The sequence below is a fragment of the Bacteroides sp. ET225 genome, assembly GCF_024733745.1.
Lineage (GTDB): Bacteria > Bacteroidota > Bacteroidia > Bacteroidales > Bacteroidaceae > Phocaeicola > Phocaeicola excrementipullorum.
This window is the reverse complement of sequence record NZ_JANRHN010000021.1, coordinates 1-57,671: the sequence shown is the minus strand read 5'-3', so window position 1 is coordinate 57,671 and position 57,671 is coordinate 1. Positions and strand designations below refer to the sequence as shown.

The window sequence follows — 57,671 nt, the reverse complement described above, 5'->3', positions numbered from 1 at the left end:
GGAAGATGTCGGTATAGTTTCTGACTTTCTGCGGAAGAAGGACGTACTTTTGCGCTGAATCATAAAAACAGAAGCGCAATGAAACGTACATGTATGCTTTATGTGCTGCTGGCATTGTCCGTTCATTTGCCGGCCCAGCACGTCGACCGTGAAATATCTCTTCAGGAAGTGGAGGTGAAAGCGGCAAGAGTCATCCGCAAGGCTGACCGCCAGACAATCTATCCTACGGAAGTGCAGAAAAACTCATCCTCGTCCGGTTACAGCATTCTTCAGAAGCTGGCTCTGCCGAACATCCGGGTGGATGAAACCTCGTGCAGCGTATCGGCCGTCGACGGGAGAGGGACCGTACAGTTGCGTATCAACGGAATCATCGTCGGGCGTGATGAAATGCTGGCTGCAGATCCTTCGTCTGTAATCCGGATCGACTTCATTGATAATCCCGGGGTGAGATACGGTGAAGGGATTGTGTATGTTATCGACATCCGCACCAGGCGTGATGATGAAGGCTATACGGCAGGAGTCAGTCTGACCAACGCCCTTACCTCTAAAATCGGCAATGATCTGGTTTATGGAAAATGGAACAGGAAGAAAAGTGAAGTTTCTCTTAGCTACAGCTTCGGATATAAGGACTTTAAGGGAAACCGCATGAGCGAAACGGCGGACTATCGCCTCAATGACGGCTCAACATATGCCATCCGGCGCAATGACATCGCTTCGCGCAGCCGGAGTTTCAGCAACGACTTGCAGTTGAAGTATAATCTTGCCGATTCTGCCGGTTATGTTTTCCAGGTTTCGCTGGATGCCCGGTTTTCGCATGTTCCGGACAACTTCAACCGCAAGCAGGTTGCAGACGGGGACGAGGCTTATATTGCCACCCAGTATAAAGATGATGCCAGCTTATCTCCGACGCTTGATCTGTATTTCTTCAAGCAGCTTTCCGCCCGCCAGTCCCTGACTCTGAGTGCTGTCGGAACGTATATATCCACTTCGTTTGAGAGCAGATACGATGAAGGCTCGCCCTATATATATAATGTAGACGGCAAGACGTGTTCGCTGACGGGTGAGGCTGTCTATGAAAACCGTTTCAAGCCTTTTTCTTTTACCGCCGGGGTGAACTGCATGCTGAAGTATACGGCCAATACATATTCGGGGGACGTCACGTCTTCAAATCCGATGCACAACCGCAAGGCATACGCTTTTGCGGAAATCAAGGGGACGGCCGGTCCTTTCAGCTACGTGGCGGGCTTGGGAGGGAGTTACCTCGATTATCGCCAGCAGGAGCATTCGTACCGCCTCTGGCTCTTCCGTCCGAAGGTTACCGTCGGCTACAGTCCTTTCCGGGAACTGCAGCTGAAGTATGATTTCCAGATCAGCGAGCATGTTTCGCAAGTGGCGATGATCAGCAATACGGCTGTCCGGAACAACAGCATGGAGTGGACATTGGGGAATCCGGATATCCGTCCGAACAGTGAGCAGGAGCATACTTTTCAGGTGTCTTACACCCGCCCGCGGTTTCAGTCGTTTGTCCAGGCATATGGGAAAATCTGCCGCCGCCCGAACATGGCTACCTACATTCCCACGAGCGACAATCAGTTTGTCTATACGCAGATCAACCAGAAAGAAATCGACGTGCTCCATCTGATGCTTTATGCCAACTGCTGGGTTGTTCCTGAGAAATTGTCGCTGGGTGCTTCGGGCACGATGTTCAGGTGCTTTAATTTCGGCAACGACTATACGCATTGCCGCACGTTTTATATGGGAAGCGCCAATATGCAGGCGTATTGGGGAAAGTTCTCCTTTTCGGCTGCCTTTGACAGCGGCTGGCGTTTTATGGAGGGCGAAACCGAAAGCTTCAATGGTTCGTTTGCCCAGTTTTCTGCCTCGTATCGCCATAAGGATCTGAATGTTTCTGTCAGTTGGCAGCAGCCTTTCGCCGGCCTCAACAGGCAGTTCCTGTCGGATGTGTACAACCGCTATGTGCGCAAAACCACCATGCTTCATTGTCCGGACCTGGGCAATCTGGTCAGCGTCAGCATTTCCTGGCGGATCTCGAAAGGGCGGAAATTTCGGGAAATAAAGCGGGGAATACAGCCGAAAGTCGATACGGATGCGGGCATTCTGCGCTGACAGGCCGGATGCAAGAGTAAACAAATAAAGCGGACGAAAGGAAGGGTCATTTTTCTTTCGTCCGCTTTGTTTTTAGAAACTGTTTTGAATTTCTCCAAAAAGTTTTTCTTGGCTTGATGTGTTCGTTTTCGTGTGTGCTTTGGGCTATTTTTTGGCCTTTTCCGCTTCTGTTCTTCGTCAGATAGCCCGCTATCTTCCTCATCACACAAACGGAAATGCCTCAAAAACTCATCCCAAATCAGCACACGATAAATTCAAAACAGTTTCTTAATCAGTGATTTCAAAACGCACCTGCATGGAATAGTTCTTCTTGATGGTGCGGAAGTTGTCGAATGAGGCGGCATCGGATGACAAGACATTGCTTTGCGCAAACGGAAAAGCATTGCCGCTCTCTTGTTCCACGATGCGTATGACACCGCCCAACCTTTTACCCAATGCCTCCACCAAATAGACTGCCTTCTTTTGGGCGGCTTTCAATGCTTCGATCTTTCCCTTTTGGTGGTAGGCAAGCATATCTTTGTTTTCCAGTTCGCCTATGCGCATGTTGTGGACACCTTTTGTATCAATGCGGCTGACGATTTCGTTTATCTGGTTAAAGTCGGTGAGGGTGATGTCGAGTTGCTTGGAAACTAAAAAGTCCTGCCCTTGCTGCCGCCAATAGTCGCCTACTTCCTGTGTCCGTATGGCATTTTGCGGGATGCCTGTTTCGGCAAGCACTTTTCTCAGTCCTTGTTCTATCTTTGGTAAAGGCACTTTGGTGCGGTATTCTTCGGGTTTCGATTTCCCGTCAAATTCTTCCTCGAAGTATTCACGGATTTCAATCAGATAATGAATCTTGTCTGGCACGATTTCTATTTCTGATGTACCTGTCACTTCGATGTAACGCTCGTTGGTTTGCGCTTGCAGCGAAAAGGTTGCTAGCAGGCTGATAACTAATGCTAACGCTCTTGTTTTCATAAAAATACTATTTGATTTCAAATTCTGCATTCAATTCTATGCTCTTTCCTGCCAAGCCGAAGGATTTGTTCATCCGGTATTTTCCTTTCGGCAAATGATAGTATTTCCCCACAGGAAAACGGAAACAATGCAACAACATGCCTTTATGCATAACAAATTCGTCGTCAGGCCATATCATGCAGGAAACTTTCATATTCGGGGAAACCCATTTCTCTCCATTCCAAATGTCTATATCCCAATACCTCCCGAATGATAGTTGTGCGTTCGTTGGATTTGATACAAATAGATTGACGGCATGCACATTTTCCCCATATACAGAATGTTCCGCCCACATGGAAACAGGCTTGTTTTTGTATTCGTCTGGCAAGTCTTCGGCATACCAGAGGCAGCACTCCGGTATGTCGTAGACAATGGCATCTTTGTCCGGCAATGTATCTTGACTGCCTGTTTGGATGTTTGTAACCGTATCGTTTCCGCCGGTTATGGCCGGTCCTTCCGGTTGGGATTGTTGCCGCTTGTGGGTGCAACTCAGGCAAACGACGCTTGATAACAGTACAGACAAAATGAGCGATTTCATTGTATAAGCCCTCCTTTCTATCTAATGGTATCAAAGATAGCGAAAAGAAATAACTTAAGCAATTATCGGGAGGTGTGCCGAAATATAAATCAACTTTGTCATTGGCAGCAAAGCGGATGTCTCGGAAGAATCTGTATCCTCAGTCTGGAGATGTATGTCTTCAGGTTGAGGACAGACTTTTCTTCGGGAAGCTTCTGCCCTGTTTTTCCGTGCGTTTTGTCCGGTTGCAGAACGCGAAATAGGGCTTTGCATCGGAAAAAGATTGGATTTGCGCGAAAATATTGCCGTTCGGATTAGGTAAGTTGGACGGATGATTCGTATTTTCATAAAAAACGAAAGATTTTATGAAAGGTCTGTCTGTTATGTTAGCCTTGGCGGCTTTAGGTACATCATGTTTTGCTTCTGTGCCGGTGGAGTTGGATCTGACATCGCCCGGAGGCATGCATCATGTGAAGTTTTATGGAAAGAAATCCGATTCGGGGGCAAATGTGCTGTGTTATCGGGTGGATTTTAACGGAAAGCAGGTGGTGGAAGAGTCGCAGGCCGGCCTGCAGTTGGACAATAGGGTGTGGGAGATGGCTTTGGGAATGAGAAGCTTGCCTCAGCCGGAATTGTGGATGGACAGGATGGAGATTGATTCGGTGTCTTACACCAGGCACGATGCTGAATGGAAGCCGCTTTACGGAGAACGGAGCAGGGTGCGCGACCATTACAATGGGGGCACGCTGTATCTCTCCAGAAAAGACGGTTCGAACTACCGGCTGAATGTGGAGGTGCGTGCATACGATGAGGGCATAGGCTTCCGCTATTTCTTCCCTGAGCATCCGCAGGCTGTATTCCATAAGGTGACCGGGGATCTGACCGAATATACTTTCCCTGCCGGAACAATGGCGTGGGCGGAGCAGTGGGCGCAGGCGCATTTTGAATATCTGGATGTGAACGCGATAAAAAAGCCGGTAGAGCGGGCGCTTACGCTTGAACTTCCGAACGGAGTGTGGGCGGCACTTGCCGATGCGGACGTGGACGACTGGTGTCTGACCAAGTTTGTAGCTTCTTCTGACAAGCGGAACACGCTGGCTTCGGTCATGTACAGTCCGGTGGATGTGGTGACTTATTATGCCACTCCGTGGAAAGTGATCATGGCGGCAGACAGGCCGGGCGATCTGCTGGAGCATAACTTTATCATCGAAAACCTGAATCCGCCTTGCGAGATTGCTGACGCATCATGGATCAAACCGGGGAAGATCATGCGCGAAACGACCCTTACAAACGAAGGGGCATTCAGAACGATTGACTTTTGCGCGGAACACAACATTCCTTATATGCTGTTCGACTGGAAGTGGTATGAGCCTTGCACCTCGCACGACGGAGATGCCACAAAGGTGATTCCCCGGCTGGACATGCCCCGGATCGTTGCCTATGGAAAAGAGAAGGGAGTGGGCATCTGGCTGTATGTCAACCAGCACGCGCTCCAGAAGCAGATGCGCGAACTGTTTCCGCTGCTCCATCAGTGGGGGATAGTGGGAGTGAAGTCCGGTTTTGTGCAGTATGCCAGCCACCGCTGGGCGACATGGCTGCACGACATGGTGCGCTATGCTGCCGAGAACAAGCTGATGATGAATATACACGACGAGTTCCGTCCGTCCGGGTTCAGCCGCACTTATCCCAATCTGCTCACCCAGGAAGGCATATTGGGCAACGAAGAGTTTCCGGACGCTACCCACAGCACCATTCTTCCGTTTACCCGCATGATAAACGGTGCCGCCGACTATACCATCTGTTACTTCGACAAGCGTCTGAAGAATACGCATGCCCACCAGCTGGCGGCGTCGGTCGTGTTCTACAGCCCGCTGACAACCATCTTCTGGTATGACAAGCCGGAACTTTATCATGGCGAACCCGAAATGGAGTGGTTTGAGAATCTGCAGACCGTATTCGACGAATCGCACGTGGTGGACGGTGAGCCGGGAAAGAACGTGACGATGGCCAGACGGCATGGAAACGAGTGGTTTGTAGGAATGCTTGCCAACAACGAGGGATCGGAAGAGGAGTTGGACCTGTCATTCCTCGACAAGGACAAGACTTATTTGGCTTATGTCTATACTGACGGAGGAGAGGAAATAAAGACTGCTACGCAGGTAAAATGTTCTTATCTGCTGGTGAAAGCTGATGAAACCATGCGCTTTGCATTGAAACCGAGAGGCGGTGCTGCCCTACGCTTTGTGCCGGCGGATACGCAGACAGCCAAAAGATACAAGAAATATAAAGGTCAGACATTATGATGTGTAAAAAGATTGTGAAAGGATTGTTTTTGCTGGGCATTGCCGTGCTGTACGGTTCGCACGGGATACATGCCCAGTACAAGTCGGACGTTTGGGTTGCCGACTGCGGGGATGGTACGTATAAGAATCCGGTGCTTCATGCAGACTATTCCGATCCGGACGTATGTGCGGTTGGGGATGACTTCTTCATGACGGCATCCAGCTTTGGCTGTGCGCCCGGGCTTCCGATACTTCATTCGAAGGATCTGGTCAACTGGTCCATCGTGAACTATGCTTTGAAGAAAATAGAGCCGGCCGGCTTCTACAGCCAGCCTCAGCATGGCAAAGGGGTGTGGGCACCGTCCATCCGTTTCCATAACGGGGCTTATTACATTTATTGGGGAGATCCTGATTTCGGAATCTTTATGGTCAAGGCCAAAGACCCTTTCGGCAAGTGGGACGAGCCGGTGCTGGTGAAGGAAGGAAAGGGAATGATTGACCCGTGTCCGCTTTGGGACGATGACGGGAAGCTTTATCTGGCTCATGCGTGGGCCGGAAGCCGGGCCAAGTTCAATAGCGTGCTCACGGTCTTTGAACTGAATGCGGAGGGCACGGCTCCCATATCTGATCCGGTTATGGTGTTTGACGGTAACGACGGAGTGAACCATACGATAGAAGGTGCCAAGTTCTACAAGCGGAATGGTTATTATTACATTTTCGCTCCTGCCGGTGGAGTGGTGACCGGATGGCAAGTGGTGCTCCGCTCCAGGCACGTATACGGCCCTTATGAGGTTAAGACCGTGATGGCGCAAGGAGATACGGACATCAACGGTCCGCATCAGGGCGGATGGGTGGATGCTTCCGACGGAGAATCGTGGTTCCTGCACTTTCAGGACAAAGGGGCTTACGGGCGTGTGGTGCATCTGAATCCGATGAAATGGATCAATGACTGGCCCGTAATCGGCAATGATTCCGACGGGGACGGATGCGGAGAGCCGGTAAGCCGCTACCGCAAGCCTTTGGCCGGAAAGCGTTTCCCGGTAGAAACTCCGGCTGAAAGCGACGAGTTCAATTCGCGCAAGCTGGGACTTCAGTGGGAGTGGCACGCCAACTATCAGGACGTTTTCGGATTTACTTCTGATATGGGATACATGCGTCTGTACGGTCATATACTTTCGGCGGATTTCAAGAACTTCTGGGAAGTGCCCAACCTGCTCTTGCAGAAGTTTCCTGCGGAAGAGTTTGTTGCTACGGCAAAGCTGAAAGTGTCGGCCAAAGACGACGGACAGAAGTCGGGACTGATTGTGATGGGCTGGGATTACGCTTATCTGGGTGTGGAGAAGCTGGGCGAGAAGTTTGTGCTCGGACTGACTGCCTGTAAGGATGCCGAGCAGGGTTCGCCTGAAGAAACTGCTGTGCTGGCGGTGTTGGAGCCGAGCGCCAGATACGAAGCCGGCTTGCGTCCGAACTATGAACGTGAGATCTATCTTCGGGTGAAAGTGGAGAAAAACGCCTTGTGCCGTTTCAGCTACAGCCTTGACGGAAAGACGTTCACAGAAGCCGGAAAGGTCTTTCAGGCGCGCCAGGGGAAGTGGATTGGGGCGAAAGTCGGACTGTTTAGCGTGGCTCCCTGCGGAAAAGAGCGCGGCTGGCTGGATGCTGACTGGTTTCATGTAGAAAAAGCAGAATGAAATTAAAGTAAACAGAGATATGATGAAACTGAGTAATGTATTGTTTGGCATGGGGCTGGCTGCTTTGTCGGCATGTGCCGGAGGAAAAACTGCATCGTCGGCTGGAACAGTCGATGTGGATAAGGAGCTTGCATATTGCGATGCGCAGGTGTGCCGCGCGTTGGACAGTCTGCACTGCGGTGATACCATTGACTATACGATGGAGCCGAGAAACATTTATCCGGGGGAGAGCAAGTGGAACTGCCGCAAGGCGACTAAGGAAGAATGGACGGCCGGATTCTGGCCCGGCGTGCTGTGGTATGACTATGAAGCGACCGGAAATGATTCCATCCGCAGGGAAGCGGAGAGATTTACCGGATCGCTGAAGTTTCTTGCTTCTGCTCCGGCATACGACCACGATCTGGGATTCCTTGTATTTTGCAGTTACGGGAACGGGTATCGTCTGACTCAGAATCCGGAATACAAGGAGGTGATTCTTGCCGTTGCCGATTCGCTGGCCGCCCTGTTCAATCCGAAAGTGGGAACAATCCTGTCATGGCCTCGCAATGTGGAAGTTTATGGAGGGCACAATACCATCATGGATAATATGCTGAATCTGGAAATGCTTTTCTGGGCGGCACGCAACGGAGGGGACAAGAAGCTTTATGACATAGCCGTCTCCCACGCCGATAAGACCATGGAGAATCAGTTCCGTCCGGACTATACTTCCTATCATGTGGCCGTATACGATACGCTGAGCGGAAAATGCATCAGGCAGTGTACACATCAGGGATACGCTGACAGCACAATGTGGGCGCGAGGCCAAGCCTGGGCCATTTATGGATATACCATGGTGTATCGCGAAACGAAAGACCCGAAGTATCTGGACTTCGCGAAGAAGGTTACGGATGTTTATTTGGAACGCCTGCCCGAAGATTATGTGCCTTTCTGGGATTTTAGTGCTCCCGGCATTCCGGACGCCCCCAAAGATGCTTCTGCTGCCTGTGTCGTTGCTTCCGCCTTGGTTGAGCTTGCCGGCTATTGTGAGGGCGAGCTGCGGCAGAATTATATCGATGCGGCTGAAAGGATGCTGAAAAGCCTGAGCTCGGACAGCTACCAGTCGCGCGACAGAAATGTAGCTTTCCTCATGCATTCTACGGGGCATTGGCCTGCCAAGTCGGAAATAGATGCTTCAATCATTTATGCAGACTATTATTATATCGAGGCTTTGCTGAGGCTGAAAGCTTACCGCCAGTCACACTGATGGGCAAAAAAGGCGGCACTGGGTAAGTACCTGTTTTTCTTTCTTGAAATTCGGAGTATAAATAAAGGTTTGAAATGAAGGCACAAAGCACAGGAATCGGTGTATCTGAAGATTCATGCGGTTCTCTGCGGCTTTGTGCCTTTTGCATTTGCTCGCTTTGCCTGTGACATTCCTCTGCGGTATGCGGGAGTGTCTTTCGTGCAGCGTCGTTGAGGTTATTTCTTGCTTGCGTCAGCTTCTTTCAGCATTTCTTTCACGGCAGCCTCCAGTTGCTCGTCGGTTCCTTCCAAAGACTTTTCGGGAGAGTTGTAGACTTTGATGTCGGGTTCGAGCTGGTGATTTTCCATATAGTTTCCCCGCATGTCCATGCAGCCTACCTGCGGAATGCCGAACACGATGCTCGGGTCAATCTGGCGCTCCCACCACACGGCAGTCATGGTTCCGGGCACGGGCGTTCCTATCAGCTTGCCGATCTTCAGTTCTTTGTAAACCCAGGGGAAGCCATGTGCATTGCTGTAGTTGTCTTCACATACCAGTACGCATGAAGGCTTCAGCCATTTGTTGAACGGGTCGCTTCCGATGTACTGTCCTCTCGGCATGAAACGCTGATACTCCCTTCCGCTGAGCAAGGTGGCAAGATCATCGTGCAGCCATCCTCCTCCGTTGTGGCGGGTGTCTACGATGACAGCTTCCTTGTTGCGGTTACGGTCGCTCAGCAGTTCGCTGTATACGGTGCGGAAGCTCGGGCTGTCCATTCCTTTGACATGGACATAGGCGATTCGTCCGCCCGAAAGCTTTTCTACCATCTTCTCGTTCCGTTTCACCCAACGCTTGTAGAGCAGTTCCGACTGGCTGCCTTGGGAAATCGCCTTGACCGAAACGTTGAAACGTTTGCCGTTGGCCGGGTTATAGATTGCCAGGCGGACTGTCTTGCCTGCCTTTCCGTCAAGCATCGGATAATAGTCCGTATCTTTCAGCACGGGCTGTCCGTCGATCTTCTCGATGATGCATCCGGGCACGACGTCTGTCTTCTTTACGGCGAAAGGTCCCTGACTGATTATTTCTTTTATTTTCAAACCGTCGCCGGTGAACGTGTCGTCGAAGAATACGCCCAAGGCTGCGGTTGAAAGCGCTGCTCCCGGAGCGTAATAGCGTGCTCCGGTGTGCGAGCCGTTCAGTTCGCCCAACATTTCGCTCAGCATCTGCTGGAAATCGTAGTTGTTGCTGATGTGCGGGAGGAAACGGCGGTAGGTATCTCTGTAGCTGTTCCAGTCTGCGCCGTGCAGGTCTGCCACATAGAACTTGTCGAGCACTTGTTTCCAGATGTGGTCGAAGATATATTGCCTCTCCTCATACGGGCGGTAGTTGAACTCCGCTTCAAAATCCACCGGTTTCGTTTCACTCTTTCCTACATCGATTCTGCGGATGCCTCCGTTTGTGCAAAGGAAGATGTATTTGTTGTCTTTGTCTGACTCAAGCGATCCGTAGCCGATATTCTTTAGCAGAATCTTGGTTCTGTTTTCTTTCAGGTCGTGTTCCCACAGGTCGAATCCTCCCTCGAAAGAAGCCTGATAGTAGAGTTTGTCCCCTTTTTCAGTCAGCACCGCGTCGCCCAGGTGCGAAGAGTTTACGGTGAGCCGTATGATTCTGTCGCGGCAGTTTTCGAGATCGAATTCGAGCGGCTCAACTTCTTTCTTGTCGTCTTTCTTCTTTTCTTTTTTGTTTTTCTTGTCGGCAGCTTTGTCTTTCTTTTCTTCCTTCTCTTCCTTCTCTTTCTTTTCTTTTTCTTTTTCTTCAGCCAGAGCCAGTTCTTCTTTGTTCATGCGGAAACGTTCGTATGCGTCGAGGTCGAAGAACATGATATAGACATCGCTTTCGGCTCCCCAGCTTCCGTGGCTGCGGTATCCGGCGCGGTCGCTTTTCCATATCATCGCCTTGCCTCCGAGCACCCATTTGGCGTTTCCGTCGTTGTATCCGCTTTCGGTGAGGTTATGGATTTCCCCGTTTCCGGAAGCGTTTACCAGCGCCACATCCTTGTTGTTCCATCCGCCAGTGCCTATGTAGCCGCTTAAAAGCCATCTGCTGTCGGGACTCCATTCGAACCACTGGTCGCCGTCGCTGTACGAATATTCGTATTTGCCGTCCATAACCGTATGTGCCGACTTGTTCTCCAGATTGAGGACGCGCAATGTTGTGCGGTTTTCAAGGTAAGCCACCTTCTTTCCGTCGGGGCTGAACTTGGGCTGGAAAGACGTTGTCTTGTTGTCTGTGAGCCGTTCTTCCTTGATTCCGGTGGCGTAGGTGAACATCTTTTCGTCCTTTTCGGTGAGCGAAGAGCGGTAAATCTGCCACAGGCCGTCGCGTTCGGAGGCGTAGACAAGGCTTCTTCCGTCAGGCGAAAAGCTGAGGCTCCGTTCCTGTTCGGGGGTATCCGTCACTTTCTTTGTCGTTCTGTAGTCGGTTGCTGTTACGAATACATCGCCGTGCAGGATGAAGGCTATTTCCTTTCCTTCGGGCGACACGGCGATTTCTGTAGCTCCGTATGTCCTTATCTGCCGGATGACGTTCTGTTCGCTTTGGTCGGTGATGATGCTGATTTTAAGCTTTTCCGGCTGCTGTCCCTCTTTCAGCGTATAGATTTCCCCGTTGTAGCCGTAGCAGAGCGTGCCGTTGTCTGCTGCGGTAAGAAAGCGTACCGGATGTTTGGCATGATGCGTCAGCTGCTTTTCCCCGCTTCCGTCGACGTTGCGTCTGTATACGTTGAACGACCCGCTCTTTTCGCTCAGATAATAGAACGACTGGCCGTCGGCGCTCCATACGGGTGTGCGGTCTTCGCCGTTGAAGTCGGTGAGCTTGGTGTATGAGCGTTTGCCTCCGTTTTGCGAACTCATCCAGATGTCGCGCGTGATGGAAGAGGTGTGGTGTTTGCGCCAGGCATCTTCGTAGCCTTTCTTGTCGTGGTAGAGCAGCGTGGTTCCGTCGCTTCCGACGCTGATGTCTTCCATCGGTATGGAAGAGTAGAGGCTTGGGCGTCCGCCCTCCGTACTTGTCAGGTAGACCTGGGGAAACTGTGCGCTGGGGAAGGTGATCGCCTGCGCGTCGGGCATCAATGTGGCCTGAAACAGGATGTGTCCGTTGTCCAGGAAAGCTATGGGCGTTTCGTTTCCCGAATGGGTTGTGATGCGTTTGGGCACGCCCCCTTCCTTTCCTACGATGTACACGTCCATGCTCCCCCTCCGGTCGGAGGCGAAAGCCAGGCTTTTTCCGTCGGGACTCCATACGGGGTGCGTGTCGTAGGATGCGTTAGTTGTCAGTTGTGCGGCCTTTCCTCCTTGTGCCGGCACTGTAAAGATATCTCCCTTGTAGCAGAAGGCAACGGTGCTTCCGTCGGGCGATATGGCGCAGTGCTGCATCCATAGAGGCGGCTCTTGTGCATTGGCGGCCAAAACCATAGCCGTTCCTGCAAGAATGAGCAGTTGTTTTTTCATCATGTTTTGTCTTTATTGTAATTTGAATATTGAATGGTCTGCCTTTGGAGTAACCAATGAAGCCACGGAAACGCAGAGAGTCTGTTTGGTCATCCGTTGAAGTGAACTCTGTGTTTCCGTGGCTCCGTGTTCTGATGTGCGCTTCTGCGCGTTTCCTTCCGGTCCGGGCACGTGCGTCCCGTTCTTATTTCTTTTTCCGGTTGAAGAACGCGCGGATGCGTTTCAGTATCATCATCCCCGTCCGTATGCCGTCGTATGCGGCGATTCCGGCATTGATGTGCTGCATGAGGTTTTCCGCCTTGTTTTTGCTCTGCTGCGGCGTGAACAGTTCTTGGGTCAGGCTCAAGATCCGTTCTTTTGACTCTTTCAGCTCCTGTTTCTTTTTAGCTCTTAGTTGCGATATAAGCTGCACGCTGTATTGCGCAGGCATCATTTCTTTGATTTCGTTCATTGTTCTTTCTTTTCGGTTGTGTCTTCAAGGAAGAGTTTGGCGAGGAAATTCACGATAGGCCGGAATATCCATTGTTTTCTCATGCGGTATACCGCGGCTCCCAGCAGCAGGATGACGCCTCCGATAACGGCGTATGCTCCGATGAGGCTTCCCACAACGGGTTCGAGGGCATAGACCAGCATGAATGAGAAATAAAACAAAGCCATCATGCCAAGGACAATAAGTATCAGAATCAGGATGAGTGTGGAGAGCAGCACAGTCAGTTTTTCCACGATGTCGAGTTTGATATACTGCCCCTGAAGTTCGATATACTTCTTGATTTCCTTTACAAGACTTTCCAGGTTGTTTATGCTGTTTTCGTTTGCAAACATGTCATTCAGTTTGTTTAGGGTGGCATTCCGGATCCTTTTCGGAAGGGAGTGGAATTGCGGATATTCTGTATGTTCGTTAAGAGCCTAAAAGCAGGGTGTGCCAAAACCTGAGTTTTGCCACACCCGGTTGTACTTTCGCAAAAAAATCAGTCAGCATCTTTCACTTCCGAAGCGATCTGGTCGACCAGGTCGTCCATCTCGTCACGGTTCAGACGGATGCCTTTTTTACGGAGAACTTCCGCTATTTTTCTACGAGTGTCGGCTCCTTTTTCCGGAGCGAACAAAAGGCCCGCTGCTGCTCCCAGGGTAACACCGCCCAGAAATGCAGCTACAATACTTAATGCTTTCATAATTTAATCATTTAAAAGTTACACAATACAAATCTAATAATTAATCCTGTTAAATGGTACATTTTCGGATGGAAAATGGACTTCCGTTATCAAAAGAATGCAATATTAACAGATTTTAATAGAAATCCTCTTTTTATATTGCTACTTTTGCCAAAAAATATTTGACGAGAATCCAATTAAGATTATAAACAACATGAAAAAAGTAGTTGTATTGGGAATGGCATTGTGCACGGCACTTGCGTTCTCTTCTTGCAAATCGAGTGAAAGCGCATACAAGAAAGCTTATGAAAAGGCAAAGCAGATGGAACTGGCTGAGGCTCAGAATGCCGCGGAAACTCCCGCAGAGGCTCCGGCCGTAGAAGCCGCTCCGGTGGTTGAAACAACGCCCCAGCCGGCTGTCACTACAGCTCCTGTGCGTGAGGAAAAGGTGGAACTGGTTTCGGGCGACGGACTGAAGGCATACAGCGTTGTGTGCGGAAGCTTCGGAATCAAGGCCAATGCCGACGGACTGAAAACATGGCTCGACGGAGAAGGCTATAATGCGAAAGTGGTGTATAATGCACAGCGCAACATGTATCGCGTGGTGGCAGCATCCTTCGACACGCGCGACGAGGCTGCCCGTGCAAGAGATGCTTTCAAGGCCAAATACCCGAGCCGCGAAGACTTCCAGGGAGCATGGCTTCTGTATCGCCTCTGATAAATAGTTGATTAGTAATATTTTGTATTCAATATTTCTTGATTGAAAGCGATGGTGTGGCTACTGTCGCTTTTTTTTGTATCTTTGTTGCCGTTAAAAAATGATGAATTAGATTAGGTTATGAAATTTTTTAAAGTAATCTCGGGGCTGGCTCTGCTTGCGTTTCCTTGCATGATGAGCGCCCAGGAAAAGGTGGTTCCCCTGAAATACGGTGACATGGAGCAATGGGTTACCCGCAGGATACATGAGTCGGGCATCATAGGCGGAAAGACAAAGCTGCTTTATGAGCTGGGGCCTACGCAGGAGATTGACGGAAACATTGCATACGTCAATCAGGGAGGCTCGCCGTGGGGGAACTCAAACGTGATGGCCAAGGTTATGGGAATTGTAAAGACCAATACAAGCGTATATCCGGAAAAGCGTGAAACGGGCGGTCACTGCGCGCGCCTTGAAACACATATCGAGAGCGTGAAGGTGCTGGGGCTGGTGAACATCACGGTGCTTGCTTCGGGATCGCTGTTTCTCGGCGACATGAAAGAGCCGATTACGGGAACCAAGGACGGAGAAAAGGCCCTGAACTCGGGGGTGCCGTTCACCTCGCGCCCGAAGGCGGTGCGCTATGACTACAAGGTGCAGATGTCGGGTGAGCCGAACCGCATCCGGCAGACCGGTTTCAGCCGCAAGTCGACGGTGGAAGGGCAGGACTGCGCGATTATGACCTGTTTCCTTCAGAAGCGTACGGAAGACAAGGACGGAAACATCATCGCCAAGCGCGTGGGTACGGCGGTTGTGCGCTACAGCAAGACAGAAGGCTGGCATAACGGAGCCACGTATGAAATCAGCTATGGCGACATCACGCACGACGCGCATTACGACGCCGGACTGATGGGTTTGGGCGCCGGACATTATTACGCGCGCAACAGCAAAGGCGAGAGTGTGCTGATTCAGGAGAACGGCTGGGCCGGGGCGGATGAAAAGCCCACCCACCTGATTCTTCAGTTCACCTCCAGTTTGGGAGGGGCGTTTGTTGGTTCTCCCGGCAACAAAATCTGGGTGGATAACGTGAGTCTGGTGTATTGATCTGATTTGTGTTCTTTTCAAAAATAGGGATCGTGGCGGCTTGTAACCGCCACGATTTTTTTGCATGTGTGCGAATGTCTTTCTGACATAATGCAAATCCGGAGGCGCGAGAATCGCTCCTTTCCTCCCGGCCGGGCGTCAGGCTGGAAGGAATGCAGGGAAATGCTTCGTGCTGTTGCCATGTGTTTTTTCCTTTCCGGGCTGTTTGATGGCTTTTTGGTTTTTCTTCCGGCCTTTTGGCTTCTTTGTGTTTGGTATATCCTCTTTATCCTTTCTTCCTGCCTTTTGGGGCGGTGCGTGAAGAAGGTATGCTCCAGCGTAAAATTCCCGTCCTTTTCAAGTTTTTGAGCCTTTCTTTTCAGTTGGTGTGACGTGTGCGGAGATTTTTGCAAACATGTCGGGACATTTTCGGTCGGATGTCCCGTCATTTTCCGATGTCTGTTGGGATATTTTGCAAGTTTGTTTCGGTATATTGCTCCCGTTACAGGGATTCTGAAGGGGGTTGGTGTTCGTGTTTGTTAAGAAATTCCTCCTGGAGCGGAAGATTCTGCTTCGTTACATGTAAGTGTAATGTGCGTTTTTGTGTCTTTGTGTTTGATAATTGTCGCTTTCTGTGTTAAAATGCCGGAATGATATTTCTGCGTTTTTTTTCTTGGACATTAGCGGATTTTTTCTTTTCTTTGTATAAACAGACAAACCTTAAAGATATGAGAAGCATCTGTTTTTTTCTGCTGTTGCTCCTGTTCCCGGGTCTGAAGGCCCAGGATGTGAAGTTTGATATCACGCTCAAGGGAGCCACATTGAACTATACGGTTGTCAATGATACTCCAAATGATATATATTTGGTGCAATATGGTAACTTTAATCCGGATAGAGGTTTGCATTGTTATGTTTACTATAAGGATACTGACGGATATGTCGGTGAGGTGTCATTTGTATTGATAGAAGTATAGCTTTTTGAATCATGTTTTGCTTCTTTGATTTATGAAAGGCATCAGCGATGAGAGCAGGTGACGGTGTTGTGATATGGAGCAAGGCGGCAGGGAGTATGTCTTCTGGAACATGGATGTGCCGGATACAGACGTTGGCTGGCTTGATAAAAATAAAGTATGAAAGCTTTTTTGTTTACAGTGTTTGTTTTGTTTCCGTTTGTGGCATTTTCACAAATAGAAACGCATTTGTCTTTTAACCGGACAGACCGGACGTTGGTTCTTGTTGTGAAAAACAATACGGACAAATTGTTCCGCTTATGTCCTTCTTTTGGGCAGAATTATTATGAGCCGGGAACTGCTTCTTTTGTTATTTTGCAGTATAAGGATTTGGATGGCAAACTTCTTTTCAAGAAATCGCTTTTTGTTTTTAATTGTCAGCCGGATGCTTCTCAATATGTGATTGGCATGTTTCTTTTCAAGTACGGTGAAAACAAGTATGTTTATGACTTGGAGGAATTATATAAGGGTAATATGAATGATATTTATGAAGTAGAAGTCCATGTTCAGATAGAAGCTGTATCTTTGAAGGACAAGAAAGATGTTTACAAAGAAAAAATGGACAGGATATTGCGATGGTAGGCCTGTGCTGGCTGACTTTTAATGGTTTGGATGAATAAATATATGAAATGAAGGGGCAATAGCAAGAGGACATGATTTCTAACCTAAACGTGTGCAATTATGAAGAAGTTAAAATTGATATGTTTCTGTATGCTCTGTTTCTTTTTCCCGTTGAGAGGGCAGAATGTCAGTCTTGATATAAAGGTGGATGGCGATGTTCTGGTCTATGAGGTAGAGAATGGCACGCCTTATTATTTGATGTTATTCTATACCGGCGACATGAATCCCGGCGGCGGATCTTATTGTTTGGTTAATTATGAATATGGCAATAGCAGAAGGAGTGATTTTTTGGAGGCGGATAAGCGCGCTATAAGGATTGAACCGGGCGAGAAGTATATTCGGAAATTTGACATTTCGGCGTATATGAATTATAAAGTTATAGTTATAAGCGCAACGGCTGCTATGGCCGTAAAGGATGAAAGCGGGCGGACAAAGCCTTTGAAACTGAGAAAAAGCATTTCTTTTTAGGTGACGGGCCCGTATGACCGTTATTTCCCGCTTCAATTGAAAAGCGGAGATTGCAATTTTACAAACATGTTTCAGTGAGGTTACGATTTTCGTACCTATATATATAATAAAGCAGAGCTGGCTGAATATTTTAATCAATTTTTATTGTTTTCGTGCTGAGCTTTGGAAAGAATTCCTTATTTTTGCATCGCAGTCGGGGAAAAGAGGACTGCAACAGACAAACAGGAGAGTGTTTATAAAGTTTATTATAAAACCTTTTAAAGTTAAACAAAATGATTAAAGTAGGTATTAACGGTTTCGGTCGTATCGGCCGTTTTGTATTCCGTGCTGCTCAGAGCAGAAACGACATCCAGATCGTAGGTATTAACGACTTGTGCCCGGTAGATTACTTGGCTTACATGTTGAAGTATGATACAATGCACGGCCAGTTCAACGGTACTATCGAAGCTGACGTTGAAAATAGCAAGCTGATTGTTAACGGTAAAGAAATCCGTGTAACTGCAGAAAAGAATCCGGCTGACCTGAAGTGGAATGAAGTAGGTGCAGAATATGTTGTTGAATCAACAGGTTTGTTCCTGACTAAAGAAAAAGCTCAGGCTCACATCCAGGCTGGCGCTAAATATGTAGTTATGTCAGCTCCGTCAAAAGACGATACTCCGATGTTCGTTTGCGGCGTTAACGAAAAGACTTACGTTAAGGGTACTCAGTTCGTTTCTAACGCTTCTTGTACTACTAACTGCTTGGCTCCGATCGCTAAGGTTCTGAACGACAAGTTCGGCATCGTAAACGGTTTGATGACTACTGTTCACTCTACAACTGCTACTCAGAAGACAGTTGACGGTCCTTCTATGAAAGACTGGAGAGGTGGTCGCGCTGCTTCTGGCAACATCATCCCGTCTTCTACAGGTGCTGCTAAGGCTGTAGGTAAAGTTATTCCTGAACTGAACGGCAAACTGACAGGTATCTCTATGCGTGTTCCGACTTTGGACGTATCTGTAGTTGACCTGACTGTAAACTTGGCTAAGCCGGCTACTAAAGAAGCTATCTGCGCTGCTATGAAGGAAGCTTCTGAAGGTGAATTGAAGGGTGTACTGGGCTACACAGAAGATGCAGTTGTTTCTTCTGACTTCCTGGGCTGCACTTTGACTTCTATCTTCGATGCTAACGCAGGTGTTTACTTGACTGATACTTTCGTTAAGGTTGTTTCTTGGTATGACAACGAAATCGGCTACTCTAACAAAGTATTGGATCTGATCGCTCACATGGCTTCTGTAAACTGCTAATCAGTTATAACAACCATATAGCGAAAGCCGTCTGATTTTTCAGGCGGCTTTTTTTGCGCACTTGTGTGTGGAATGCGCAGAAAAAGTTATCTTTGCCGTCAGAACCTTTCGTTTGGAGTATGGAGTATGATTTGATTGCGATATTAGGCCCTACAGCTTCCGGAAAAACATCGCTGGCAGCTGCTCTCGCGCGGCGGATGGATACGGAAATCATCAGCGCAGACAGCAGGCAGGTGTACAGGCGGATGGATCTGGGAACGGGAAAGGATCTGGACGACTATGTTGTCGGCGGGAAGCGGATTCCCTGTCATCTGATAGACATTGTGGAGCCTGGCTATAAATACAACGTGTTTGAGTACCAGCGGGATTTCCTGGCGGCTTACGAAGATGTTCGAAGCAGGGGAATGCTTCCGATCTTGTGCGGAGGCACGGGAATGTATCTTGAGTCGGTGCTGAAAGGTTACCGGCTGCTTCCTGTACCTGAAAATCCGGAACTCCGCCGGCGTCTGGCAGAGAAGTCGCTTGAAGAGCTGACCGGCATTCTTGCAACGTATAAGAAACTTCATAACTCGACGGATGTGGATACGGTGAAGCGTGCGGTACGCGCCATAGAGATCGAGGAGTATTACAGGCAGCATCAGGTGGAGGAAAGGGCTTTCCCCGATATCAGAAGCCTGGTGGTAGGTGTCGGAATCGGCCGTGAACAGCGGAGGGAGAAGATAACCCGCAGGCTGAAACAGCGGCTTGATGAGGGCATGGTTGACGAGGTGAAAGCCTTGCTTGCAAGCGGAATCAGCCCGGAAGACCTGATCTATTATGGACTGGAATATAAATACCTGACTTTGTATGCCATCGGGAAACTGACTTATGAGGAGATGTTCGGCCAGCTGGAAATTGCCATTCATCAGTTTGCCAAAAGGCAGATGACCTGGTTCCGCGGCATGGAAAGGAGGGGATTCACCATTCACTGGATCGATGCGGCATTGCCGTTGGAGGAGAAACTGGAACAGATAGAGAATTTATTAAAATAAGAACGATTATGGCGGTAGAACCGAACAGATGGGGGATTGTATACAATCCCAAGGCAGGTACTCGGAAAGCGCAGCGCCGGTGGAAGAATATCCGTGAATATCTGGACGAGCGCGGCGTGAAGTATGATTATGTGCAGTCGGAGGGCTTCGGCTCAATTGAGCGTCTGACGCGGACACTGGCCAATAACGGATACCGCACGATAGTGGTGGTGGGAGGAGATGGCGCCATCAACGATGCGGTGAACGGCATTATGGGATCGGATGCGGAAGACAAGTCTTCGATAGCGCTGGGCGTCATACCGAATGGCATCGGCAATGACTTTGCCAAATATTGGGGGCTGAGTGCGGATGACTACAGACTTTCGGTAGACGTGCTTATCAACCGGCGCCTGCGAAAAGTCGACGCCGGCGTCTTTTCTTACTTCGACGGAGAGAAGCACCAGACGCGCTATTTTCTGAACGCTGTTTATATGGGCCTCGGAGCGCGGATCGTGCGCATAACAAACGAAACCCGCCGTTTTTGGGGAATCCCTCTGTTTTCGTATCTGTCTTCTCTTTTTCTTGTTGCTTTTGAACGGAAGCTTTATCGGATGCATCTGAGAGTGAACGACGAGCATATCCGGGGGCGTGTCATGGCTGTTGCGATAGGCAGTGCCTATGGGTATGGGCTGACCCCCAGCGCGGTGCCCTATAACGGCTGGCTGGATGTTTCGGTGGTTTACCGTCCTGAACTCAGGGAACTGATATCCGGTTTGTGGATGCTGCAGAAGGGAAGACTGCTGAATCATAAGATTGTGAAGCCTTATCGTACGCGTTGTGTGAAAATCCTTCGGGCGCAGAATGCGGAAGTCAGCCTTGACGGACGCTTGTGGCTTGACCGCCATTTCCCGATAGAGGTGACCATCGCTCCCGAAGCGATAACTTTGATAATACCTAATTGATATATGATAAAGTCAGTAGCTGATTTGTGCCGGGGAGAAAATTTCTTCCTGCTGGCAGGCCCTTGTGTCATTGAGGGCGAGGATATGGCTCTTCGGATTGCCGAAAGAGTGGTGAAAATAACCGACAGACTGAAAATTCCTTATGTGTTTAAGGGGTCCTACCGGAAGGCGAACCGTTCGCGCCTGGATTCGTTTACGGGTATCGGCGACGAAAAGGCATTGAAGGTGCTCGCAAAGGTGCGCGATACATTCGGGGTGCCCGTAGTGACGGATATACATGCCGCAGAAGAGGCTGAAATGGCTGCCGGCTATGTGGATGTCCTTCAGATACCTGCTTTTCTTTGCCGTCAGACTGATCTGCTGGTGGCTGCCGCAAAGACCGGAAAGATCGTTAACATAAAGAAAGGGCAGTTCTTGTCGCCTGAAGCGATGAAGTTTGCGGCGGATAAGGTGGTGGAAGCCGGGAATGATCAGGTTATGCTTACGGAAAGAGGAGTTACGTTCGGGTATCAGGATCTGATTGTGGATTATCGCGGCATTCCTGTCATGCAGTCGTTCGGGCATCCGGTGATTCTGGACGTCACCCACTCGCTGCAGCGTCCGAACCAGACTTCGGGAGTGACGGGAGGCATGCCGCAAATGATCGAAACCATAGCGAAGGCAGGAGTGGCTGTCGGCGTGGATGGCCTGTTTATGGAAACTCATGAAGACCCTTCCGTGGCCAAAAGTGACGGAGCGAACATGCTCAAGCTCGACCTGCTGGAAGGATTGCTGGAGAAATTGGTGCGCATCCGCCAAAGTCTTTAACTATTGTGGCCGCAGTTTCGATAAAAAACTATATCTTTGCGCAAATTAAAATGACGACAATCGTTTAAAATAGAGAAAGATATGCTTACTATTAAACAAATTACGGAGGATACCGACAAGGTTGTCCGCGGGCTTGAGAAAAAGCACTTTGCCAATGCGAAGGCAGCCATCGCTCAGGCTATTGAATTGAATGACAGAAGAAAAAAGGCTCAGAGTCAATTAGATAATAACTTGGCGGAAGTGAACTCTACCTCCAAAAGCATCGGCGCGCTGATGAAAGAAGGGAAAAGCGCCGAGGCTGAAGCTGCCAAAGCGCGTGTGGCTCAAGTGAAGGAAGCCAACAAGGCACTGCAGGAGGAAATGGACAAGGCTGCCGAGGATTTGCAGAATCTGCTTTATACAATCCCGAATGTGCCTTATGACGAGGTGCCCGAAGGACTTACGGCCGAAGACAATGTGGTGGTGAAGATGGGAGGAATGGAAACGGAACTTCCGAAGAATGCGCTGCCGCACTGGGAGCTGGCAAAAAAATACGACATTATCGATTTCGATCTGGGCGTCAAGATTACGGGCGCAGGCTTCCCTGTATATAAAGGTAAGGGGGCCCGTCTGCAGCGTGCGCTCATTAATTTCTTCCTTGATGAAGCAAAGGCTTCCGGATATACTGAAATCATGCCTCCTACAGTGGTGAATGCGGCTTCGGGATATGGTACGGGACAGCTGCCCGACAAGGAAGGGCAGATGTACCACTGCAATCTGGACGACCTTTATCTGATTCCTACGGCTGAAGTTCCTGTTACGAACATTTACCGTGATGTGATCCTGGATGAGAAGCAGCTTCCTATTAAGAACTGTGCTTATACGGAATGTTTTCGCCGTGAAGCCGGCTCTTACGGAAAGGATGTGCGCGGGCTGAACCGTCTGCATGAGTTCTCTAAAGTGGAGCTGGTGCGTATCGATACTCCGCAGCATTCAAGACAGTCCCATCAGGAGATGCTGGACCATGTGGAAGGTTTGCTGAAGAAGCTGGAACTTCCTTACCGTATTCTTCGTCTTTGCGGCGGGGACATCAGCTTTACGGCTGCCATTTGCTATGACTTTGAAGTATATTCAGAGGCTCAGAAGCGTTGGCTGGAAGTCAGCTCCGTTTCGAATTTCGACACTTATCAGGCAAACCGTCTGAAATGCCGTTACCGTACGGCCGACAAGAAGACGGAACTTTGCCATACATTGAACGGTTCCGCACTGGCTTTGCCGCGTATCGTTGCCGCATTGCTTGAAAACAATCAGACGCCGGAAGGCATCCGCATTCCGAAGGCTCTGGTTCCGTATTGCGGGTTTGACATGATTGACTGATATTTCTTCATAGAGTTTGCCTGGGCGGCACAAGACTGCGGATGATTCTGTATGCTTGTGCCGCCTTTTGTATGTCTTTTTGTTTGGTTGTGTTCGTGATAAGGCATTGGAAGTGCCTATAAATGTGTTGTGTAGCATGAATTTGTTGTTCGTTTGTGTCTTTTTAAACTAAAACGTCAGTTGCATGAGAAAAAAAATGCAATTTGGTTTTGATGTTTACATTTAATTGCTAATTTTGGGGTGAAATAAAGTGAAAAACTTATTTTGCATGGGATTATTAATTTATAACCTTAATATACAGCTATGAGTTATTTACGTTTTGATAAAACTCTTATGACAAATCTGGAGGAATCTTTGACGAGGGAGATTCTCCGAACCAATCGCTCTGGAGCTTATCACTGTTCTACGATTGTAGACTGCAATACGCGCAAATATCATGGTTTGCTTGTCATTCCGGTTCCGGAACTGGATGATGAAAATCATGTGTTGCTGTCTTCGTTGGATGAAACTGTGATACAGCATGGTGCTGAATTTAATCTGGGCATCCATAAGTACGGCGGCGGTACATTCAGTCCTCGTGGTCACAAATACATTAGAGAATTCGACTGTGAGAAAGTTCCCACAACCATTTATCGTGTGGGAGGGGTTGTGCTGAAGAAAGAAAAAGTATTTGTTCATCATGAAAACCGTATCTTGATCCGCTATACGCTGGTTGATGCGCATTCGGATACGATCCTTCGTCTGCGTCCTTATTTGGCTTTCAGAAGCGTGCGTCAGTATACGCATGAGAATTCGCAGGCCAACCGCCATTACGATGAGGTGGACAATGGAATAAAGACATGCATGTATCCGGGCTATCCGGAACTTTACATGCAGTTCAGCAAGAATGTCACTTTCCATTTTGAGCCGGACTGGTATCGCGGCATCGAGTATCCGAAGGAGCAGGAGAGAGGCTATGACTTCAATGAAGATCTTTATGTGCCCGGGTATTTTGAAATGAGCATCAAAAAAGGGGAGTGCATCACTTTTTCCGGGGGCATATCTTCCATTGATACGGAATCGCTTAACGAATTGTTTGCCAAGGAAGCTGAAAGGAGAACACCTCGCGACAACTTTAAGAACTGCCTGATAAACTCGGCTCATCAATTCTTGAACAAGCAGGGCGAGGAGTCCTATCTGCTTGCCGGTTATCCGTGGTTCAAGTGCCGCGCCCGCGACGAGTTCGTATCTCTTCCGGGACTGACACTCTCAATAGGGGAAGTTGAGAAATTTGAGAAAATAATGGATACGGCTGTCAAATGTGTCTATGCATTCATTAACGGGGAAGACTCAGCATTGAAGATGACGGAAATCGAACATCCGGATGTGCTGTTGTGGATGATGTGGACAGTTCAGCAGTATGCTAAATTTACATCAAAGGAGGCGGCAAAAAACAAGTATGGACAACTGATAAAGGATGTAATGAATTATCTTGTTTCCGGAAAACATCCTAATCTGGAGGTTCATGCCAACGGACTGGTTTATTCAAACGGGCGTGAAAAAGCGATTACGTGGATGAACTCGACAGCAAACGGCAGGCCGGTTGTGCCGCGTACAGGCTATATCGTTGAGTTCAACTCGCTTTGGTATAATGCGCTTCGTTTTGCGGCTGACCTGCTGGCGGATGACCAGGACTTCGCTGCCGGCTTGCAGGGCATCTATGAAAAGACTGCTCCTTCTTTCGTTGAAACGTTCTTGAACGAGTATGGCTATCTGCTTGATTATGTAGACGGAAACATGATGGACTGGAGTGTCCGTCCGAATATGATCTTTGCCGCTGCGCTGGATTACTCTCCGTTGGATGCAAAACAGAAGAAGGGCATTGTCGATATCGTGACGAAAGAACTTCTGACTCCGAAGGGTATCCGTTCGTTAAGTCCGAAGAGCGGAGGCTATAATCCGAACTATGTGGGCCCGCAGATCCAGCGTGACTATGCTTACCATCAGGGAACTGCATGGCCGTGGCTTGAGGGATTCTATCTGGAAGCTTATCTGCGCATTTACAAACGGAGTGCGGTGTCGTTCGTCGAACGCCAGATGATCAGCTATGAAGACCAGATGACATGCCATTGCATCAGTTCTATTCCGGAATTGTTTGACGGTAACCCGCCTTTCCAGGGACGAGGCGCTGTTTCGTTTGCCATGAATGTGGCAGAGATTCTGCGGACATTGAATTTACTCGACAGATACAATAATCAATAAGGAAGGAGGAAGCTATATGAAAGTTTTAATGTTTGGATGGGAATTTCCTCCTCATATCTTGGGAGGTTTAGGTACCGCAAGTTATGGCCTTACTCATGGACTGGCGCAGCAGTCGGACATGGAGATCACTTTCTGCATTCCGAAGCCGTGGGGTGACGAAGACCAGAGTTTTTTGAAAATTATCGGCATGAACAGTGTGCCTATCGTATGGAGGGACGTGCAGTGGGATTATGTGAAAAGCCGTATAGGCGGCTACATGGATCCGCAGCTCTACTACGATTTGCGTGACCATATCTATGCTGATTTCAACTATATGCATACAAACGATCTGGGCTGTCTGGAATTTTCGGGAAGATATCCGGACAACCTGCATGAAGAGATCAACAACTATTCGATTGTAGCAGGAGTCGTTGCCCGCCAGCAGAGCTTTGACATCATTCATTCGCATGACTGGCTTACTTATCCGGCCGGCATCCACGCAAAGCAGGTGTCGGGGAAACCTTTGGTGATTCATGTGCATGCAACAGACTTTGACCGCAGCCGCGGCAATGTGAATCCGACAGTCTACTCTATAGAGAAGAACGGGATGGACCATGCTGACTGCATCATGTGTGTAAGTGAGCTTACGCGCCAGACTGTAATCAACAAATATTATCAGGATCCGCGCAAGGTGTTTACCGTGCACAATGCCGTGTCGCCGTTGTCTAAGGAGATTCAGGAAATTGTTCCCAAAAAGAATCCGAACGAAAAGCTTGTTACTTTCCTGGGGCGCATAACCATGCAGAAAGGACCTGAGTACTTTGTGGAGGCTGCTTCTATGGTGTTGAAACGCGCTCGCCACGTGCGTTTTGTGATGGCAGGAAGCGGTGATATGATGAATGCGATGATCCGTCTGGTCGCAGAACGGGGCATAGCAGACCGTTTTCATTTCCCCGGATTCATGAAAGGAAAGCAGGTGTACGAAGTGCTGAAAGCAAGCGATGTGTATATTATGCCGTCTGTTTCCGAACCTTTTGGCATCTCGCCGCTTGAAGCCATGCAGTGCAGCGTGCCGACAATCATTTCCAAACAGTCGGGTTGTGCTGAAATTCTTACTAAATGTATCAAGACTGATTATTGGGATATACATGCGATGGCTGATGCCATTCATTCAATCTGTACCAACGAGTCTTTGTATGAGTATCTGCGTGACGAAGGCAAGAAAGAAGTCGATGGTATCGTATGGGAGAAAGTGGGAGTCAGAATCCGCAATCTTTACGAACAGGTCTTAAACAATTATGGAAAATAACAAACAAACTGAATCAGTATGAAAACAATCTGTCTTTACTTTGAAATACACCAAATCATTCATCTGAAACGTTACCGTTTCTTTGAAATCGGCACAGATCATTATTATTATGATGATTATGCGAATGAGCAAGGGATGAACGACGTTGCCGAACGTTCTTATATTCCGGCATTGAAAACGCTGATTGAAATGGCCAAGGCCAATGAAGGAGCTTTTAAGGTGGCTCTTTCCATTTCGGGCGTGGCTCTGGAACAGCTGGAAATTCATGCTCCTGCTGTAATCGAGCTGCTTCATGAACTGAACGATACAGGATGCTGCGAATTTTTGTGTGAACCTTATTCTCATGGCTTGTCTTCTTTGAAGAACGAAGACTGCTTCCGTGAAGAAGTGAACCGCATGCGCCAGAAGGTGAAAGACTATTTTGGACAGGATCCGAAAGTTTTCCGCAACTCAAGTCTGCTTTATGATAATGAAATCGGTGGCATTGTTGCTGGAATGGGATTCAAAGGCATGCTGGCAGAAGGCGCAAAGCATGTCCTTGGCTGGAAGAGCCCGCATTATCTGTATCATTGCGCTGAGAATCCGAATCTGAAGCTTTTGTTGCGCGATTTCAAGCTTTCGGATGATATCAGCCTGCGTTTTTCAAATACGGAGTGGAGCGAATATCCGCTGTTTGCTGACAAGTATATTGACTGGATTGCTTCTTTGCCGGAGAACGAACAGGTTATCAATATCTTTATGGAACTTTCGGCTTTGGGTATTTATCAGCCGCTGTCTTCCAACATTCTGGAGTTCCTGAAGGCACTTCCGGCTTGCGCAAAGCAGAAAGGCATTACTTTCTCTACTCCGACTGAGATCGTAACCAAGCTGAAGTCTGTGGATATGGTGGATGTTCCTTATCCGATGTCATGGACTGATGAAGAACGTGATATCAGCCCGTGGCTGGGTAACGTGATGCAGCGTGAAGCTTTCAACAAGCTGTACAGTGTGGCTGAGCGTGTTTATCTCTGCTCCGACCGCCGCATTAAGCAGGACTGGGATTATTTGCAGGCAAGCAATAATTTCCGTTTCATGACAACCAAGAATATGGAAGTTGGCTTTAACCGCGGCATTTATGATTCTCCGTATGATGCTTTCACGAACTATATGAATATTCTCGGCGACTTTATCGGGCGTGTGAATGCTTTGTATCCGGTTGATATGGAAGATGAAGAGTTGAACTCTTTGCTGACAACAATCCATAATCAGGAGCAGGAACTGGTTCAGTTGACTGATGAGGTGAAAAAACTTCAAGAGGAGTTGAAGAAAGAGGTGAAAGAAAAGCCTGCTGCCAAGAAAGCTCCTGCAAGAAAGACTGCTGCCAAGACTGCAAAGAAAGAAGAATAGAATTCCTTCTTTAGATTCATATTAAGTGAAGGGCTCCTTGCTTATCCCTGTATGGGAAAACAGGCAAGGAGCCTTTTTTATTGCCTTTCTTTAATGATTGTGATTTTGTTTATCTGATTGCATTTGTCTTGTGTTTTTGTGTATATTGTGTTTGTTTGATACTTAAATATGCGTTATCGTGTTATTTTGTATTATTTCTTATTCTTTCGTATTGAATCTTATGCAGATGTTTTTGCGTTGATTTGTAATATTGGCTGCATTTATTGTTTTAATATGAAAGAATGCTTCGCTTTTTTACCAAAAAAAGGCAATTATGACAGGGCGCATATATAAAATGTGATAATTTTGCTTTCAGATTGTTGGAGATGATTATCCGGATATGCTTTGGTGATTTATAAACAAACTAAATGAAAAAAAGATGAAAGGATTGTTTCAAAAAGGTATCTTGCCGTTGGCGATAGCGACGGCATTTCCCGGAGTTGTTTTGGCGCAGGATAAGGTTGAGGCAGAAGTCGGCTTTGATCTGGTGAGCAATTACATCTGGCGCGGGCAGGATTTGGGCAATATAAGCGTACAGCCTTCCTTGGCTATTGGCTATAAAGGCCTCTCGCTGTCTGCCTGGGGATCTGTTGGTTTTGAGAAAACGGACACGAAAGAACTGGATTTGACTTTGGGATACGAAGCGGGCGGATTCAGCGTTTCTGTGACGGATTATTGGTTTAATGGCGGACCCGGTTATTTCCATTACGGGAGTCATAATACCAACCATACGTTCGAAGCTCAGGTAGGGTATGATTTCGGTTTGCTTGCATTTAACTGGTATACGAACTTTGCGGGCAATGTTGGCTATAAGTCTGACGGCAAGAAAGCCTATGCTTCTTATATGTCGGTTTCGGCGCCTTTCAAGTTGGGCGGACTGAACTGGGTGGCAACTGTTGGCGCTACTCCGTGGGAGAATGATTTTTATGCGGGCGGTGGCAACTCGGAATATTCAAAAGCCATGGTAAACGGTTTTGCTGTTTGCGAGGTTGGCATAACCGTTGAAAAAGAATTGCAGATCACTCCTTCGTGGACTCTTCCTGTTTTCGCCCAGCTTGTCTGGAATCCGGCGACGGAAGGGGCGCATTTTGTGGCCGGTTTGAGTTTTTAAGGTTTCTAGGATAAAAGTTTAGTTTCAGGGTAAAAAGATACAGGATTAACTTAGCGCAAAACTATAATTACAAAATACAAATACAACAGCATTTATGAAAAAGATTGAAGCTATTATCAGAAGAACCAGATTTGACGATGTGAAGGCTGCCCTGCTGGAAGCTGACATTGAATGGTTTTCTTATTATGATGTGAGAGGTGTCGGCAAGACCCGTGAAGGTCGTATATACCGTGGCGTTGTCTATGACACCAGTTCGATAGAACGCATTCTGCTTTCGATTGTCGTACGTGAAAAGAATGTGGAAAAAACAGTCCAGGCCATATTGAAGGCTGCCCAAACGGGTGAAATAGGCGACGGAAGAATTTTTGTTATCCCTGTTGAAGATGCGATACGCATCCGCACAGGGGAAAGGGGAGATATAGCTCTTTACAACGCAGAGCAAGAAAAATAAATACAATACGAATACAATAACTTTAAAACGAGATTACATTATGGCTGGATATGTTAGAAAGACCTTTGCTGCGGTAAAGGCGGCTGCTCTTATGCTTATTTTCATGTTTTGTCTTGTTCCTGAGGTTTCTGCCCAGACAGAAGCGCCTGTGCTCGACAGCGGTAATACTGCCTGGATTCTGACCTCTTCTTTGCTGGTGCTGCTGATGAGCATTCCAGGAATTGCCTTGTTTTACGGAGGTCTGGTCCGTCAGAAGAATGTGCTGAGCATAATCATGCAGACCTTGTTTATTGTCGGGGTGGTCAGCATTCTTTGGATTGCTTTCGGCTACAGTTGGGCATTTGATACCAGTTTCTCCGAATCGGGCAATCCGCTGGCGTTTCTGATAGGAGGTTTTGACAAGGCTTTTCTTAGCGGAATCTCGATACATACGCTGACAGCCGGAAACATTCCCGAACTGACGTTCGTGATGTTCCAGTGCATGTTTGCCATCATCACTCCGGCTTTGATATTGGGTGCATTTGCCGAGCGCATCAAGTTCTCAGGTTATATTCTGTTCATTACGTTGTGGGTGATTCTGGCTTATTTCCCTATGGCACATTGGGTGTGGGGTGGAGGATTCCTGCAGCAGATGGGTGCCATTGATTTTGCCGGAGGGACAGTGGTGCATATCAATGCCGGAATTTCGGCGCTGGTTATGGCTGTTATGCTGGGAAAGCGTATGGATTATCGCATTGGCCATCCCATAACTCCGCACAATGTGACTTTTGTCTTTATGGGCACTTCTTTCCTGTGGCTGGGATGGTTTGGCTTCAATGCGGGCAGCGGCCTGGCTGCCGACGGATTGGCTGCCAATGCATTTTTGGTTACTCATGTAGCTACTGCCGTAGCGGCGATCACATGGATGGTTGTCGACTGGATATGCAACAAGAAGCCTACCACAATCGGTGCGTGTACCGGTGCCGTTGCCGGACTTGTCGCGATTACTCCTGCGGCAGGAACTGTCGGTCTGCTTGGTGCATTCTGCATAGGTATTGTCACGCCTGTCATCTGTTTCTTTATGGTAGCCGTAATCAAGCCTAGATTCAAATATGATGATGCGCTCGATGCCTTTGGCGTGCATGGGATCGGAGGTATTGTCGGCTCAATATTGACCGGTGTGTTTGCCACCCGCTTTATTACCGGTGACGACGGAGTGCAGGGAGCACTTTACGGCGACTGGCATCAGTTGTGGGTACAGATTCTGGCTACAGCGGTATCGGTTGTGTTCAGTGCTGTAGTGACTTACATTTTGTTTAAGCTTGTTGACTCGACAGTCGGCCTTCGTGTAGACAAGCGTGTAGAAGAGGAGGGACTTGACATTTACGAACATGGAGAGTCGGCCTACAACCATTGATAAACTTAAAGGAAAGGCGCAGGAAGAAATCCGGATTCACGCAGTGCGTGGGTTCGGATTTCTTTTGGTTCCGGAGCTTTGTGCATGATTTAGGAAGGCAGAAAAACAGAACACAGAATCACGATGTGCATCGAATGGCTGCGTAAGTGCATATTCTATGGCTCGTGATCCTGTGTTCAGAATATCTTGAATGAGCGGAAGTGCAGGCGGATCCGGAAACGGATTCGCCTCTGTTGTTTATTCCGAAATTGCCGGACGTGTATAGATGACTTCTATTTTCAGTTTGTCACCGTTTTCTCCTCCTACCAGGCGGGCAGAGTTAACTTCCAGGTCATGCGAGAGTCCGATGATGTTGCTTTGGGAGTCCGTTTCTGTCTTTACCGGAATGAGAACAAGCGCATTGTGCTCGTCCCATCCTTCAGCCGGCTCTTCCTGCGTTCTCATTTCGCTGAAGATCTGGCTGATGAGGCGGTTCAGTTGTGAGAAAGTATACGAGTTGGTCGTGCTGCTGTATGAAGCGAGGAACGAAGTCTGGCTGTCGTAAGTCTTGTTCTGTTCAAAGAACTCATTAACCTCGCTCTTGCGCAGGAGCAGCAGATATTGGGGGACTCCCATCTTGTAAGGGTTCTTGCTGGAGTTGTCGCTGACCTCCTTCATCTTGGTGAAAGAGATTGACACCGAGTTCAGCGTATCTTTTCCCAGTTCCGCGTACATTTCTTCCAGCGGGAGCTTAACCTCCGTCAGCAGTCCGACAGGAGTTTTCAGATACGTATGTTCCTTGTCGCTCATTTGCTTGTCGAATGCGTTGTCCGAGTTCTCCAGCCTTGTAGACATATATACCTCGTTTGTTGCGGCAAACGGAATCTGCGTATAGACGGTAGAGTCGACGCTGCCCGATGAACTTTCGATGAGATATTCGATGTTCAGATGCAGCCAGATATCCTGAATGTAAAGGATGGATCCTTCTCCCTGTGTGGTATGTACGTAAAATCCGGGGAGCACATTGTGTATGAATGAGTATGCATCCTTGAAATAGTCTTTGTTTTCTTCGTATTTCTTCTGGATGTCCTGGCTGAATGATTCAGGCAGACTGATGGAAACCGTATTGTATCCCGTTTCTGATTTGAGCGAGTCGCCTACCGCAACGTCGTATGCTGTGTAGTCTTTTTCCGCCAGCGGCTCGGCTTCCTCGTTATAGTACTTTGTGGGATCGTATGTCGTGTAATACAGGCTCATGTCGCTTCCGTCATCGTCGATGGGCGTATCCAGCAAGTCAACTCTTACACGCATCGGGGCCAGCGAGTCCCCGTAGTAGCTTGCATAATAAAGTCCCAGCGAAGCACTTTGGATGCTCTGCATCGTTTCAGGAAACGTAAATCCTTCCGGGCAGTTGATTTGCGTAATGAAGTCTGCGCTGAACGTTCCGAAATCCGCATCCGTGAACTTTCCCAGATAGGCACTGTTGGTTCGCGAATAAATGCCGTTCGGATTGATGTCGGTGTATTTGATTGTTTTGGTTGTAGCTTCAAACGTCATTGAGTAGGCGTTTATTTCGTCTGTGTTGGCTAGAAAGTCGCCTACTCCCGTGGTTGTGTCGTCGCAGCTATAGATGGCGGCAGCCAAGCATGCTGCTGCCAGGTACTTGAGTTTCATTTTCGTTCGTTTTTTATTTGTTTTCAGTTCCCGCCAGAATCCGGTCGTAGAATGCGTCGCAGGCATCTGCCAGCTTGTCGGGCTGCTGATAATCTAATACTGGAATGTTCAGGCTGCGTGCGTAGTCTGTCACATTCGTGTTCACTGTTTCGCTGTTTTGTATTACACCGTCAGAATAGGCTACCGCCAGTTTGTTGAGATTCTCAAAATCGACGGGAGTCTTTATCATGTTTACATCATCGGGTGTGATTTCCTTGAGTAAGAGCTGGCTGGTGAAGTTGGGGTCCAAGGTTGACTTGAATCCTTCTCCATAAACCGAATATACTACTTTTGAGTCACGGAATGACGGTTCGTCATAATAAGCTTTTTTGATATAGAGAGGCACCATTGCGGTCATCCATCCGTGGCAATGAATCAGATCCGGACACCAGCGCAGTTTCTTGACTGTTTCCAGTACGCCTCTTGCATAAAAGATCGCGCGTTCGCCGTTGTCTTCGTAGTCGTTTCCGTTTTCATCGGAAGTCATCAGCCGGTGCTGGAAATAATCATCGTTGTCGATGAAGTATACCTGGCGTCTTGCGGCCTGAATGGAAGCGACCTTGATAATCAGCGGATGGTCGGTGTCGTCAATGATCAGGTTCATTCCTGAAAGGCGGATCACTTCGTGCAGCTGGTTTCGCCGTTCATTGATGATTCCCCATTTGGGCATAAAAGTTCTGATTTCGCATCCTTTTTCCTGGATTGCCTGAGGCAGATTCTGCCCGATGGTTGCCAATTCGCTTTCTGGTACGTACGGAGTAATTTCTTGTGTGATGAATAAAACTTTTTTTGCACTCATATTGTTTTCTGCTTACTCAAAAATAAGTGTTGCAAAAATACGAAAAATTGGTGTAAATTCGCCTTATCGGCCGGCTAATTATTCCTTATAGTATGTTAATGTGTTGATTAGTAACTTATTTCAGCTGTGCCGCTTTGCCGTTAAAATGCGCATTTTGACGGTTTGGGGCGAAAGAAATATTGATTTCTGTTTCTTTATCTGACAAATAAATCGTTACTTTGCAGCCGTTTTTTATAATCTACGATTAAAAATTGAAGATTGAGATGAAGTTAGTTCAAACGATTAATGCGCTTCGTGCCGAATTGGAACCTTTGCGCAAAGAGGGAAAGACCATAGGTCTGGTTCCGACGATGGGAGCTTTGCATGCAGGTCACGCTTCATTGGTGAAACGCGCTGTTGCCGAAAATGACGTGGTGGTTGTCAGCGATTTTGTCAATCCTACTCAGTTTAACGACAAGAATGATTTGTTGAAATATCCCCGTACGCTGGATGCCGACTGCAAGCTGCTTGAAGCCTGTGGAGCCGCTTATGTGTTCGCTCCTTCTGTAGAAGAAATCTATCCGGAACCTGATACAAGAACGTTCAGTTATCCTCCTTTGGATACGGTGATGGAAGGGAAGTATCGTCCCGGACATTTTAACGGAGTTTGCCAGATTGTGAGCAAGCTTTTCCTGATTGTGGAGCCGACCCGCGCCTACTTCGGAGAAAAGGACTTCCAGCAGCTGGCGATTGTGCGTGAAATGGTGCGCAAGTATCCCTTTGATCTGCAGATTGTGGGTTGTCCGATTGTGCGCGAGGACGACGGGCTGGCTCTGAGCAGCCGTAACGCCCGCCTTGATTCAGTGCAGCGCAGGCAGGCTGTGCAGATCTCGAAGGCTTTGTTTACGAGTGTGGACTATGGGAAAACTCATGTGCTGTCTGAAACGAAGCGGTTTGTCGAAGATTCTATCGGACGCGCCGAAGGCCTGCGCCTTGAGTATTTTGAGATAGTCGACGGAAACACTTTGCAGCCGGTGCGTGCATGGGATGAGAGCGACTATATCGTAGGCTGCATCACAGTGTTCTGCGGTGATGTCCGTCTGATAGACAATATAAAGTATAAATATAAGGAATGATTGAGTCATGATGATTGAGGTATTGAAGTCCAAGCTGCATTGTGTAACCGTGACTGAGGCCAATCTGAATTATATGGGGAGCATAACCATTGACGAAGACTTGATGGATGCCGCCAACATGATACAGGGGGAGAAAGTCCAGATTGTAGACAACAACAACGGAGAGCGTTTTGAAACTTACATCATCAAGGGAGAACGCGGTTCGGGATGCATTTGTCTGAACGGTGCCGCTGCCCGCAAGGTTCAGGTAGGCGATGTGGTGATTATCATGTCATATGCGCTGATGGACTTTGAAGAGGCGAAGCATTTCAGTCCCACGGTCGTTTTTCCCGATACGGCGACTAACCGTCTTGTCTGATTTTCTGAAGCCTTTCCGCCTGCTGAAAAAAATGTCGGCTCATCCGATGTAAAATTATTCGTCATCTTACATAAAATAACCCGTCATCCTTTGTTGAATGACGGGTCATTTTTTTTATTGTACGGCTTAGAAACTGTTTTGAATTTCTCCAAAAAGTTTTTCTTGGCTTGATGTGTTCGTTTTCGTGTGTGCTTTGGGCTATTTTTTGGTCTTTTTCCGCTTCTGTTCTTCGTCAGATAGCCCGCTATCTTCCTCATCACACAAACGGAAATGCCTCAAAAACTCATCCCAAATCAGCACACGATAAATTCAAAACAGTTTCTTAAGTTGAAGCAAGGTCAGTGAAAAAGGTTTTTCAGACCGCTCTTTCTTTCATCAGTCCGTTCTGGTAGGCCAGAAGAAGCTTCTTCAGATCGTTGATCTGAACCATCAGTTCCTTCCCCTTGTCTGTGTCTTTCACCATCATCCGCTTGGAACTCAGCTCGACGATCTGTGTGGTCGACTTGATGTCAATGCCTTCTTCTATCGCCTTCTGGGTAGAGGTGAACGGTTCATGCTGCACCAGTTCGAAGCCGCGCGAGTGGTATACCAGTGTATAGCCTGCAATTCCGGTTTCCGGCTGGTAAGCTTTCGAGAAGCCGCCGTCGATGACCATCAGCTTTCCGTTTGCCTTGATTGGCTTTTCTCCTTTCACCGCCTTTACAGGCACATGCCCGTTGATGATATGCCGGTGCTCTCCCTCCACGCCGAATTCATCCATGATCATGTCGCAGATGTCTTCACGGTCACGCAGTTCGTAGTAATGTCCCTTTATTTCCCTGTGCGTTTCCTTGTCTGTAAGGAAATAGCGCTCAAAGGTCGCCATCTTGCTCTTGTCGAAGGCTGGCGAGTTTTTTCCGCACCACAGATACCATACGAAATCTACGGCGAAGTCTTTCTCCGGATTGTCGTTTTCGGCGAAATAGGCTGTCCGGATGAGCTGTCCCACGCGTTCGAGCAGGTTTCTTCCCTTGTATTTTTCTCCCAGGATTTCCACCTCTTTCAGCGTACCGTCTTCGTTGAGCGGCATGGAAGCGTGGAAAAGCAGGTTTGAATTGCAGACATTATACATGCAGCCGTAGCGGAACAGGCATTTCATGTGCTTTTTGAGTTTCTCGCTGCTGACAAACGAATGGTGCAGTTTCGACACGATCTCCTGTTCTTCTTCAGTCAGGCGGTAAGGGTCTTCCGGATTTACGGTAGGGAAATAGCAGTCGCGCATTTCATAATCTTTTCCGCCGAGGGTGAATGCTTTCTTCTTGAAGTCGATGTGGTGAAGCAGCAGCCGGTCTTCCATTTCAAATTCCGGGCGGCGTTTGATGGTTTCCGCCTCCAGCTTAAGCTGGATAACGGTGATGGCCTTGTGCATCTGGGCGATGAGCCGGATGGTTTTTTCCGTATAAGGGCTTGAAGCTTTGTCTATCTTCGGCTGGAAAAATTCGCACGGGTCGTCGGCATACGTTTCCATGGCAAATGTGGCGAGCGGAAGCAGGTTGATGCCGTATCCGTCTTCAATGGCCGAAAGGTTGCCGTATCGCATGGCCATGCGCAGCACGTTGGCAATGTTGCAGTCGTTTCCTGCCGCGGCTCCCATCCAGAGAATGTCATGGTTCCCCCATTGGATGTCGAAATTATGGTAGTTGCACAGGGTGTCCATGATGATGTGCGGTCCCGGTCCGCGGTCGAATATGTCGCCCAGAATATGCAGCGAGTCGATGGTGAGCCGCTGGATCAGCTTGCAGAGCGCGGTGATGAAATCATCTGCACGGTCTGTGTCGATGATGGTGCTGATGATGACATTGATGTATGCCTGCTTGTTGGGGTCCATGCTGCTTTCGTGCAGCAGTTCTTGGATGATGTAGGAGAACTCTTTCGGGAGTGCTTTTCTCACTTTCGAGCGGGTGTATTTTGACGACACATTCTGGCACACCTTCACCAGTTGGTTCAGTGTGATCACGTACCAGTCCTCCAGGTCGGTTTCTTTTTCCTTGACGAGCTGCAGCTTCTGTTCCGGATAATAGATCAGCGTGCAAAGCTCCTTCTTTTCCATTTCGCGCAGCGTGTTTCCGAATATTTCGTTCACTTTCCGTTTGATGGAGCCGGATGCATTGCGCAGCACATGCTGGAACGCCTCGTATTCTCCGTGAAGGTCAGCCAGAAAATGTTCGGTCCCTTTCGGCAGGTTCAGTATGGCCTCCAGGTTGATGATTTCCGTGCTGGCGTCGGCGATTGTCGGGAAATTATGCGACAGCAGGTCCAGATAGCGGCTGTCCTGCCTGATCGTTTCCGTTGTTATTTGTTTATAATCTTTCATAGCAGATCTTTTTTGTCATTTCATTGTTACAAAGATAAAAACTTTGTCTTTAAAAACAATGTCGTCATTTCGTTTTGTTGGGTGGTCCCGTGCGGGCTTTTTCTTCTTGAGCCTTTCTTGTAGCCGATGGGCTATAGAAAAAGCATGAGGATGAGCTGGGCGATGATTACGCGAAGGAACATTCCCAGCGGATACACGGTGGCATAGCTTACCGACGGATTGTCGTTGGTGATAATGTCGTTCGCATAGTTGAGTGCCATTGGGTTGGCCATGCTTCCGCACAGCATTCCGCAGGTGTTTCCGAAGTCCTGATGGCAGAACCTCAAGGCGATAAGGGCCATGATGACTACCGGCACGAAGGTTATCACGAAGCCTGTCCCTATCCACAGGGCACCTTCGGGGCGCATCACCGTTTCAAAGAAATGTGCTCCTGCATCCAGTCCCAGGCAGGCGAGGTAGAGCGAAAGCCCGATTCCCCGGAGCATCAGGTTTGCGCTGCGTGTGGTGTAGGTGACCAGATGCAGGCGTGGACCGTACGCGCCGATAAGAATGCCCATCACGATGGGACCTCCCGCCATTCCGAGTTTTACGGGCGAGCTGATTCCCGGTATGGCGATGGGGATGGCTCCGATTACCAGTCCGAGGATGATTCCGATGAAAATGGAGGCCAGATTCGGATCTTTCAGCGTTTTCACTGTATTGCCTAGCACTTTCTCCACGTTCTGGATGGCAGCGGCTTCACCCACTACCGTAAGCCGGTCGCCCAACTGGAGCACGAGTCCCGGGGTGGCAAGCAGCTGTACGCCGCTGCGGAGCACCCGGCTGATGTTGATTCCGTAAGTGTTGCGCAGCCTGAGCGCGCCTAATTTCTTCCCGTTTATTTCAGGGCGGGATATGACAATGTGCCTTGACACCAGCTTGCTGTCGATGGCATTCCAGTCGATGTCTTCTTTATTCCAGTCCCGGTTTTCCTGTTCGCCGAAAAGAATGGTCAGTGAGGGAGCGTCTTTTTCTGTTGTTATGACCAGCAGCCGGTCGTTCTCTTTCAGTATTTTTTCTGATGTGGGGATAGATACGTTCCCATCTCTCCACAGCCGGGATATGACAAACTTTGGATAGCCTGTATGGGCGATGTCATGGATGCTTTTGTTGAATATGGCAGGGTTATGTACCTGAAATGTGGCGATGTACGTATGGTTCGGGTCGTCGTGTTCGTGTACTTCCATGTCGGCGGGCCGGACAAACAGCTTCTTTACCAGGATGATGGCAAGAATGACGCCTACTACACCCAGCGGGTAAGTTACAGCACAGCTCAAGGCAGCTCCGCTGGTGGGTTCTCCCAATTGTTTCAGTGTTTGCTGGGCAGCTCCGAGCGCGGGCGTGTTGGTGGTTGCTCCGCACAGGATGCCTACCATGTCGGGCAGGCTGATCGGGGTGACGAATGTCAGTCCGATGGCTGCCAATGTTCCGAGCAGGATTACTCCCAGACCAAGCATGTTGAGCTGGAATCCTCCGTATTTGAAAGAACTGAAGAATCCGGGACCTACCTGCAAGCCTAATGAATAGACAAAAAGCACAAGCCCGAAGGTTTCAGCATAGCTTAGCATTTGCGGGTCGATGGAGAATCCCAGATGGCCGGCCAGAATGCCGGTGAAAAAAACAAAAGTCACTCCCAGCGAAACGCCAAAAGCGCGCAGCTTTCCCAGCCCGAGCCCGATGGCGATGATGAGTGACAGGATGATGACCGCCTGCAAGGCAGTATGGTCGAAAAACAGATTATATAACCATTCCATGACGCGATGAAGGCGACTTTAATTGTTTCTGTTGTAGTTTTTTGTTGTTTGATATTATGGGAGAGCCGCCTCCGGGAAGCTGTATGGGGAAAGAATTCTTCTGGCTTTCCGGATACAGCTTCTTGCGGCAGACTCTTGTTTCCTCCAGTTAGCGCACAAAGAGCAGTTCGCGGTATTTCGGGAGCGTCCACATCTGATCGTCGACAATCAGTTCGAGCTTGTCGATGTGGTAGCGGATCTGCTCAAGCATCGGAGCTACCGTATCATGGTAGGCGATAGCCTTTTCACGCTCGCAGGCAATGCGGTTGGCCACCTTGCGTGCCTCTATCATTTCGTCCACATGCTTCTTTATATAAGAGGTATGTGTAGAGATCTCCCGGATGATAGCCCGGTTTTCGGCCGACAGCTGGCTGGCTTCTTCGCTGGAGAAGATTGACTGCATCTTGTATGCGTTGTCTATCAGTTTGGTCTGGTACTCGATAGCTACAGGCACTACATGGTTCATGACCAGGTCGCCCAGCACGCGCGCTTCGATCTGAATCTTCTTTGTATACATTTCCCATTTCACTTCGTTGCGTGCCTCCAGCTCTTTGCGGTTCATGACTCCCGTCGATTCGAACATGCGGATGCTTTCCGGCTTCAGATAGTTGTCGAATATGATCGGGCAGCTTGTTTCGCAGTCCAAACCGCGGCGTTTAGCTTCTTCCTGCCATTCTTCGCTGTATCCGTTGCCGTCGAAGCGGATCGGTTTGCATTCTTTGATATAGCGGCGCACAATCTGCAGGATAGCTGAAATTTTGGGCTCTCCTTCTTCAATGCGTGCATCGACTTCCTTTTTGAATTCGATCAGTTGTTCGGCTACCGCTGAGTTCAGCGCGATCATGGCGCTTGCGCAATTGGCTTCCGATCCAGGCGCGCGGAATTCAAAACGGTTTCCGGTAAAGGCGAACGGCGATGTGCGGTTGCGGTCGGTGTTGTCAATCAGAAGTTCCGGTATTTGCGGAATGTCCAGTTTCATGCCTTGTTTTCCTCCCAGCGAAAGCAGGTCGTCGTTTGTGCTTGCTTCCAGATGGTCGAGCACTTTGCTCAGTTGGGTTCCGAGGAAAGAAGAAATGATTGCGGGGGGAGCTTCGTGTCCGCCCAGGCGGTGAGCATTGGTTGCGCTCATGATCGACGCTTTCAGCAATCCGTTGTGCCGGTAGACAGCCATGAGTGTGTTCACGACAAACGTGATGAAACGGAGATTCTCTTCCGAAGTCTTTCCCGGAGCCATCAGCAGGACACCGTTGTCTGTTCCGAGCGACCAGTTGTTATGCTTTCCCGAGCCGTTGACTCCCTTGAACGGCTTTTCGTGGAGCAGCACGCGGAATCCGTGGTTGCGTGCCACTTTCCGCATCAGCGACATGATCAGCATATTGTGGTCGACAGCCAGATTGCATTCTTCATAAATCGGTGCAAGTTCAAACTGGTTAGGAGCTACCTCGTTATGGCGGGTTTTTACCGGAATCCCGAGCTCAAGCGCCTGGATTTCCAGATCCTTCATGAAGGCGGCCACACGGGTGGGTATGGCACCGAAATAATGGTCTTCCAGCTGCTGGTTTTTTGACGCTTCGTGTCCCATCAGTGTCCGGCCGGTCAGAAGCAGGTCGGGGCGGGCTGCATAGAGTCCTTCGTCAACCAGAAAATATTCCTGTTCCCATCCGAGGTAAGAAATGATCTTCTTTACCGACGGGTCGAAATAATGCATCACGTCCAAGGCCGCCTTGTTGACCGCTGTCAGCGCTTTCAGCAGCGGAGCTTTATAGTCGAGCGATTCACCCGTATAGGCGATGAATACGGTGGGGATGCACAGCGTGTCGCCTACGATAAAGACCGGCGACGACGGGTCCCATGCGCTGTATCCTCTGGCTTCGAACGTGTTGCGTATTCCCCCGTTAGGAAATGACGAGCCGTCGGATTCCTGCTGTACGAGCAGTTTTCCGGAGAATTCTTCCAGCATGCCGCCTTTTCCGTCGTGTTCTACAAAAGCGTCATGCTTTTCGGCTGTGCCTTCGGTCAGCGGCTGGAACCAGTGCGTGTAATGCGTGACCCCCATCTCGATGGCCCATTTCTTCATGCCGTCTGCCACGGCGTTTGCGATGCCGCGGTCGAGGGTTGCCCCATTGTCAATTACGTCAATCAGTTTGGCATACACACCGCTGGGGAGATATTTGAACATTTTCTCACGGTTGAATACGTATTTAGCAAAGTATTCGCTTGGGCGTTCTGTCGGAGCCTTCACTTCTACCGGCTTCTTGTGGAAAGCCTTCTCTACCACTCTGAATCTTAGTTTGGACATATGTTTATTAGTTGTTTGATAATGTTATATTCAATATTGCTGGTCACAGGCACTGGCAAATTCGTCTGATTCCTTCTTCACAGTCATGCCGGTCGCCGAACGACGTGATTCTCACATAGCCTTCTCCGCTTGGTCCGAATCCTATTCCCGGCGTGCTTACTACATGGGCTTCATACAGAAGCTTGTCAAAGAACTTCCATGCGGTCATGTTTCCGGGCGCTTTCAGCCACAGATAAGGAGCGTTTTCTCCGCCGAAGAAACGGAGCCCGGTCTTGTTGAGCATGCGTTTCATCAGCCGTGCATTTTCCATGTAATAGCTTATCATTTCCTTTACCTGCTTTTTCCCCTCGGGCGTATAGATGGCTTCGGCTCCCCGTTGCGTAATATAGGAAACTCCGTTGAATTTGGTTGACTGCCGGCGCAGCCACATCTTGTTCAGCGATATCCTTTTCCCTTCAAGCGTGGCGGCCGTCACCTCTTTGGGGATTACCATATATCCGCAGCGCACTCCGGTGAATCCGGCCGTTTTAGAAAAACTTCTGGATTCGATGGCCACCTTCCTGGCTCCTTTGATCTCGTAGATGGAATGGGGGATGTCGGGATTCTGGATGTAAGCCTCGTATGCTCCGTCAAAAATAATCAGGGCATCGTTGTCGATGGCATAGTTGACCCATTTCTTCAGTTCGCTTTTCGTAAGGACTGCTCCGGTAGGATTGTTCGGATAGCATAAATAAATGATGTCTATTCGCCTTTCGGGTATGTCCGGAATAAAGTCGTTTTCGATTTTGCATGGCAGGTATACGACATTGCTCCATTCGCTTTCGTTTTCCAGAGTTCCTGCTCTTCCGGACGAAACGTTTGAATCCACATACGCCGGATAAATGGGGTCGGTTACGCCTATGCTGTTGTCGTGTCGCAGGATATCTCCGATGTTTCCCGTGTCGGATTTAGCCCCGTCACTGATGAACACTTCATTGGGATCAAGGCTGATTCCTCTTGCGGCATAGTCGTTTTTGATGATTGCGCTGATCAGAAAATCGTAGCCTTGTTCGGGACCGTATCCATGAAACGTTTCCACTCGTCCCAAATCTGCCGCCGCCTTCTGCATCGCTTCGATGCATACTTGAGGAATCGGGCGGGTCACATCTCCGATGCCCAAGTTGATGACATTGGTTTTCGGATGGGTAACCTTGAATGAATTTATCCTTTTTGTAATGTCCGTGAACAGATAATTTTCAGGTAATTTAAGCAGGTGTTCGTTGACTAATGCCATGTTCTTTTTATTTGGGCGCAAAATTACGAAAAACGTGCAACTTTTAAAAACAGGCTTCCGTAAATTTTTTCTTGGTATTTGAAATTGATTTAAATCAAGTGAATGATTTTTTTTGTACTTTTGTCCGGAATTTTTAAAACAGATAGAGTAATGAATCCAGCTTTGCCAGCTACGCGTACGCAGCGAATCATGAGAGAGACCAAAGATTATCTGATAATTGCTTTGGGAATGATTATGTATGGTATCGGATGGACGGTGTTCCTGCTGCCCAGTGACATCCCATCGACGGCCGTCCCCGGAATCGCGTCCATTATATTTTGGGCCACGGGATTTCCGGTGCAATACACTTATTTGATTATAAACCTTGCCTTGCTTTTATTGGCGTTGAAGATTCTGGGTCTGAAGTTTTGCCTGAAGACAATCTTTGCCGTATTGGTGCTGACCTTTATTCTGGAGGTCATCCAAAAGTTTGTGACCGGTCCGTTGATTCACGACCAGCCTTTCATGTCGTGTGTGCTGGGCGCTTTCTTCTGCGGGGGAGGAATCGGAATTGCCTTTTCCGCCAACGGAAGTACGGGAGGAACCGACATCATTGCCGCCATTGTCAACAAATACCGTGACATCTCGTTGGGAAGGGTTATTCTGATGTGTGACCTTATCATCATTTCTTCGAGCTACTTTGTGCTTCATAACTGGGAAAAGGTGGTGTATGGCTATGTTGTGCTTTTCATCTCAAGCTTTGTGCTCGACCAGGTTGTGAACAGCGCGCGCCAGTCTGTGCAGTTTTTCATCATTTCAAGCAAGTACGAAGAAATAGGGGCGCGCATCAACAAGGATCTTCACCGCGGAGTCACGTTTATTGACGGAGTGGGATGTTACACCCACAATGGAGTGAAGATGATGTTTGTGCTTGCTAAAAAACGCGAATCGAATACTATATTCCGCCTTATCAAAGACATTGACCCGAAAGCGTTTGTTTCGCAAAGTGCCGTTATCGGCGTGTTCGGAGAAGGCTTTGACCGCATAAAGGTTAAGTAAACTTGACGCTTATGACCAATACTAATATAGAAACAGCTCGTATTTTGGCAACTTCCCGCCATCGCTTGTTGTCGAGGGAACAGTTGCATGCGCTTGCTGCTATACTGGAATGCAAAAAGTATAAGAAAGGCGAACGCATCCTGGATGAAAACGACGTTTGTACGTGTTTGCGTTATATCGAGAAGGGGATGACCCGCCAGTTTTATTACAAGTATGACAAGGATCTGACGGAGCACATTGCCTACGAAGGAGGAATTGTGGTCTGTCTGGAAAGCTATCTGAAGACAGAGCCTACGCGCCTGATGATTGAAACCCTGGAGCCTACCGTATTGTGGGAGATTCCGAAGGACAAGATTGAAAAGCTTTCGCTGGAAGATGCAGAGTTGGGCGTATGGTATCGGAAAGTATTTGAAGAGTCGCTGATCGAGTCGCAGATTAAAGCGGATACCCTCCGTTTCGAGCCGGCGCACGAACGTTATCTGAAGCTGATGCAGATGCATCCCGAAATCTTGAAGAGGGCTCCGCTGGTTTATATCGCTTCGTTGCTGCAGATGAGTCCCGAAACATTGAGCCGTGTGCGTTCGGCAAGCCTGAACAGCTGACAGGCTGTTGCCGGCAAGTGCCTTAAAAAAGCACCATTCCTACCTCGAACACTCCTTTGTCGTCGAAGGCGTGGCTTCCCTTGTATGTGCGTGTCCATCCGTAGCCTCCTGAGGCGAATATTCCGAACTTGCGGGTTATGCTGTATTCCAGATTCACCCGTGGCTCGAGCGCATACATGCGTGCGGGAAAGCCCTGCGAATCCTTGTTTTTCAAGCTTTCGATATGATAATATCCAAAATCTGCACTGATGTCCAGCTTAGGCGTCAGTTGCCAGTAGACGCCTGCGCGGTAAAACAGGCTCAGTGAAAAATCTTTGTCCGTTCCTAAATAATATCCTCCCGTGCCGATCTGCGTGTAGGTGTGCCTGTTTTTGAAACGTACGGCCACGCTGCCCTTGTTGGCATTTCCCCCTGAAACGATCAGCTGCGTGCGGGTTTGCGGCTTGAGGTTGATGCAGCCTATCTGGCGGGCGCAGCTGTCGAGGCTGAAATTGACGATTCCTATTTGTACGCCCTTGCGGTTTTCCGTGTTCACGTTGCCGATGCCTAGTTGCAGTCCGCTGTTGCTCACGCTGTAGTTCATGACTGCTGTCTGCAGCCCTTTGTTTGCAACGCTTACGTTTCCAAGTCCGGCCAATTGCCATCCGTCGTTTGTTTCGGCAGCAACGTTCAACAGTGAAGTGATCTGCACTCCGCGCGACGACTTGCCCGATACATTCATCAGGCCTCCGATAGACAGGCCGCCTTGCACTTCTCCTGCGACATTTCCCAGTCCGGCAATCATGACGCCGCGCGTGTCTTTTCCTCCCACGTTGATCAGGCCGGAGATTCCCACTCCTCTTATATCGCTTCCCGACACGTTGCCCAGTCCTGACACCGTAAGTCCGTATGATGAATGTCCGCTTACGTTCATCAGACCGGAGAAAATGGCTCCGCATGCCCTCTGGCCCGTAACGTTGGTGATTCCTGCAATCTGAAGTCCCGTTGACTTCAGTCCCGTGATGTTGGCGAATCCTGCAGCCTGCATGCCGTAGGCATTGTAGTGTTGCAGGCTGGATATGATGTTTATGCCCAATCCGTTGAGGCATGTATAGTTGCTGAACAGTCCCAGGTTAAAATACGTGCGTTGAGGCGTCTTTTTCTTGTCTGTGATGTTCAGCGATACGTTAGCCCCTTTCTTCAGGCCTTTCTTTGCATGTTGCTGGGCGTAAAGAAAAGGATGCGCTCCCAAGAGGAGGCAGATTGCTGCTAGTATAGTTTTCAGTTTCATTTCCCGGTTTATTTTACGTCTTGATACAGGAATCGCTTGATGCTCTTTTTGGGTGTCTTTTCAAACTCCTCCGGATAAATCTTAACTCGTGCGATCTGCGAGTAGGCGGGAAGTTCCGCATTGACCGCCGTCCGGTTTTCTTCCATCACCCGCTCGATGTCGGCAGGGGTCAGTCCGTTGGCGTAAGCTTCGTCAAAGTCCGGATAAATCAGAGCGGCCAGTTTGTTGTCGCTCTGCTGGATGACGATGTTTTCGCATACGTAGGGCAGGTTGTTGATCTTTTCTTCGATTTCTTCCGGATAGATGTTCTGTCCCGAAGGTCCCAGAAGCATGTTTTTGCTTCGCCCCCTGATGGTTACGTTTCCGTCTTTGTCCATAGTGCCCAAATCGCCCGTATGCAGCCATCCTTCCTTGTCGATGGCCTGTGCGGTGGCTTCAGGGTTTTTGTAATATCCCAGCATCACATTGTCGCCCCTCGCAAGAATCTCTCCGACAAGGTTCTCGGGATCGGAACTGTCTATCTTGACTTCCATGCGCGGGGCAGCCTTTCCGCATGTTCCCGGCTTGTATCTTCTCCAGTCTTCATAGCAGATGATGGGCCCGCATTCGGTCATGCCGTATCCCACGGTATAAGGGAAGTCGATGTCGCGCAGCAGGCGTTCCACATCCTGGTTGAAGGCCGCTCCGCCGATTATGACCTCGAAAAAGTTTCCTCCGAAAGCCTGCACGATATAGTCGCGCAAGGTCGATCCGATCTTTTCGTTGATGATGGGCAGGCGGAACAGTATTTTCATTTTCAGTGTTTCCAGTTTGGGAAGCACGTTTTTCTTGATTATCTTTTCGATGATGAGCGGCACGGAAATTACGATGTGCGGCTTGATGTCGGCAAATGCCTGGAAAATGATTTTCGGGCTGGGCATCCGTGTGAGGAAATACACATGGCATCCCGAACAGATTTCATAGATAAATTCGAAAGCCAGTCCGTACATGTGCGCCATGGGCAGGATGGAAATTACCCTGCTTCCCGGTGCCAGATGGAGCATCTCGGTGGCAAATGCGGTGTTTGACCACAGCGAGCGGTAGGGCAGCATCACTCCCTTTGAGAAACTGGTTGTTCCTGATGTATAGTTGATGATTGCAAGCTCCTCCGGCTTGTCCTTCCGGTAGCTTACGTGTTCTTTCCGGAAGTTCCGCGGGAATTTTTTCCCGAACATTTCGTTGAGGTGTTCGCGCGCAAATTCAAGCTGTTTGCTCCGGCATACCAGCAGGGTGAAGTCTGTCATGAGGATGATTCCTTCGAGCGAGGGCATTTCCGCCTCGTTGAGCGATTCCCAAACCACATCGCCCACGAAAAGCAGGCGGGCATCCGAATGGTTTACGATGTTCTGGATATTGTCGGCCTTGAATTCGTGGAGGATAGGAACTGCCACGGCTCCGTATGTGAGTATTGCCAGAAAAGCCACTCCCCAGTGCGAGCTGTTGCGTCCGCAGAGCGCCACTTTATCTCCGGGGTTAATCCCGCTTTCGGCGAGAAGGATATGCAGCTTCTCGATTTTGCGTGCCACATCTTTATATTGCAGTGTAGCGCCTTTATAATCTGTCAGCGCGTCAAGGTCCCAGTTTTTCTTGATGCTGTCTTCTACAAAGGCTAGAAAACTATTTTCCATATTCGGTTTCTGATAAGATTGCACAAATTCTATTCATTTGAGCAAAGTTACCCTTTTGTGTTCAATATGCAAACAAAATGGGGATAAAAAATGCTTTTCCTCGTCCGTTTCTCTATCTCCAGGCTGGAGACATGCGTCTTTAGGCTGAAGACGTGTATCTCTAAGCTGGAGATTTGCATCTCCAACCTAGAGATAAAGATTGTTCTGTGCCGAAGACGGATTCCTTTATCGTCAGAGTGTGATTTTCAGTATTTTTCCTCCCCATGCCTGGAGCTTGACAGCAACGGCCTTTGCCGGAGTGAACGGAATGCTTTCTTCTGTCCCGTTCAGCAGGTCGGCTGCCGTGCAGGTCTGGAACGAGGGCATGTGCAGGTAGTCGAAGGCATGTTCCGGAATATTGACCGCAATCTGTGCCGGCATGTCTGCAAAGTTTACGGCTATCAGCAGCACTTCCTTGCCGTATTTTCTCAGGAAGGCGTATTGTTTGTGCTCGTTCATCTGCCATCCGCCTTTGTTCACGTACATCAGGTCGAAGAACTGTCCTTGTGTGATGGTGGCTTCGGTGCGGCAAATGTTCAGCAGTTTCTTGTAGAAGCGGTGGAGCTCTTTTTCCTTATTGTTGAGCAGGTGGTTGTTCCATCTGCCGTGGTTGTTCCATCTTCTGATGCTGTCCACGCTCCAGTAGTCGAAAATGGTGGTGCGTCCGTCGCGTCCGCTGAATCCCTCGCAGTCCATTCCCCTTTCTCCGAATTCTTGCCCGAAGTAGATCATCATGGGGTTGGTGTTCAGGGTTGCCGACACGATGAGGGCGGGGAGTGCCTTGAACGCATTTCCGGCAAAGAAGTCGGAAGCGATGCGCTGCTCGTCGTGGTTCTCCAGGAAATTCAGCATGTGGTCCTGGATGTCGTCGACGCTTTGCCAGCAGCCGGTGATGGCTGTGGCCGACTGGTAGCCGCAGGTGACGGCGCGCAGCGTATCGTAAAGTCCTACTTTGTCATAGAGATAGTCGAAATGGCCGTTGTGTATGTAGTTTCTGTATTCATTCGGATTGTATACTTCGGCTATGAATGTCAGTTCGGGGTGCAGTGATTTGACTTGCGGGATGACCCATCCCCAGAATTCGCACGGAACCATTTCTGCCATGTCGCATCGGAATCCGTCTATGCCTTTGCCGGCCCAGAACAGCAGGATGTCTTTCATTTTGTTCCATGTGTCGGGTATCGGATTGAAATGGCACCCGGTGTTGTTGATGTAGTCTACTCCGTAATTCAGCTTGACCGTTTCGTACCAGTCGTTCCGGTTCGGCCATGCGTCAAATCGGTTGTTTCCCGTGGCTTTTGCCGGCATTTCCACGTAGTTCCCCATTTCTTCGTCATAGAGGCTGATTTCGCCTTCCAGTTTCTGTCCGGGCATATAGTAGAAATTGTTGTTCGCGCTGAAGGCCTGGTTCGTGTCGTCGTCTTCGCCCAGATCCTTGATTCCCTCGGGCTTCGATACAGACCGGTATTGTCTTGCCACATGGTTTGGAACGAAGTCCATGATGAGCTTCAGTCCGCATTCGTGCGTCCGCTTTACGAGTTCCAGAAATTCCTCCATTCTTTTTTCGGGATGCACGGCCAGGTCCGGGTCTATGCTGTAATAGTCAGTGATGGCATAAGGCGACCCTGCTTTTCCTTTCACAACCGAAGGGTGGTTTCTTGGGATTCCGTAGCTGCTGTAGTCTGTTTGTGTGGCGTGCGCCAAGAGTCCGGTGTACCATACGTGGGTCGCTCCCAGATTTTTGATTTCATGCAATACTTGTTTGGTGATGTCGTCCATCTTTCCGCAGCCGTTCTGCCCGATGGGGCCGTTTTGGATGCATCGTCCGTTGGTATTGCCGAACAGGCGGGTAAATATCTGGTAGATGATGATTTTTTCTGTCGTTTTCATGTTTTCCCTCTTTTAAGTATTAGTTGTGCTTCTTGTGTGTTATGTTTTGAGGATTTGCAGTCCGGTGGAAGCGGTTCCATGCAGCCTGCAAATCCTCCTGCATGCCTGTTCTTTCCGGTATGTCCGGAATGCCGGATCGGTTATTGGATGCCGTGTGCGTTGGCTTCCTTGTTGATTTTCTTGATGAGACCCTGCAGTACGGCTCCGGGTCCGCATTCCGTAAAGTCGTCGGCACCGTCGGCAATCATGTTCTGTACGGTTTGGGTCCAGCGTACCGATGCTGTCAGCTGGGCTACCAGGTTGGCCTTGATTTCTTCAGGGTCTGTATGCGGTTTGGCATCCACGTTCTGGTAAATCGGGCACTTGGGTGTATGGAATTCGGTTGATTTGATGGCCGTTTCCAGTTCCACTTTGGCAGGTTCCATGAGCGGAGAATGGAAAGCGCCGCCCACTTTCAGCGGCAGGGCGCGTTTTGCACCGGCAGCCTTCATCAGCTCGCAGGCTTTGTTGATTCCTTCAATCGATCCTGAAATTACAATCTGGCCCGGGCAGTTGTAGTTTGCTGCCACGCAGACTTCTCCTTCTGCTGCAACGGAAGCGCAGATTTCTTCTACCTTTTCGTCAGGCAGAGCTATGATTGCCGCCATGGTAGACGGGCGGGCTTCGCATGCCTTTTGCATTGCCATGGCACGTGCGTAAACCAGTTTCAGTCCGTCTTCGAACGAAAGTGCTCCGGCTGCTACCAGTGCTGAAAATTCTCCCAGCGAGTGTCCGGCTGTCATTTCGGGCTTGAATTCTTCGCCCATGCACAGGGCTGAGATCACTGAATGCAGGAATACGGCAGGCTGTGTCACTTTTGTCTGGCGCAAGTCTTCGTCTGTGCCTTCAAACATGATGTCAGTGATGCGGTATCCTAAGATTTCGTTTGCTTTTTCAAACAGTTCTTTGGCGAGCGGAGAGTTTTCGTAAAGGTCTTTGCCCATACCGACAAACTGTGCGCCCTGACCGGGAAATACAAATGCTTTCATAATTTCTGATGTTTATGTTTTTCAAAATCTTTGCATGCAAAGGTAATGATTCTTTTGATATGTTACACGTTTTTGTCCAAAATGTGCATTTTTGCCGGATTGAAGAAATGATTGAGCGGTCCGTGTCCTTCGCCGATATGGATGTCTTTTCCAGCTTCTATACCTTTATATATATATTCTTTGGCTTTGCCTGCGGCTTCTGCCAGCGGATGTCCCAGTGCGAGAAAGGTTGCGATGGCCGATGAAAGGGTGCATCCGGTTCCGTGCGTATTCTTGCTTTCGATCTTCGGTGCGGTAAAGCGGTGTGCTTGTTCTTCGTCTGCAATTTTGAGCACGTCGCACATTTTGTCATCGGGCAAGTGTCCCCCCTTTATCAGTACGGCTCCGCATCCGGTTTGCAGAAGCTGTCCGGCTGCTTCTTCCATCTCGTCCGGTGAAGAAAGTTTTGTGTTTGTCAGCACTTCGGCCTCGCTCAGGTTGGGGGTGATGAGGGTGCTCAATGGCATGAGTTCTCTGACAATGGCTTCGATTGCGCTGTCTTCCATCAGCTTGCATCCGCTGGTGGAAACCATGACCGGGTCAAAGACAACATAGCGTGGCTGGAATCTGCGGATGCTTTGTGCGATGGCTGCAACAATCTTCGGGTCGCTTACCATCCCGATTTTGACTGCTTCCGGCCGGATGTCTGTCATGACGGCCTCAATCTGTGCCTTTACGGTTTGTGCGGGGATGGGGAATATGCTGCTGACTCCGCAGGTGTTCTGTACGGTGATGGATGTGATGGCACTTGCGGCGTATGCGCCCAAAGCAGATATTGTTTTGATGTCTGCTTGAATGCCGGCTCCTCCGCTGCAGTCGGAACCTGCGATTGTAAGTATGCAAGGATATGTTTTCATGTTACTGTTTTTTGTTTGACTGTACAAAGTAATGAAAATTCCTTGACAACTCTTGCCGTTGGGGCGGATTCTTTCTCCCGGCAAGCCGATTTATATATTGTATATTGTATGATAATTGAATTTTTATATATTGTAAATATGATGAAAAGTATTTTATTGTTAAACAGTGTTTTACTGAATAGTATTTTACAGAAAATACTATGAGTGTATATTGTGATTCTTTATATTTGCGGCATGGAAAATCAATGTTATGGAAGACTGTAAAATAATAGATGTACATGTGTCCGTCGATTGCGTGTTGGTCGGATTCGACGGTGAGCAGTTTCGGATACTGCTGGTCCGTCAGGTCGGGAAACAGCAGGAAGCCGGTGGGGAAGTAAACGACTTGAAGCTTCCGGGCAGTCTGATTTATGCAGATGAGGATCTGGACGACGCCGCCAAACGTGTGCTGAAGGAACTGACAGGTCTGAAGAATATAAAGATGACTCAGTTCCGCGCCTATGGTTCGAAAGACAGAACCTCTAATCCGAAAGATGTGAAATGGCTGGAACGTTTTCACCGGATTACAGAAAACAGGGTGGGGCGGATTGTGACGGTGGCTTATCTTTCGCTTCTGAAGATAGACAGCAGAAACCGACAGCTTACCGCAACCTATGATGCGTGCTGGATGCCGGTTTCGGATATAAAAGAGCTTGCTTTTGACCATCTGCAGATTTGCAGGGACGCGTTGGTGCATATACGCCACTATGTGGAGAATACGCCGTCTGTCATGTTTGACCTGCTGCCGAGAAAGTTTACCGTTGCGCAGTTGCGAAATCTGTATCAGTTGATTTACGGCAAGAATGTCGATATCCGCAACTTCCATAAAAAGATTGCGATGATGCCTTATGTGGTTCCTTTGGAAGAAAAGGAACAGGGTGTGCGGCATCGCGCTGCCCGTTTCTATAAGTTTGACAGAACAATTTATAACAAACAAAATAAGTGACAGTATGATGTATTTGTTGGGATATGACATAGGAAGCTCTTCAGTGAAGGCTTCTTTGGTGGATGTCCATACGGGCAAGTGTGTCGCTTCGGCGTTTTATCCGAAGACGGAAGCCGAAATCATCACTTTGCGTCCGGGATGGGCGGAACAGCATCCGGAAATGTGGTGGGAGAACTTGCGTGCCGCCACTGGTGCTGTGATGCAGAAAAGCGGGGCAAAAAAGGAAGATGTTGCTGCAATCGGGATTTCTTATCAGATGCACGGCCTGGTGTGCGTTGACAAGAATCAGAATGTGCTTCGTCCCGCCATTATCTGGTGTGATTCGCGCGCGGTTCCTTATGGGGAGAAAGCATTCAGGATGTTGGGCGAAGAGAAATGCCTGACCCATCTGCTCAATTCTCCGGGAAACTTTACGGCCTCTAAGCTGGCTTGGGTGAAAGAAAACGAACCGGAAGTGTATGAGAAGATAGACAAGATTATGCTGCCGGGCGAGTATATAGCCATGAAGCTGACGGGAGAGGTATATACGACCGTGTCCGGACTATCCGAGGGGATGTTTTGGGACTTTCAGAAGAATGGACTTGCGGATTTCCTGATGGACTTCTACGGATTCGACCGTTCGCTGATTCCTGCCGTTTGTCCTACGTTCTCCGAACAGGGCCGTGTGACTGCACAGGCGGCCGGTGAACTTGGGCTGAAAGAGGGCATTCCGGTGGCTTACCGTGCAGGCGACCAGCCCAATAACGCTTTGTCGCTGAATGTGTTCAATCCGGGTGAGATCGCTTCGACTGCCGGAACCTCCGGTGTGGTTTATGGAGTGAACGGTGCAGTGAACTATGATCCGGAATCGCGTGTCAATACGTTTGCCCATGTGAACCATACGGCCGAACAGACCCGTTTGGGTGTGTTGCTTTGCATCAACGGTACGGGAATCCTTAATTCGTGGATGAAGCGCACCGTGATGTCCGAAGAAGTTTCGTATGCCGAAATGAATGGTATGGCTGCGCAGGCGCCGATCGGTTCGGGAGGCATCAGCATTCTTCCGTTCGGAAACGGGGCAGAGCGTATGCTCCGAAACCGCGAAGCGGGATGTTCCGTTCATGGCGTAAACTTCAACTTGCATACGCGCAGCCATTTGCTCCGTGCAGCTCAGGAAGGAATCGTGTTTGCGTTCAAATATGGAATTGACATAATGAAAGGTATGGGAATGAGTGTGGAGAAAATCCATGCCGGACATGCAAACATGTTTCTGAGTCCGATTTTCCGCGAAACTTTGGCGGGTGTTACAGGAACTGTCATCGAACTGTATGATACAGACGGTTCTGTAGGTGCGGCCAAGGGAGCCGGCATGGGAGTCGGCATTTACAAGAACAGCAGCGAGGCATTCGCTACACTCGACAAGCTGGATGTGATTGAGCCGAAGGAATCTGACCGTGCAGCTTATGAGGATGCGTATGGACGCTGGCTGGATTGTCTGAACAGATTGTAATCTTATTATATAAACTTGTTTCATTAACTTTTAAATTCAAAAACAATGGCAAACAAAGAGTATTTTCCCGGCATTGGAAAGATTAAATTCGAAGGTGTAGAAAGTAAGAACCCGATGGCTTTCCGTTACTATGATCCTGAAAGAGTGGTAATGGGAAAGAAGATGAAAGACTGGCTGAAATTTTCGATGGCCTGGTGGCACACGTTGTGCGCTGAAGGCGGTGACCAGTTCGGCGTGGGAACAAAGAGCTTTCCGTGGAAAGGAAATCCCGACAAGGTGCAGGCTGCAAAGGACAAGGCTGATGCGGGATTCGAGTTCATGCAAAAGATGGGAATCGAATATTATTGCTTCCATGATGTGGACCTTTGCGATGAGGCTGATACCATCGAAGAATATGAAGCGAATCTGAAGGAAATTGTTGCTTATCTGAAACAGAAACAGGCTGAAACGGGCATCAAGCTGCTGTGGGGCACTGCAAACGTATTCGGTCACGCGCGCTATATGAACGGAGCCGCAACAAATCCCGACTTTGATGTCGTTGCGCGGGCTGCCGTTCAGATAAAGAATGCCATCGACGCCACAATCGAACTGGGAGGTACGAATTATGTGTTCTGGGGCGGACGCGAGGGTTACATGTCACTTCTGAATACTGACCAGAAGCGTGAAAAAGAACATCTGGCTCAGATGCTGACTATCGCCCGCGATTATGGCCGTGCACACGGGTTTACAGGAACTTTCCTTGTTGAACCGAAGCCGATGGAACCGACAAAGCATCAGTATGATGTGGATACGGAAACCGTCATCGGCTTTTTGAAAGCCCATAATCTTGATAAGGATTTCAAGGTGAACATTGAAGTGAACCATGCTACACTGGCCGGACATACCTTTGAACACGAACTTTGCGTCGCTGTAGATAACGGTATGCTGGGTTCTATCGACGCTAACCGCGGCGACTACCAGAACGGATGGGACACAGACCAGTTCCCGATAGACAACTATGAGCTGGTTCAGGCGATGATGCAGATTATCCGTAACGGAGGCTTGGGCAACGGCGGCACGAACTTTGATGCCAAGACTCGCCGCAATTCTACCGATCTGGAAGACATCTTCATCGCTCATATTGCCGGCATGGATGTGATGGCGCGCGCCCTGCTGAGTGCAGCCAAGCTGCTGGAAGAATCTCCTTACAGAAAAATGCTTGCCGACCGGTATGCTTCGTTTGATTCGGGAAAGGGAAAGGACTTTGAAGACGGCAAGCTTACGCTGGAAGATGTTGTGGCTTATGCGAAGACTGTCGGCGAACCGAAACAGACGAGCGGAAAGCAGGAGCTGTATGAAGCTATAGTGAATATGTACTGTTAACACTGTCATCGGAATGGAAGGCCTGCCTGCGGGTCTTCCATTTTTCGTTGGATATAAAATTTAATATCATGAATCATACGGAAAAAGGCAGCAAGGCTTATCTTTTTTCAGTCGTACTTGTTGCCGTAATTGGCGGACTGCTGTTCGGTTATGACACAGCGGTCATTTCTGGAGCGGAAAAGGGGCTTCAGGCTTTCTTTATGGGAGCCTCGGACTTTGCATATACGGATGCGGTGCATGGCATCACTTCGTCAAGCGCACTGATTGGGTGCATTGTCGGCAGTGCCGTTTCCGGCTTTCTGGCCTCACACTACGGACGTAAGCGCACGCTCTTTGTTGCCGGTATTTTGTTTCTCGTCGCAGCTTTGGGAACCTATGATCCGGAGTTTCTGTTTTTCGAGCATGGAAAACCGACTTTTCCTCTGCTCGTGGCATTCAACATTTATCGTATCATAGGAGGGATAGGAGTCGGGCTGGCTTCAGCTATCTGTCCGATGTATATTGCAGAAATAGCTCCAAGCAACATTCGCGGTACGTTGGTGTCGTGGAATCAGTTTGCAATCATTTCCGGCCAGCTCATCGTTTACATCGTCAACTTCCTGATCTTAGGCGACAACGTGAATCCGGTCATCAAGGCTGTGGAAGGCGTAAATCAGATTCTGAATCCGGGAGAAGCGGCCTGGACCATTGAAACGGGCTGGCGTCTGATGTTTCTCAGCGCAGGGGTTCCTGCAGCGGTTTTTTCTCTGCTGGTGCTGCTGGTTCCCGAAACGCCCCGCTATTTGGCGATGAGCGGAAAGGATGAGAAGGCGTTGCAAGTGCTTGTCCGCATCAACGGTTTCTCCAAGGCAAAAGAAATTCTGGCCGACATCAAGTCCACTGCCGAAGAGAAGACCGAGCGTCTGTTCACTTACGGGTGGCTGGTCATATTCGTCGGCATCATGCTGAGCGTATTCCAGCAGGCTGTGGGCATCAATGCTGTGCTTTATTTTGCCCCACGCATATTTGAAACGATGGGCATGGGCAGTCCGATGGTACAGACAGTCTTTATGGGCATTGTCAATCTTCTGTTCACCTTGCTTGCCGTATTTACGGTAGAAAAGCTGGGGCGCCGTCCGCTGCTTATTGCAGGTTCAATCGGAATGGCTGTCGGCGCCTTCGGCGTGGCTGTCTGCAATCTGGTTTCCGGGATACCTCCGGTACTTCCTGTTGTCAGCATCATGATATACAGTGCTTCATTCATGTTCAGCTGGGGGCCGATCTGCTGGGTGCTGATTTCAGAGATTTTCCCTAACACCATCCGTGGAGCCGCTGTTGCAATCGCTGTAGCCTTTCAGTGGATTTTCAATTTTATCGTTTCGTCCACCTTCCTTCCGCTTTACAACATGAGCGCGGGCGATATGGGCGATAAGTTCGGCCATATGTTTGCATACAGTCTGTATGGTGTCATCTGTGTCCTTGCTGCCGTGTTTGTTTGGAAGCTTGTTCCCGAAACGAAGGGCAAGACTTTGGAGGACATGAGCAATCTTTGGAAGAAAAAGAAATGAATGGCTCCCGCTTTCCGGAGCCTGAAGCCATATCCGTTTCTGTTCTTGCATCAAGGGCGGAACGGATATTTTCTACGTATGCCGAAAGGCGGAATTCTGATAAAAAAGGTTTTGTTATACAGGGTTTTTCAGAAAAATAATATTACCTTTGTAACGTTACAAAAAGTGTAGTATTTATGAACCCTGCAAATAATCATGTTGTCATTATGGCCGGAGGCATAGGCAGTCGTTTCTGGCCGATGAGCAGTCCCGAAATGCCGAAACAGTTCATTGATGTGCTGGGATGCGGACGGACACTTATCCAGTTGACTGCCGACCGTTTCAGAGATGTATGTCTGCCCGAAAACATTTGGGTGGTTACTTCTGCAAAGTATGCTTCTATCGTGAAAGAGCAGCTTCCGCAAATACCGCAAGAGCATGTGCTGCTGGAACCTTGCCGCCGCAATACGGCTCCTTGCATCGCTTATGTAAGCTGGAAGATCAAGGCGAAGAACCCGAAAGCAAACATTGTCGTTACGCCGAGTGACCATATCGTGATGAACGAGCGCGAGTTTGCACGTGTCGTTCTGTCAGCCATGAAGTTCACGGCTGATTCAGATGCCATCGTTACGTTGGGAATGAAAGCAAACCGGCCTGAAACCGGATACGGATATATAGAGGCGGACTTGTCGCTGCCATGTCCTTCAAACAAGGAAATCTACCGTGTGGATGCCTTTAAGGAGAAACCGGACCTGGCAACAGCGGAACGTTACCTGCAGCGCAACAATTTCTTCTGGAACGCGGGAATCTTTGTGTGGAACGTAAACACGATTGTGAATGCAATCCGTGTCTATCAGCCGACGATGGCAAAAGTATTTGAGCGGATGCTTCCTTACTATTACACGGATAAGGAGCAGGAAATGGTGGACGAACTGTTCCCTACGTGCGAAAACATTTCCGTTGACTATGCCATTATGGAAAAAGTGGACGAAATCTATGTATTTCCGGCTTCGTTCGGATGGAGCGATCTGGGTACGTGGGGATCGCTGCATGAAAATTCCAAGCGCGACGCTCACAACAATGTGTGCATCGGACCGAATGTTAAGGTGTATGAAACGCGCAACTGCATCATACATGCCACGCAGGAAAAGAAAGTGGTGGTGCAGGGACTGGACGGTTATATCGTGGCAGAAAAGAATGACACTTTGCTGATCTGCCGTCTGAGCGAAGAACAGCGGATCAAGGAGTTCTCGGCAGAAGAGTGATTGGGAAAAGAGTATGAGGCGCTTTAAGCTGCCTTTTGAATAATACAGCCGCACGGAGATAGAAAAGACGAGTTTTCGTATCTCCGTGCGTTTTTTTATTTGGGGACATTCAGTAAATGTTCAAAAAATATAAGGCGGCATGTGTAAATGAGCTTGTTTTTTCATTTCACATGCCATCTTTATTGTTGTTCT

Annotated in this window: 47 protein-coding genes (1 of these 47 running past the window's edge); 30 read left to right on the top strand and 17 right to left on the bottom strand. The window is 48.9% G+C overall.

Going from position 1 to position 57,671, the window contains the following annotated elements:
* Positions 1-17 carry the 3' portion of a helix-turn-helix domain-containing protein gene (locus NW212_RS10195; protein WP_258338537.1) on the top strand. The gene continues 862 nt to the left of window position 1, outside the view, so only the last 17 of its 879 coding nucleotides appear in the window; the start codon falls outside the window, past its left edge; its stop codon occupies positions 15-17.
* A gap of 61 nt (positions 18-78) precedes the next feature.
* Positions 79-2,127, top strand: a complete 2,049-nt coding sequence (locus tag NW212_RS10190; RefSeq protein ID WP_258338536.1) for a TonB-dependent receptor — start codon at positions 79-81, stop codon at positions 2,125-2,127.
* Positions 2,128-2,394: 267 nt separating this feature from the next.
* On the opposite strand, the gene NW212_RS10185 is transcribed toward NW212_RS10190, so the two are convergent.
* Together NW212_RS10185 and NW212_RS10180 are read right to left on the bottom strand one after the other, a co-directional pair.
* On the bottom strand, positions 2,395-3,084 hold the full coding sequence (locus NW212_RS10185; protein ID WP_258338535.1) for an SIMPL domain-containing protein: 690 nt from the start codon (positions 3,082-3,084) through the stop codon (positions 2,395-2,397).
* A gap of 7 nt (positions 3,085-3,091) precedes the next feature.
* On the bottom strand, positions 3,092-3,661 hold the full coding sequence (locus NW212_RS10180; protein WP_258338534.1) for an immunoglobulin-like domain-containing protein: 570 nt from the start codon (positions 3,659-3,661) through the stop codon (positions 3,092-3,094).
* Positions 3,662-4,023: 362 nt separating this feature from the next.
* Here NW212_RS10180 and NW212_RS10175 point away from each other — a divergent pair, with 362 nt between their 5' ends.
* Genes NW212_RS10175 through NW212_RS10165 form a run of 3 tightly spaced genes read left to right on the top strand, consistent with a single transcriptional unit; the run spans position 4,024 to position 8,856 of the window.
* Positions 4,024-5,943 carry a glycoside hydrolase family 97 protein gene (locus tag NW212_RS10175; protein ID WP_258338550.1) on the top strand — a complete coding sequence of 640 codons (1,920 nt, stop codon included), beginning with the start codon at positions 4,024-4,026 and terminating at the stop codon, positions 5,941-5,943.
* Complete coding sequence (locus tag NW212_RS10170) at positions 5,943-7,613, top strand: glycoside hydrolase 43 family protein (protein WP_258338549.1); 1,671 nt, start codon at positions 5,943-5,945, stop codon at positions 7,611-7,613. The genes NW212_RS10175 and NW212_RS10170 overlap by 1 nt, the downstream gene beginning before the upstream one ends.
* Before the next feature lie 22 nt (positions 7,614-7,635).
* Positions 7,636-8,856 (top strand): glycoside hydrolase family 88 protein, encoded by a 1,221-nt coding sequence (locus NW212_RS10165; RefSeq protein ID WP_258338548.1) that lies wholly within the window; start codon positions 7,636-7,638, stop codon positions 8,854-8,856.
* A gap of 215 nt (positions 8,857-9,071) precedes the next feature.
* Here NW212_RS10165 and NW212_RS10160 read toward each other — a convergent pair whose 3' ends face one another.
* The 4 genes from NW212_RS10160 to NW212_RS10145 all read right to left on the bottom strand — a co-directional run bounded on the left by NW212_RS10160 (position 9,072) and on the right by NW212_RS10145 (position 13,516).
* Complete coding sequence (locus NW212_RS10160; RefSeq protein ID WP_258338547.1) at positions 9,072-12,344, bottom strand: S41 family peptidase; 3,273 nt, start codon at positions 12,342-12,344, stop codon at positions 9,072-9,074.
* 184 nt (positions 12,345-12,528) lie between these two features.
* The gene (locus NW212_RS10155) at positions 12,529-12,795 is read right to left on the bottom strand and encodes a hypothetical protein (RefSeq protein ID WP_258338533.1); all 267 of its coding nucleotides are present in this window, start codon (positions 12,793-12,795) and stop codon (positions 12,529-12,531) included.
* Positions 12,792-13,166: a phage holin family protein gene (locus NW212_RS10150; protein WP_258338532.1), complete on the bottom strand. Its 375-nt coding sequence runs from the start codon at positions 13,164-13,166 to the stop codon at positions 12,792-12,794. Before NW212_RS10150 ends, NW212_RS10155 begins: the two co-directional genes overlap by 4 nt.
* A 146-nt stretch (positions 13,167-13,312) precedes the next feature.
* A complete protein-coding gene (locus NW212_RS10145) occupies positions 13,313-13,516 on the bottom strand; it encodes a YtxH domain-containing protein (protein WP_258338531.1) in 204 nt (67 codons plus the stop codon).
* 193 nt (positions 13,517-13,709) lie between these two features.
* Here NW212_RS10145 and NW212_RS10140 point away from each other — a divergent pair, with 193 nt between their 5' ends.
* The 16 genes from NW212_RS10140 (at position 13,710) to NW212_RS10065 (ending at position 30,701) form a co-directional block, all read left to right on the top strand.
* Positions 13,710-14,213, top strand: coding sequence for an SPOR domain-containing protein (locus NW212_RS10140; protein ID WP_258338530.1), 504 nt, complete (start codon positions 13,710-13,712; stop codon positions 14,211-14,213).
* A 120-nt stretch (positions 14,214-14,333) separates the two neighbouring features.
* Complete coding sequence (locus NW212_RS10135; protein WP_258338529.1) at positions 14,334-15,293, top strand: PCMD domain-containing protein; 960 nt, start codon at positions 14,334-14,336, stop codon at positions 15,291-15,293.
* 707 nt (positions 15,294-16,000) lie between these two features.
* Complete coding sequence (locus tag NW212_RS10130; protein WP_258338528.1) at positions 16,001-16,246, top strand: hypothetical protein; 246 nt, start codon at positions 16,001-16,003, stop codon at positions 16,244-16,246.
* Positions 16,247-16,510: 264 nt separating this feature from the next.
* Entirely contained in the window at positions 16,511-16,864 is a 354-nt protein-coding gene (locus NW212_RS10125; RefSeq protein WP_258338527.1) for a hypothetical protein, read from the top strand.
* A 99-nt stretch (positions 16,865-16,963) separates the two neighbouring features.
* Positions 16,964-17,371 (top strand): hypothetical protein, encoded by a 408-nt coding sequence (locus NW212_RS10120; protein WP_258338526.1) that lies wholly within the window; start codon positions 16,964-16,966, stop codon positions 17,369-17,371.
* A 272-nt stretch (positions 17,372-17,643) separates the two neighbouring features.
* On the top strand, positions 17,644-18,654 hold the full coding sequence (gene gap / locus NW212_RS10115; protein WP_258338525.1) for a type I glyceraldehyde-3-phosphate dehydrogenase: 1,011 nt from the start codon (positions 17,644-17,646) through the stop codon (positions 18,652-18,654).
* A gap of 119 nt (positions 18,655-18,773) precedes the next feature.
* Positions 18,774-19,685 carry a tRNA (adenosine(37)-N6)-dimethylallyltransferase MiaA gene (miaA, locus tag NW212_RS10110; RefSeq protein ID WP_258338524.1) on the top strand — a complete coding sequence of 304 codons (912 nt, stop codon included), beginning with the start codon at positions 18,774-18,776 and terminating at the stop codon, positions 19,683-19,685.
* A gap of 8 nt (positions 19,686-19,693) precedes the next feature.
* The gene (locus NW212_RS10105; protein ID WP_258338523.1) at positions 19,694-20,626 is read left to right on the top strand and encodes a diacylglycerol kinase family protein; all 933 of its coding nucleotides are present in this window, start codon (positions 19,694-19,696) and stop codon (positions 20,624-20,626) included.
* A gap of 3 nt (positions 20,627-20,629) precedes the next feature.
* Positions 20,630-21,433: a 3-deoxy-8-phosphooctulonate synthase gene (gene kdsA / locus NW212_RS10100; protein ID WP_258338522.1), complete on the top strand. Its 804-nt coding sequence runs from the start codon at positions 20,630-20,632 to the stop codon at positions 21,431-21,433.
* A gap of 81 nt (positions 21,434-21,514) precedes the next feature.
* Complete coding sequence (gene serS, locus NW212_RS10095; RefSeq protein ID WP_258338521.1) at positions 21,515-22,789, top strand: serine--tRNA ligase; 1,275 nt, start codon at positions 21,515-21,517, stop codon at positions 22,787-22,789.
* A gap of 303 nt (positions 22,790-23,092) precedes the next feature.
* A complete protein-coding gene (locus NW212_RS10090) occupies positions 23,093-25,030 on the top strand; it encodes an amylo-alpha-1,6-glucosidase (RefSeq protein WP_258338520.1) in 1,938 nt (645 codons plus the stop codon).
* A gap of 16 nt (positions 25,031-25,046) precedes the next feature.
* Complete coding sequence (locus tag NW212_RS10085) at positions 25,047-26,318, top strand: glycosyltransferase family 4 protein (RefSeq protein WP_258338519.1); 1,272 nt, start codon at positions 25,047-25,049, stop codon at positions 26,316-26,318.
* 18 nt (positions 26,319-26,336) lie between these two features.
* Positions 26,337-27,704 (top strand): glycoside hydrolase family 57 protein, encoded by a 1,368-nt coding sequence (locus NW212_RS10080; RefSeq protein WP_258338518.1) that lies wholly within the window; start codon positions 26,337-26,339, stop codon positions 27,702-27,704.
* Positions 27,705-28,122: 418 nt separating this feature from the next.
* Positions 28,123-28,854, top strand: a complete 732-nt coding sequence (locus NW212_RS10075) for a hypothetical protein (RefSeq protein ID WP_258338517.1) — start codon at positions 28,123-28,125, stop codon at positions 28,852-28,854.
* Positions 28,855-28,948: 94 nt separating this feature from the next.
* Positions 28,949-29,305 (top strand): P-II family nitrogen regulator, encoded by a 357-nt coding sequence (locus NW212_RS10070; RefSeq protein ID WP_258338516.1) that lies wholly within the window; start codon positions 28,949-28,951, stop codon positions 29,303-29,305.
* 91 nt (positions 29,306-29,396) lie between these two features.
* Entirely contained in the window at positions 29,397-30,701 is a 1,305-nt protein-coding gene (locus tag NW212_RS10065; RefSeq protein ID WP_258338546.1) for an ammonium transporter, read from the top strand.
* A gap of 237 nt (positions 30,702-30,938) precedes the next feature.
* Here the strand turns inward: NW212_RS10065 and NW212_RS10060 are convergent, their stop codons facing one another.
* Together NW212_RS10060 and NW212_RS10055 are read right to left on the bottom strand one after the other, a co-directional pair.
* Complete coding sequence (locus NW212_RS10060; RefSeq protein ID WP_258338515.1) at positions 30,939-32,354, bottom strand: DUF4270 domain-containing protein; 1,416 nt, start codon at positions 32,352-32,354, stop codon at positions 30,939-30,941.
* A gap of 13 nt (positions 32,355-32,367) precedes the next feature.
* Complete coding sequence (locus NW212_RS10055) at positions 32,368-33,192, bottom strand: glycogen/starch synthase (RefSeq protein WP_258338514.1); 825 nt, start codon at positions 33,190-33,192, stop codon at positions 32,368-32,370.
* 263 nt (positions 33,193-33,455) lie between these two features.
* Here NW212_RS10055 and panC point away from each other — a divergent pair, with 263 nt between their 5' ends.
* Together panC and panD are read left to right on the top strand one after the other, a co-directional pair.
* A complete protein-coding gene (gene panC / locus NW212_RS10050) occupies positions 33,456-34,307 on the top strand; it encodes a pantoate--beta-alanine ligase (protein ID WP_258338513.1) in 852 nt (283 codons plus the stop codon).
* A gap of 7 nt (positions 34,308-34,314) precedes the next feature.
* Positions 34,315-34,665, top strand: a complete 351-nt coding sequence (gene panD / locus NW212_RS10045; protein ID WP_258338512.1) for an aspartate 1-decarboxylase — start codon at positions 34,315-34,317, stop codon at positions 34,663-34,665.
* Between the two features lie 355 nt (positions 34,666-35,020).
* Here panD and NW212_RS10040 read toward each other — a convergent pair whose 3' ends face one another.
* The 4 genes from NW212_RS10040 to NW212_RS10025 form a co-directional block, all read right to left on the bottom strand.
* Positions 35,021-37,018 (bottom strand): fructose-1,6-bisphosphatase, encoded by a 1,998-nt coding sequence (locus tag NW212_RS10040; protein ID WP_258338511.1) that lies wholly within the window; start codon positions 37,016-37,018, stop codon positions 35,021-35,023.
* 131 nt (positions 37,019-37,149) lie between these two features.
* Positions 37,150-38,811, bottom strand: coding sequence for a putative transporter (locus NW212_RS10035; RefSeq protein WP_258338510.1), 1,662 nt, complete (start codon positions 38,809-38,811; stop codon positions 37,150-37,152).
* Between the two features lie 148 nt (positions 38,812-38,959).
* Positions 38,960-41,149 carry a glutamine synthetase III gene (locus tag NW212_RS10030; protein WP_258338509.1) on the bottom strand — a complete coding sequence of 730 codons (2,190 nt, stop codon included), beginning with the start codon at positions 41,147-41,149 and terminating at the stop codon, positions 38,960-38,962.
* 43 nt (positions 41,150-41,192) lie between these two features.
* Positions 41,193-42,422, bottom strand: coding sequence for an LL-diaminopimelate aminotransferase (locus tag NW212_RS10025; RefSeq protein WP_258338508.1), 1,230 nt, complete (start codon positions 42,420-42,422; stop codon positions 41,193-41,195).
* A gap of 150 nt (positions 42,423-42,572) precedes the next feature.
* On the opposite strand from NW212_RS10025, the gene NW212_RS10020 reads away from it, so the two are divergent.
* Positions 42,573-43,460, top strand: a complete 888-nt coding sequence (locus NW212_RS10020) for a YitT family protein (protein ID WP_258338507.1) — start codon at positions 42,573-42,575, stop codon at positions 43,458-43,460.
* Between the two features lie 11 nt (positions 43,461-43,471).
* Entirely contained in the window at positions 43,472-44,062 is a 591-nt protein-coding gene (locus NW212_RS10015) for a Crp/Fnr family transcriptional regulator (RefSeq protein ID WP_258338506.1), read from the top strand.
* 22 nt (positions 44,063-44,084) lie between these two features.
* On the opposite strand, the gene NW212_RS10010 is transcribed toward NW212_RS10015, so the two are convergent.
* The 5 genes from NW212_RS10010 to thiD form a co-directional block, all read right to left on the bottom strand.
* A complete protein-coding gene (locus NW212_RS10010) occupies positions 44,085-45,332 on the bottom strand; it encodes a hypothetical protein (RefSeq protein ID WP_258338505.1) in 1,248 nt (415 codons plus the stop codon).
* A gap of 8 nt (positions 45,333-45,340) precedes the next feature.
* Positions 45,341-46,999 (bottom strand): AMP-binding protein, encoded by a 1,659-nt coding sequence (locus NW212_RS10005; protein WP_258338504.1) that lies wholly within the window; start codon positions 46,997-46,999, stop codon positions 45,341-45,343.
* 231 nt (positions 47,000-47,230) lie between these two features.
* Entirely contained in the window at positions 47,231-48,928 is a 1,698-nt protein-coding gene (locus NW212_RS10000; RefSeq protein ID WP_258338503.1) for an alpha-amylase family glycosyl hydrolase, read from the bottom strand.
* A 140-nt stretch (positions 48,929-49,068) separates the two neighbouring features.
* Complete coding sequence (gene fabD / locus NW212_RS09995; RefSeq protein WP_258338502.1) at positions 49,069-49,956, bottom strand: ACP S-malonyltransferase; 888 nt, start codon at positions 49,954-49,956, stop codon at positions 49,069-49,071.
* 62 nt (positions 49,957-50,018) lie between these two features.
* On the bottom strand, positions 50,019-50,852 hold the full coding sequence (thiD, locus tag NW212_RS09990; RefSeq protein ID WP_258338501.1) for a bifunctional hydroxymethylpyrimidine kinase/phosphomethylpyrimidine kinase: 834 nt from the start codon (positions 50,850-50,852) through the stop codon (positions 50,019-50,021).
* Positions 50,853-51,102: 250 nt separating this feature from the next.
* On the opposite strand from thiD, the gene NW212_RS09985 reads away from it, so the two are divergent.
* The 5 genes from NW212_RS09985 (at position 51,103) to NW212_RS09965 (ending at position 57,479) form a co-directional block, all read left to right on the top strand.
* On the top strand, positions 51,103-51,837 hold the full coding sequence (locus NW212_RS09985; protein ID WP_258338500.1) for an NUDIX hydrolase: 735 nt from the start codon (positions 51,103-51,105) through the stop codon (positions 51,835-51,837).
* A 7-nt stretch (positions 51,838-51,844) separates the two neighbouring features.
* Entirely contained in the window at positions 51,845-53,326 is a 1,482-nt protein-coding gene (locus tag NW212_RS09980) for a xylulokinase (protein ID WP_258338545.1), read from the top strand.
* A 45-nt stretch (positions 53,327-53,371) separates the two neighbouring features.
* The gene (gene xylA, locus NW212_RS09975) at positions 53,372-54,688 is read left to right on the top strand and encodes a xylose isomerase (protein ID WP_258338499.1); all 1,317 of its coding nucleotides are present in this window, start codon (positions 53,372-53,374) and stop codon (positions 54,686-54,688) included.
* 68 nt (positions 54,689-54,756) lie between these two features.
* Positions 54,757-56,235: a D-xylose transporter XylE gene (gene xylE / locus NW212_RS09970; protein ID WP_258338498.1), complete on the top strand. Its 1,479-nt coding sequence runs from the start codon at positions 54,757-54,759 to the stop codon at positions 56,233-56,235.
* Between the two features lie 176 nt (positions 56,236-56,411).
* Entirely contained in the window at positions 56,412-57,479 is a 1,068-nt protein-coding gene (locus NW212_RS09965) for a mannose-1-phosphate guanylyltransferase (RefSeq protein ID WP_258338497.1), read from the top strand.
* The last annotated feature ends 192 nt before the right edge of the window (positions 57,480-57,671 follow it).

What these genes read in the sequence shown, in the direction of transcription:
- NW212_RS10190 (WP_258338536.1), top strand. Translation starts at nt 79, where the DNA reads ATGAAACGTACATGTATGCTTTATGTGCTGCTGGCATTGTCCGTTCAT.
- NW212_RS10185 (WP_258338535.1), bottom strand. Translation starts at nt 3,084, where the DNA reads ATGAAAACAAGAGCGTTAGCATTAGTTATCAGCCTGCTAGCAACCTTT.
- NW212_RS10180 (WP_258338534.1), bottom strand. Translation starts at nt 3,661, where the DNA reads ATGAAATCGCTCATTTTGTCTGTACTGTTATCAAGCGTCGTTTGCCTG.
- NW212_RS10175 (WP_258338550.1), top strand. Translation starts at nt 4,024, where the DNA reads ATGTTAGCCTTGGCGGCTTTAGGTACATCATGTTTTGCTTCTGTGCCG.
- NW212_RS10170 (WP_258338549.1), top strand. Translation starts at nt 5,943, where the DNA reads ATGTGTAAAAAGATTGTGAAAGGATTGTTTTTGCTGGGCATTGCCGTG.
- NW212_RS10165 (WP_258338548.1), top strand. Translation starts at nt 7,636, where the DNA reads ATGAAACTGAGTAATGTATTGTTTGGCATGGGGCTGGCTGCTTTGTCG.
- NW212_RS10160 (WP_258338547.1), bottom strand. Translation starts at nt 12,344, where the DNA reads ATGAAAAAACAACTGCTCATTCTTGCAGGAACGGCTATGGTTTTGGCC.
- NW212_RS10155 (WP_258338533.1), bottom strand. Translation starts at nt 12,795, where the DNA reads ATGAACGAAATCAAAGAAATGATGCCTGCGCAATACAGCGTGCAGCTT.
- NW212_RS10150 (WP_258338532.1), bottom strand. Translation starts at nt 13,166, where the DNA reads ATGTTTGCAAACGAAAACAGCATAAACAACCTGGAAAGTCTTGTAAAG.
- NW212_RS10145 (WP_258338531.1), bottom strand. Translation starts at nt 13,516, where the DNA reads ATGAAAGCATTAAGTATTGTAGCTGCATTTCTGGGCGGTGTTACCCTG.
- NW212_RS10140 (WP_258338530.1), top strand. Translation starts at nt 13,710, where the DNA reads ATGAAAAAAGTAGTTGTATTGGGAATGGCATTGTGCACGGCACTTGCG.
- NW212_RS10135 (WP_258338529.1), top strand. Translation starts at nt 14,334, where the DNA reads ATGAAATTTTTTAAAGTAATCTCGGGGCTGGCTCTGCTTGCGTTTCCT.
- NW212_RS10130 (WP_258338528.1), top strand. Translation starts at nt 16,001, where the DNA reads ATGAGAAGCATCTGTTTTTTTCTGCTGTTGCTCCTGTTCCCGGGTCTG.
- NW212_RS10120 (WP_258338526.1), top strand. Translation starts at nt 16,964, where the DNA reads ATGAAGAAGTTAAAATTGATATGTTTCTGTATGCTCTGTTTCTTTTTC.
- gap (WP_258338525.1), top strand. Translation starts at nt 17,644, where the DNA reads ATGATTAAAGTAGGTATTAACGGTTTCGGTCGTATCGGCCGTTTTGTA.
- miaA (WP_258338524.1), top strand. Translation starts at nt 18,774, where the DNA reads ATGGAGTATGATTTGATTGCGATATTAGGCCCTACAGCTTCCGGAAAA.
- NW212_RS10105 (WP_258338523.1), top strand. Translation starts at nt 19,694, where the DNA reads ATGGCGGTAGAACCGAACAGATGGGGGATTGTATACAATCCCAAGGCA.
- kdsA (WP_258338522.1), top strand. Translation starts at nt 20,630, where the DNA reads ATGATAAAGTCAGTAGCTGATTTGTGCCGGGGAGAAAATTTCTTCCTG.
- serS (WP_258338521.1), top strand. Translation starts at nt 21,515, where the DNA reads ATGCTTACTATTAAACAAATTACGGAGGATACCGACAAGGTTGTCCGC.
- NW212_RS10090 (WP_258338520.1), top strand. Translation starts at nt 23,093, where the DNA reads ATGAGTTATTTACGTTTTGATAAAACTCTTATGACAAATCTGGAGGAA.
- NW212_RS10085 (WP_258338519.1), top strand. Translation starts at nt 25,047, where the DNA reads ATGAAAGTTTTAATGTTTGGATGGGAATTTCCTCCTCATATCTTGGGA.
- NW212_RS10080 (WP_258338518.1), top strand. Translation starts at nt 26,337, where the DNA reads ATGAAAACAATCTGTCTTTACTTTGAAATACACCAAATCATTCATCTG.
- NW212_RS10075 (WP_258338517.1), top strand. Translation starts at nt 28,123, where the DNA reads ATGAAAGGATTGTTTCAAAAAGGTATCTTGCCGTTGGCGATAGCGACG.
- NW212_RS10070 (WP_258338516.1), top strand. Translation starts at nt 28,949, where the DNA reads ATGAAAAAGATTGAAGCTATTATCAGAAGAACCAGATTTGACGATGTG.
- NW212_RS10065 (WP_258338546.1), top strand. Translation starts at nt 29,397, where the DNA reads ATGCTTATTTTCATGTTTTGTCTTGTTCCTGAGGTTTCTGCCCAGACA.
- NW212_RS10060 (WP_258338515.1), bottom strand. Translation starts at nt 32,354, where the DNA reads ATGAAACTCAAGTACCTGGCAGCAGCATGCTTGGCTGCCGCCATCTAT.
- NW212_RS10055 (WP_258338514.1), bottom strand. Translation starts at nt 33,192, where the DNA reads ATGAGTGCAAAAAAAGTTTTATTCATCACACAAGAAATTACTCCGTAC.
- panC (WP_258338513.1), top strand. Translation starts at nt 33,456, where the DNA reads ATGAAGTTAGTTCAAACGATTAATGCGCTTCGTGCCGAATTGGAACCT.
- panD (WP_258338512.1), top strand. Translation starts at nt 34,315, where the DNA reads ATGATGATTGAGGTATTGAAGTCCAAGCTGCATTGTGTAACCGTGACT.
- NW212_RS10040 (WP_258338511.1), bottom strand. Translation starts at nt 37,018, where the DNA reads ATGAAAGATTATAAACAAATAACAACGGAAACGATCAGGCAGGACAGC.
- NW212_RS10035 (WP_258338510.1), bottom strand. Translation starts at nt 38,811, where the DNA reads ATGGAATGGTTATATAATCTGTTTTTCGACCATACTGCCTTGCAGGCG.
- NW212_RS10030 (WP_258338509.1), bottom strand. Translation starts at nt 41,149, where the DNA reads ATGTCCAAACTAAGATTCAGAGTGGTAGAGAAGGCTTTCCACAAGAAG.
- NW212_RS10025 (WP_258338508.1), bottom strand. Translation starts at nt 42,422, where the DNA reads ATGGCATTAGTCAACGAACACCTGCTTAAATTACCTGAAAATTATCTG.
- NW212_RS10020 (WP_258338507.1), top strand. Translation starts at nt 42,573, where the DNA reads ATGAATCCAGCTTTGCCAGCTACGCGTACGCAGCGAATCATGAGAGAG.
- NW212_RS10015 (WP_258338506.1), top strand. Translation starts at nt 43,472, where the DNA reads ATGACCAATACTAATATAGAAACAGCTCGTATTTTGGCAACTTCCCGC.
- NW212_RS10010 (WP_258338505.1), bottom strand. Translation starts at nt 45,332, where the DNA reads ATGAAACTGAAAACTATACTAGCAGCAATCTGCCTCCTCTTGGGAGCG.
- NW212_RS10005 (WP_258338504.1), bottom strand. Translation starts at nt 46,999, where the DNA reads ATGGAAAATAGTTTTCTAGCCTTTGTAGAAGACAGCATCAAGAAAAAC.
- NW212_RS10000 (WP_258338503.1), bottom strand. Translation starts at nt 48,928, where the DNA reads ATGAAAACGACAGAAAAAATCATCATCTACCAGATATTTACCCGCCTG.
- fabD (WP_258338502.1), bottom strand. Translation starts at nt 49,956, where the DNA reads ATGAAAGCATTTGTATTTCCCGGTCAGGGCGCACAGTTTGTCGGTATG.
- thiD (WP_258338501.1), bottom strand. Translation starts at nt 50,852, where the DNA reads ATGAAAACATATCCTTGCATACTTACAATCGCAGGTTCCGACTGCAGC.
- NW212_RS09985 (WP_258338500.1), top strand. Translation starts at nt 51,103, where the DNA reads ATGGAAGACTGTAAAATAATAGATGTACATGTGTCCGTCGATTGCGTG.
- NW212_RS09980 (WP_258338545.1), top strand. Translation starts at nt 51,845, where the DNA reads ATGTATTTGTTGGGATATGACATAGGAAGCTCTTCAGTGAAGGCTTCT.
- xylA (WP_258338499.1), top strand. Translation starts at nt 53,372, where the DNA reads ATGGCAAACAAAGAGTATTTTCCCGGCATTGGAAAGATTAAATTCGAA.
- xylE (WP_258338498.1), top strand. Translation starts at nt 54,757, where the DNA reads ATGAATCATACGGAAAAAGGCAGCAAGGCTTATCTTTTTTCAGTCGTA.
- NW212_RS09965 (WP_258338497.1), top strand. Translation starts at nt 56,412, where the DNA reads ATGAACCCTGCAAATAATCATGTTGTCATTATGGCCGGAGGCATAGGC.